Annotated in this window: 56 protein-coding genes, 1 tRNA gene and 1 riboswitch (1 of these 58 running past the window's edge); of the genes, 37 read left to right on the forward strand and 20 right to left on the reverse strand. The window is 65.5% G+C overall.

The genetic code is table 11. From position 1 onward, the window contains the following. Together MK313_RS18180 and MK313_RS18185 are read right to left on the reverse strand one after the other, a co-directional pair. Window positions 1-290: P-loop NTPase (locus MK313_RS18180; protein ID WP_322098625.1), on the reverse strand; the 290-nt coding region annotated here is incomplete at its 3' end. After that, window positions 235-543 carry an iron-sulfur cluster assembly protein gene (locus MK313_RS18185; RefSeq protein WP_322098626.1) on the reverse strand — a complete coding sequence of 103 codons (309 nt, stop codon included), beginning with the start codon at window positions 541-543 and terminating at the stop codon, window positions 235-237. The genes MK313_RS18185 and MK313_RS18180, both read right to left, overlap by 56 nt. Window positions 544-707: 164 nt before the next feature. On the opposite strand from MK313_RS18185, the gene MK313_RS04020 reads away from it, so the two are divergent. The 14 genes from MK313_RS04020 to MK313_RS04085 all read left to right on the forward strand — a co-directional run bounded on the left by MK313_RS04020 (window position 708) and on the right by MK313_RS04085 (window position 14,383). Beyond that, window positions 708-1,268, forward strand: a complete 561-nt coding sequence (locus MK313_RS04020) for a queuosine precursor transporter (protein WP_192813237.1) — start codon at window positions 708-710, stop codon at window positions 1,266-1,268. Then, window positions 1,265-2,293, forward strand: coding sequence for a tRNA preQ1(34) S-adenosylmethionine ribosyltransferase-isomerase QueA (gene queA / locus MK313_RS04025; protein ID WP_287780203.1), 1,029 nt, complete (start codon window positions 1,265-1,267; stop codon window positions 2,291-2,293). The genes MK313_RS04020 and queA overlap by 4 nt, the downstream gene beginning before the upstream one ends. Then, window positions 2,269-3,414: a tRNA guanosine(34) transglycosylase Tgt gene (gene tgt / locus MK313_RS04030; RefSeq protein WP_287780204.1), complete on the forward strand. Its 1,146-nt coding sequence runs from the start codon at window positions 2,269-2,271 to the stop codon at window positions 3,412-3,414. Before queA ends, tgt begins: the two co-directional genes overlap by 25 nt. Window positions 3,415-3,427: 13 nt before the next feature. Continuing rightward, on the forward strand, window positions 3,428-3,892 hold the full coding sequence (gene queF, locus MK313_RS04035; RefSeq protein WP_287780205.1) for a preQ(1) synthase: 465 nt from the start codon (window positions 3,428-3,430) through the stop codon (window positions 3,890-3,892). Further along, complete coding sequence (gene queG, locus MK313_RS04040; RefSeq protein WP_287780206.1) at window positions 3,889-5,004, forward strand: tRNA epoxyqueuosine(34) reductase QueG; 1,116 nt, start codon at window positions 3,889-3,891, stop codon at window positions 5,002-5,004. Before queF ends, queG begins: the two co-directional genes overlap by 4 nt. Before the next feature lie 294 nt (window positions 5,005-5,298). Continuing rightward, window positions 5,299-5,826: an OsmC family protein gene (locus tag MK313_RS04045; protein ID WP_287780207.1), complete on the forward strand. Its 528-nt coding sequence runs from the start codon at window positions 5,299-5,301 to the stop codon at window positions 5,824-5,826. A gap of 58 nt (window positions 5,827-5,884) precedes the next feature. Continuing rightward, window positions 5,885-5,963, forward strand: a riboswitch (SAM riboswitch). Between the two features lie 109 nt (window positions 5,964-6,072). After that, the gene (locus MK313_RS04050) at window positions 6,073-7,080 is read left to right on the forward strand and encodes an aliphatic sulfonate ABC transporter substrate-binding protein (protein WP_287780208.1); all 1,008 of its coding nucleotides are present in this window, start codon (window positions 6,073-6,075) and stop codon (window positions 7,078-7,080) included. After that, window positions 7,077-7,952, forward strand: a complete 876-nt coding sequence (locus MK313_RS04055) for an ABC transporter permease (RefSeq protein ID WP_287780209.1) — start codon at window positions 7,077-7,079, stop codon at window positions 7,950-7,952. Before MK313_RS04050 ends, MK313_RS04055 begins: the two co-directional genes overlap by 4 nt. Beyond that, window positions 7,936-8,661, forward strand: coding sequence for an ABC transporter ATP-binding protein (locus MK313_RS04060; protein WP_287780210.1), 726 nt, complete (start codon window positions 7,936-7,938; stop codon window positions 8,659-8,661). The genes MK313_RS04055 and MK313_RS04060 overlap by 17 nt, the downstream gene beginning before the upstream one ends. A 169-nt stretch (window positions 8,662-8,830) precedes the next feature. Then, complete coding sequence (locus MK313_RS04065) at window positions 8,831-10,201, forward strand: cystathionine beta-synthase (RefSeq protein ID WP_287780211.1); 1,371 nt, start codon at window positions 8,831-8,833, stop codon at window positions 10,199-10,201. Window positions 10,202-10,204: 3 nt separating this feature from the next. Further along, window positions 10,205-11,374: a trans-sulfuration enzyme family protein gene (locus MK313_RS04070; RefSeq protein WP_287780212.1), complete on the forward strand. Its 1,170-nt coding sequence runs from the start codon at window positions 10,205-10,207 to the stop codon at window positions 11,372-11,374. A gap of 438 nt (window positions 11,375-11,812) precedes the next feature. Then, window positions 11,813-12,724 (forward strand): DMT family transporter, encoded by a 912-nt coding sequence (locus tag MK313_RS04075; protein ID WP_287780213.1) that lies wholly within the window; start codon window positions 11,813-11,815, stop codon window positions 12,722-12,724. Next, window positions 12,721-14,007: an MFS transporter gene (locus MK313_RS04080; RefSeq protein ID WP_287780214.1), complete on the forward strand. Its 1,287-nt coding sequence runs from the start codon at window positions 12,721-12,723 to the stop codon at window positions 14,005-14,007. The genes MK313_RS04075 and MK313_RS04080 overlap by 4 nt, the downstream gene beginning before the upstream one ends. A 301-nt stretch (window positions 14,008-14,308) precedes the next feature. Next, a tRNA-Val gene (locus tag MK313_RS04085) sits at window positions 14,309-14,383 on the forward strand. A gap of 20 nt (window positions 14,384-14,403) precedes the next feature. Here the strand turns inward: MK313_RS04085 and MK313_RS04090 are convergent. Then, a complete protein-coding gene (locus MK313_RS04090) occupies window positions 14,404-15,474 on the reverse strand; it encodes a methyl-accepting chemotaxis protein (RefSeq protein WP_287780215.1) in 1,071 nt (356 codons plus the stop codon). A gap of 368 nt (window positions 15,475-15,842) precedes the next feature. Here MK313_RS04090 and MK313_RS04095 point away from each other — a divergent pair, with 368 nt between their 5' ends. The 4 genes from MK313_RS04095 (at window position 15,843) to MK313_RS04110 (ending at window position 18,953) form a co-directional block, all read left to right on the forward strand. Continuing rightward, a complete protein-coding gene (locus MK313_RS04095) occupies window positions 15,843-16,343 on the forward strand; it encodes a hypothetical protein (protein ID WP_040707083.1) in 501 nt (166 codons plus the stop codon). A gap of 123 nt (window positions 16,344-16,466) precedes the next feature. Next, window positions 16,467-17,210, forward strand: a complete 744-nt coding sequence (locus MK313_RS04100; protein ID WP_287780216.1) for an SDR family oxidoreductase — start codon at window positions 16,467-16,469, stop codon at window positions 17,208-17,210. Window positions 17,211-17,241: 31 nt separating this feature from the next. Next, window positions 17,242-18,090: a fumarylacetoacetate hydrolase family protein gene (locus tag MK313_RS04105; protein ID WP_287780217.1), complete on the forward strand. Its 849-nt coding sequence runs from the start codon at window positions 17,242-17,244 to the stop codon at window positions 18,088-18,090. A gap of 188 nt (window positions 18,091-18,278) precedes the next feature. Beyond that, the gene (locus tag MK313_RS04110) at window positions 18,279-18,953 is read left to right on the forward strand and encodes an alpha/beta hydrolase (RefSeq protein ID WP_287780258.1); all 675 of its coding nucleotides are present in this window, start codon (window positions 18,279-18,281) and stop codon (window positions 18,951-18,953) included. Here MK313_RS04110 and MK313_RS04115 read toward each other — a convergent pair. From MK313_RS04115 to MK313_RS04125, 3 genes are all read right to left on the reverse strand, one after another. Beyond that, the gene (locus tag MK313_RS04115) at window positions 18,950-19,477 is read right to left on the reverse strand and encodes a GNAT family N-acetyltransferase (protein ID WP_008944277.1); all 528 of its coding nucleotides are present in this window, start codon (window positions 19,475-19,477) and stop codon (window positions 18,950-18,952) included. The genes MK313_RS04110 and MK313_RS04115 overlap by 4 nt on opposite strands. A gap of 107 nt (window positions 19,478-19,584) precedes the next feature. Beyond that, on the reverse strand, window positions 19,585-20,043 hold the full coding sequence (locus MK313_RS04120) for a hypothetical protein (RefSeq protein ID WP_008944278.1): 459 nt from the start codon (window positions 20,041-20,043) through the stop codon (window positions 19,585-19,587). A 12-nt stretch (window positions 20,044-20,055) separates the two neighbouring features. Further along, complete coding sequence (locus MK313_RS04125) at window positions 20,056-20,370, reverse strand: DUF883 family protein (RefSeq protein ID WP_008944279.1); 315 nt, start codon at window positions 20,368-20,370, stop codon at window positions 20,056-20,058. A gap of 247 nt (window positions 20,371-20,617) precedes the next feature. Between MK313_RS04125 and MK313_RS04130 the strand changes: the two genes are divergently transcribed. Beyond that, the gene (locus MK313_RS04130) at window positions 20,618-21,760 is read left to right on the forward strand and encodes an AI-2E family transporter (RefSeq protein ID WP_287780218.1); all 1,143 of its coding nucleotides are present in this window, start codon (window positions 20,618-20,620) and stop codon (window positions 21,758-21,760) included. Between the two features lie 59 nt (window positions 21,761-21,819). Here MK313_RS04130 and MK313_RS04135 read toward each other — a convergent pair whose 3' ends face one another. Beyond that, entirely contained in the window at window positions 21,820-23,022 is a 1,203-nt protein-coding gene (locus MK313_RS04135; RefSeq protein WP_008944281.1) for a pyridoxal phosphate-dependent aminotransferase, read from the reverse strand. Between the two features lie 183 nt (window positions 23,023-23,205). On the opposite strand from MK313_RS04135, the gene MK313_RS04140 reads away from it, so the two are divergent. The 4 genes from MK313_RS04140 to MK313_RS04155 all read left to right on the forward strand — a co-directional run bounded on the left by MK313_RS04140 (window position 23,206) and on the right by MK313_RS04155 (window position 28,182). Continuing rightward, complete coding sequence (locus tag MK313_RS04140; protein ID WP_008944282.1) at window positions 23,206-24,441, forward strand: MFS transporter; 1,236 nt, start codon at window positions 23,206-23,208, stop codon at window positions 24,439-24,441. 25 nt (window positions 24,442-24,466) lie between these two features. Then, window positions 24,467-25,234, forward strand: coding sequence for a class II aldolase/adducin family protein (locus MK313_RS04145; protein ID WP_287780219.1), 768 nt, complete (start codon window positions 24,467-24,469; stop codon window positions 25,232-25,234). Window positions 25,235-25,349: 115 nt separating this feature from the next. Further along, window positions 25,350-27,503, forward strand: a complete 2,154-nt coding sequence (gene uvrB, locus MK313_RS04150; protein WP_287780259.1) for an excinuclease ABC subunit UvrB — start codon at window positions 25,350-25,352, stop codon at window positions 27,501-27,503. Between the two features lie 199 nt (window positions 27,504-27,702). Then, entirely contained in the window at window positions 27,703-28,182 is a 480-nt protein-coding gene (locus MK313_RS04155; RefSeq protein ID WP_287780220.1) for a CreA family protein, read from the forward strand. Between the two features lies 1 nt (window position 28,183). Here the strand turns inward: MK313_RS04155 and MK313_RS04160 are convergent, their stop codons facing one another. The 3 genes from MK313_RS04160 to MK313_RS04170 are packed head-to-tail and all read right to left on the reverse strand — an operon-like array spanning window position 28,184 to window position 29,987. Next, window positions 28,184-28,396, reverse strand: coding sequence for an alkylphosphonate utilization protein (locus MK313_RS04160; RefSeq protein ID WP_287780221.1), 213 nt, complete (start codon window positions 28,394-28,396; stop codon window positions 28,184-28,186). Window positions 28,397-28,417: 21 nt separating this feature from the next. Further along, window positions 28,418-29,416, reverse strand: coding sequence for an LLM class flavin-dependent oxidoreductase (locus MK313_RS04165; protein WP_287780260.1), 999 nt, complete (start codon window positions 29,414-29,416; stop codon window positions 28,418-28,420). A gap of 10 nt (window positions 29,417-29,426) precedes the next feature. Beyond that, complete coding sequence (locus MK313_RS04170) at window positions 29,427-29,987, reverse strand: molybdopterin-dependent oxidoreductase (RefSeq protein ID WP_287780222.1); 561 nt, start codon at window positions 29,985-29,987, stop codon at window positions 29,427-29,429. Window positions 29,988-30,157: 170 nt separating this feature from the next. Here MK313_RS04170 and MK313_RS04175 point away from each other — a divergent pair, with 170 nt between their 5' ends. Then, a complete protein-coding gene (locus MK313_RS04175; protein WP_287780223.1) occupies window positions 30,158-31,525 on the forward strand; it encodes a glutamine synthetase family protein in 1,368 nt (455 codons plus the stop codon). Between the two features lies 1 nt (window position 31,526). Next, complete coding sequence (locus MK313_RS04180; RefSeq protein WP_287780224.1) at window positions 31,527-32,699, forward strand: iron-containing alcohol dehydrogenase; 1,173 nt, start codon at window positions 31,527-31,529, stop codon at window positions 32,697-32,699. Window positions 32,700-33,033: 334 nt separating this feature from the next. On the opposite strand, the gene MK313_RS04185 is transcribed toward MK313_RS04180, so the two are convergent. The 4 genes from MK313_RS04185 to MK313_RS04200 form a co-directional block, all read right to left on the reverse strand. Next, on the reverse strand, window positions 33,034-33,636 hold the full coding sequence (locus MK313_RS04185; RefSeq protein ID WP_121218232.1) for a 2-hydroxychromene-2-carboxylate isomerase: 603 nt from the start codon (window positions 33,634-33,636) through the stop codon (window positions 33,034-33,036). After that, window positions 33,633-35,267 (reverse strand): acyl-CoA synthetase, encoded by a 1,635-nt coding sequence (locus MK313_RS04190; RefSeq protein ID WP_121218234.1) that lies wholly within the window; start codon window positions 35,265-35,267, stop codon window positions 33,633-33,635. Before MK313_RS04190 ends, MK313_RS04185 begins: the two co-directional genes overlap by 4 nt. Before the next feature lie 76 nt (window positions 35,268-35,343). Then, entirely contained in the window at window positions 35,344-35,988 is a 645-nt protein-coding gene (locus MK313_RS04195) for a peptidoglycan-binding domain-containing protein (RefSeq protein ID WP_287780225.1), read from the reverse strand. A gap of 12 nt (window positions 35,989-36,000) precedes the next feature. Further along, entirely contained in the window at window positions 36,001-36,474 is a 474-nt protein-coding gene (locus tag MK313_RS04200) for an RT0821/Lpp0805 family surface protein (RefSeq protein ID WP_287780226.1), read from the reverse strand. A 211-nt stretch (window positions 36,475-36,685) separates the two neighbouring features. Between MK313_RS04200 and MK313_RS04205 the strand changes: the two genes are divergently transcribed. Beyond that, entirely contained in the window at window positions 36,686-38,074 is a 1,389-nt protein-coding gene (locus MK313_RS04205; RefSeq protein ID WP_287780227.1) for an amidase, read from the forward strand. A gap of 47 nt (window positions 38,075-38,121) precedes the next feature. Here the strand turns inward: MK313_RS04205 and MK313_RS04210 are convergent, their stop codons facing one another. Continuing rightward, on the reverse strand, window positions 38,122-38,793 hold the full coding sequence (locus tag MK313_RS04210) for a DUF4286 family protein (protein ID WP_287780228.1): 672 nt from the start codon (window positions 38,791-38,793) through the stop codon (window positions 38,122-38,124). Window positions 38,794-38,909: 116 nt separating this feature from the next. Between MK313_RS04210 and MK313_RS04215 the strand changes: the two genes are divergently transcribed. Next, on the forward strand, window positions 38,910-41,018 hold the full coding sequence (locus MK313_RS04215) for a hydantoinase/oxoprolinase family protein (protein ID WP_287780229.1): 2,109 nt from the start codon (window positions 38,910-38,912) through the stop codon (window positions 41,016-41,018). A gap of 14 nt (window positions 41,019-41,032) precedes the next feature. Then, the gene (locus tag MK313_RS04220; protein WP_287780230.1) at window positions 41,033-42,766 is read left to right on the forward strand and encodes a hydantoinase B/oxoprolinase family protein; all 1,734 of its coding nucleotides are present in this window, start codon (window positions 41,033-41,035) and stop codon (window positions 42,764-42,766) included. Window positions 42,767-42,868: 102 nt separating this feature from the next. On the opposite strand, the gene MK313_RS04225 is transcribed toward MK313_RS04220, so the two are convergent. Continuing rightward, window positions 42,869-44,458, reverse strand: coding sequence for a peptide chain release factor 3 (locus tag MK313_RS04225; protein ID WP_287780231.1), 1,590 nt, complete (start codon window positions 44,456-44,458; stop codon window positions 42,869-42,871). Between the two features lie 148 nt (window positions 44,459-44,606). Between MK313_RS04225 and MK313_RS04230 the strand changes: the two genes are divergently transcribed. The 4 genes from MK313_RS04230 to MK313_RS04245 are packed head-to-tail and all read left to right on the forward strand — an operon-like array spanning window position 44,607 to window position 49,070. Continuing rightward, a complete protein-coding gene (locus tag MK313_RS04230; RefSeq protein ID WP_287780232.1) occupies window positions 44,607-46,055 on the forward strand; it encodes an amidohydrolase family protein in 1,449 nt (482 codons plus the stop codon). Window positions 46,056-46,099: 44 nt separating this feature from the next. Next, window positions 46,100-47,209 carry a serine hydrolase domain-containing protein gene (locus tag MK313_RS04235; RefSeq protein WP_287780233.1) on the forward strand — a complete coding sequence of 370 codons (1,110 nt, stop codon included), beginning with the start codon at window positions 46,100-46,102 and terminating at the stop codon, window positions 47,207-47,209. A gap of 9 nt (window positions 47,210-47,218) precedes the next feature. Continuing rightward, window positions 47,219-48,127, forward strand: coding sequence for a DMT family transporter (locus MK313_RS04240; protein ID WP_287780234.1), 909 nt, complete (start codon window positions 47,219-47,221; stop codon window positions 48,125-48,127). Next, entirely contained in the window at window positions 48,108-49,070 is a 963-nt protein-coding gene (locus MK313_RS04245) for a DMT family transporter (protein WP_287780235.1), read from the forward strand. Before MK313_RS04240 ends, MK313_RS04245 begins: the two co-directional genes overlap by 20 nt. On the opposite strand, the gene MK313_RS04250 is transcribed toward MK313_RS04245, so the two are convergent. The 4 genes from MK313_RS04250 to MK313_RS04265 all read right to left on the reverse strand — a co-directional run bounded on the left by MK313_RS04250 (window position 49,067) and on the right by MK313_RS04265 (window position 51,702). Next, entirely contained in the window at window positions 49,067-49,867 is an 801-nt protein-coding gene (locus MK313_RS04250; RefSeq protein ID WP_008944302.1) for a ZIP family metal transporter, read from the reverse strand. The genes MK313_RS04245 and MK313_RS04250 overlap by 4 nt on opposite strands. An 86-nt stretch (window positions 49,868-49,953) precedes the next feature. Beyond that, window positions 49,954-50,433 (reverse strand): Dps family protein, encoded by a 480-nt coding sequence (locus tag MK313_RS04255; RefSeq protein WP_008944303.1) that lies wholly within the window; start codon window positions 50,431-50,433, stop codon window positions 49,954-49,956. Window positions 50,434-50,493: 60 nt separating this feature from the next. Then, entirely contained in the window at window positions 50,494-51,051 is a 558-nt protein-coding gene (locus MK313_RS04260) for a carboxymuconolactone decarboxylase family protein (protein ID WP_121218255.1), read from the reverse strand. Window positions 51,052-51,162: 111 nt separating this feature from the next. Beyond that, complete coding sequence (locus MK313_RS04265) at window positions 51,163-51,702, reverse strand: peroxiredoxin (protein ID WP_008944305.1); 540 nt, start codon at window positions 51,700-51,702, stop codon at window positions 51,163-51,165. A gap of 109 nt (window positions 51,703-51,811) precedes the next feature. Between MK313_RS04265 and MK313_RS04270 the strand changes: the two genes are divergently transcribed. The 5 genes in view from MK313_RS04270 to MK313_RS04290 are tightly spaced (at most 29 nt apart) and all read left to right on the forward strand, a layout consistent with a single transcriptional unit that may run on beyond the window. Next, window positions 51,812-52,723 carry a hydrogen peroxide-inducible genes activator gene (locus MK313_RS04270; protein WP_121218257.1) on the forward strand — a complete coding sequence of 304 codons (912 nt, stop codon included), beginning with the start codon at window positions 51,812-51,814 and terminating at the stop codon, window positions 52,721-52,723. Between the two features lie 29 nt (window positions 52,724-52,752). After that, on the forward strand, window positions 52,753-53,724 hold the full coding sequence (locus MK313_RS04275; protein WP_220660218.1) for a zinc-dependent alcohol dehydrogenase: 972 nt from the start codon (window positions 52,753-52,755) through the stop codon (window positions 53,722-53,724). 10 nt (window positions 53,725-53,734) lie between these two features. After that, window positions 53,735-54,139 (forward strand): 6-pyruvoyl trahydropterin synthase family protein, encoded by a 405-nt coding sequence (locus MK313_RS04280; RefSeq protein WP_121218259.1) that lies wholly within the window; start codon window positions 53,735-53,737, stop codon window positions 54,137-54,139. Continuing rightward, window positions 54,136-55,176: a glycosyltransferase family 4 protein gene (locus tag MK313_RS04285; protein ID WP_287780236.1), complete on the forward strand. Its 1,041-nt coding sequence runs from the start codon at window positions 54,136-54,138 to the stop codon at window positions 55,174-55,176. The genes MK313_RS04280 and MK313_RS04285 overlap by 4 nt, the downstream gene beginning before the upstream one ends. Next, window positions 55,173-55,709, forward strand: the 5' portion of a protein-coding gene (locus tag MK313_RS04290) for a class I SAM-dependent methyltransferase (RefSeq protein WP_287780237.1). 318 nt of this gene lie beyond the right edge of the window; the window shows 537 of its 855 coding nt (coding positions 1-537); the start codon lies at window positions 55,173-55,175; its stop codon lies beyond the right edge, outside the window. Before MK313_RS04285 ends, MK313_RS04290 begins: the two co-directional genes overlap by 4 nt.

Consider the following 55,709-nt stretch of genomic DNA (forward strand, 5'->3'; position numbering starts at 1 on the left):
CGGCCGATGGCGGCCAGCGCCAGCGCCAGATTGACCGAGGTGGTGGACTTGCCGACACCGCCCTTGCCGGACGCCACGGCGATGATGGCGCGCACTCCCGGCACCAGCGGCTTCGCCTGGGCCGGCTGCTGCCCCGGCTGCTGCGGGGCGTGCGGATGCCCATGCGCGTGGCCATGGGCATGAGGAGCCGTACCGCCAACACGGCTGCCGACCGCCGGCTTGCCGCCCAGCGGCCTAGGGGGGGGCGACGGGCGCGGCAGCGGGAGCAGGTGCGGGCTGGGCGGGGCCACGGGCGCTGTGCGCGGTCAGCGCGGCGGTCACGCCGGCAACACCCGGCAGCGCCTCGACGGCCTTCTGGGCCTCCTGCCGCAGGCCTTCCAGCTTCGGGCCGCGCGCCGGATCGACCTCGATGGCGAAGCTGACGCGGCCGTCCTGCACGGACAGGCCGGTCACCATGCCGAGCGACACGATATCCTGCCCGCGATCCGGGTCGCGGACGGACTTCAGCGCCTGCAGGATCTGGTCTTCGGAAATCTGAACCATGATGTTCTTCTTTATGCGTTAGGTGGCGGTTTGGCCTACTGATATCACGGCTTGGGTGCGGTTGGACAAGCCCGCCGGTCATACCAATATGGTTTGGCCTTCAACAAGCGGTCGGATTGGCCTATAAGCCGGGTCCGAAAGTCCCGCAGGAAATGCTGATAGAGATGAACCCCGCCACCAATATCGACCGGAGCGTACTGCGCGGCATGCTGATCGCCGTCGCGGCGATGATCGTGCTGGTCAGCGCGTCGAACTATCTGGTGCAGTTTCCGCTCAGCGACTGGCTGACCTGGGGCGCGATCACCTATCCGGCGACCTTCCTGGTGACCGACCTCACCAACCGCGCCTATGGGCCAAGGCGGGCGCGCCAGGTGGTCTATATCGGCTTCGCGCTGGCGGTGATCTGCTCTCTGTGGCTGGCGACGCCGCGCATCGCGCTGGCCTCGGGCAGCGCCTTCCTGGTGGCGCAGCTGCTGGACGTCCATGTGTTCGACCGGCTGCGCGGCGGACGCTGGTGGCAGGCGCCGCTGGCCAGCTCCTCCATCGGCTCGGCAGTCGATACCGCTTTGTTCTTCACGCTGGCCTTCGCCGGCACCGCCGTTCCCTTCGTCACGCTGGCGCTGGGCGATTTCGCGGTGAAGCTGGCGCTGGCCCTGCTCTTCCTCTCCCCCTTCCGCCTGCTGATGGCGGTGGTGCGGCCGATGGGGACCGCGCGCCCCTCGTGAAGGTCGATCTCTTCGATTTCCACCTGCCGCCGGAGCGGATCGCCCAGATGCCGGCCGAACCGCGCGATTCGGCGCGGCTGCTGGATATTCGCCCGGACCGGCGCGGCGATTGCGGTGTGCTGGACCTGCCGTCCCTGCTGAATCCAGGCGACCTGCTGGTGTTCAACGATACCCGCGTGATCCCGGCGCGCCTCAACGGCCATCGCGGCGAGGTCGCGGTCGAGGTGCTGCTGCACAAGGCGGAAGCCGATGGCACCTGGCTGGCCTTCGCGCGGCCCGGCAAGCGGCTGAAACCCGGCCAGACCATCCGCTTCGCAGATGATTTTGCCGCCGACATCCTGGAAAAGCGCGAGGGCGGCGAGCTGCGGCTCAGCTTCACCGGCGCATCCGACCTGCTGGAGGCGCTGAAGCGCCATGGCTCCATGCCGCTGCCGCCCTATATCCGCGGCGGCAAGGCGGAAGCGGCGGATGCCGAACGCTACCAGACCATCTATGCCCGCGAGGAAGGTGCGGTTGCCGCGCCCACCGCCGGGCTGCACTTCACCGACCGGCTGATGGCGGCGCTGGCCGAACGCGGCATCGGCACCGCCTTCCTGACGCTGCATGTCGGCGCCGGCACCTTCCTGCCGGTGAAGGCCGACGATACGGAAGACCACCGGATGCATGCCGAATGGGGCAGCATCGACCCCGAGACCGCCGCGCGCATCACCGAGACGAAGCGCCAGGGCGGCCGCGTGGTCGCGGTCGGCACCACCTCGCTGCGCCTGCTGGAAAGCGCGGCACGGGAGGATGGCACCGTCCCGGCCTTTTCCGGCGACACCGATATCTTCATCACGCCCGGCTACCGCTTCAAGGCGGTCGATCTGCTGATGACCAATTTCCACCTGCCGCGCTCCACCCTGTTCATGCTGGTCTCGGCCTTTGCCGGGCTGGAGCGCATGCAATCGGCCTACAGCCATGCGATAGAGGCCGGCTATCGTTTCTATTCCTACGGTGACGCATGTCTGCTGCATCCCAGCCGGTAGAATTCGGCTTCCAGCTCCTCGGCACCGATGGCGCGGCCCGGCGCGGCCGGGTGACGACCGCGCACGGCACCATCGAGACGCCCGCCTTCATGCCGGTCGGCACCGCCGCGACGGTGAAGGCGATGCGCCCGGAATCGGTGGCCGAGACAGGCGCGGAAATCCTGCTGGGCAACACCTATCATCTGATGCTGCGGCCGGGCGCGGAACGCGTCGCGGCGCTGGGCGGTCTGCACAGATTCATGAACTGGCCGAAGCCGATCCTCACCGATTCCGGCGGCTTTCAGGTCATGTCGCTGGCGGGGCTGCGCAAGATCGAGGAGAAGGGCGTCACCTTCCGCTCCCACATCGACGGATCGGCGCATTTCCTGTCGCCGGAACGCTCGGTCGAGATCCAGCATCTGCTGGATTCAAACATCACCATGGTGCTGGACGAATGCACCCCGCACCCGGCGACGCATGAACAGGCGCTGTCCTCCATGGAGCTGTCGATGCGCTGGGCGCAGCGTTCCAGGGACGGCTTCAAGAAGCGCCCCGGCTATGGGCTGTTCGGCATCGTGCAGGGCAGCGTCTATCCCGATCTGCGGCAGCGTTCGGCGGAAGCGCTCGCATCCATCGGCTTCGATGGCTATGCGGTGGGCGGCCTCGCGGTCGGCGAGGGCCAGGAGATCATGTTCCGGGTGCTGGAGGAGACGGTGCCGCACCTGCCCGCCGACCGGCCGCATTACCTGATGGGCGTCGGCAAGCCGGCGGATATCGTCGGCGCGGTTCAGCGCGGCATCGACATGTTCGATTGCGTGCTGCCGACCCGCTCCGGCCGCACCGCGCAGGCCTTCACCGCGCGCGGCACGGTGAACCTGCGCAATGCCCGGCATCAGGACGATCCAAGGCCGCTGGAGGAAGGCTGCCCCTGCCCGGCCTGTACCTCCTACAGCCGCGCCTATCTGCATCATCTGGTCCGGTCGGAGGAAATTCTCGGGCTGATGCTGCTGACCTGGCACAATCTGGCCTATTATCAGCGGCTGATGGCGGGCCTGCGCGCCGCCATCGAGGCCGGGTCGCTGGATGATTTCGCAGAGGATTTCCACGAGAGGCAGGCCGGCGGGGATATCCCGGCGCTATAGGGAGACGAGGACCATGACCGACAGTATCTATAGCGGCCTGACGCAGCTGGGACAGGCGACCGGCCTGCCGGACAGCCCGGAGAAGGCCGTGCTGGAGACGGTGCCGAACCCGCAGGGGGAAGTGCGCTACATGGTGCGCTTCGTGGCGCCGGAATTCACCTCGCTCTGCCCGCTGACCGGCCAGCCGGACTTCGCCCATCTGGTCATCGACTATGTGCCGAAGGACCGGCTGGTGGAGAGCAAGTCGCTGAAACTGTTCCTCGGCTCCTTCCGCAATCACGGCGCGTTCCACGAGGATTGCACGGTCTCCATCGCGCGCCGGCTGGTTGACGTCATGCAGCCGGAATGGCTGCGCATCGGCGGCTACTGGTACCCGCGCGGCGGCATCCCGATCGACGTGTTCTACCAGACCGGCCCGGCGCCCGAGGGCGTGTGGATACCCGATCAGGGCGTGCCCCCCTATCGCGGCCGGGGATGACCGAAGACCTCAAATCCCGCATCCGGGAGCAGGCGCTGGCGCTGGGCTTCGACGCCGTCGGTTTCGCGCCGGCGCAGCTCAGCAATCAGGTGCGGCAATGGCTGGCCGATTTCCTGGCCGAGGGCCGGCATGGCGATATGGGCTGGATGGTCGAGAAGGCCGACCGGCGCGGCGACCCGCAGGTGCTGTGGCCAGAGGCGCGCAGCATCGTCGTGCTGGGCATGAATTACGGGCCGGGACGCGACCCGCTGGCGATCCTCGGCCACCCGACGCGCGCCGGTATCTCCGTCTATGCCCAGGGGCGCGACTACCACGATCATGTGAAGAACCGGCTGAAGGCGCTGGCGCGCTGGATGGCGGAGGAAATCGACAGCGGCGTGAAGGTGTTCGTCGATACCGCACCGGTCATGGAAAAGCCGCTGGGCCAGCAGGCAGGCCTCGGTTGGCAGGGCAAGCACACCAACCTTGTGTCGCGCGGTTTCGGCTCCTGGCTGTTCCTCGGCGAGGTCTATTCGACTCTGGACCTGGCCCCCGACACCTCCGAGATCGACCATTGCGGCAGTTGCACAAGCTGCCTTTCCGCCTGCCCGACCGATGCCTTTCCGGCGCCCTATCAGCTCGATGCGCGGCGCTGCATCTCCTACCTGACCATTGAGCATAAGGGCGTCATCGACCGGGAATTCCGCGCCCCCATGGGCAACCGCATCTATGGCTGCGACGATTGCCTCGCCGTCTGCCCCTGGAACAAATACGCAAGGCCGACCGGGCACGAGGCCTTCCTGCCGCGCGCCGAGCTGATGGCCCCGCGCCTGGCCGACCTCGCGCAGCTCGACGATGCCGGCTTCCGCCAGCTCTTCTCCGGCTCGCCGGTGAAGCGCATCGGCCGCGACCGGTTCGTGCGCAATGTGCTGATCGCGATTGGCAACAGCGGGTCTCAAGCACTTGTACCGATTACGGAAAGCCTGCTTTCAGACAGCTCCCCGCTGGTGCGCGGCATGGCGGTCTGGGCGCTGTCGCGGCTACTCGATGCCGACCGGTTTGCGGGTTTGCGTGACAGGCATCTGCCCGACGAAACGGATGAAGACGTCAGGGAGGAGTGGCTGGAGTGTTGACCTCCCCTTTTTGTCATTGCCGGGCTTGACCCGGCAATCCAGAGGCCACCTTCTGAGGCGTTTCAGGCAGAGCACCGCCCCTGGATGCCCGGATCAAGTCCGGGCATGACAGAAGAAGAACAGCGTGAAGGCCAATCCCGTTGACTCCTCATCCTCCCGCCCCTATCTTCCCGGTCAGCGCCGATTTGAGCATCAGCTTGCGGGCGCTTTACAAATGCAGCTAAAGCGTCGGCCCCGATCCGCCCAGCTTTGGCTGCGGCGGATTTTTTTTTGACGAGCATGCGGAGACGGATCATGGATGCGACCACCCTGAAGGCCCTGCAGGCGCCGCTGAAGGCGCAGTACAAGGACCAGCCGGATGCCGCGAAGATCACCCTGAAGGCCGACGGCAAGCTGGGCGAGGAAGCCATCACCTGCTCCGTCGATACCGGGCGCGCGCTGGTCGAGGCCGGGCTGCATCCCGCCACCGGCGGCGACGGCCTGTCCGCCTGCTCCGGCGACATGCTGCTGCAGGCGCTGGTGGCCTGCGCCGGCGTCACGCTGAAGGCGGTCGCTACAGCGCTCGGCATCGAGATCCGCGAAGGCACGGTGAAGGCCGAGGGCGACCTGGACTTCCGCGGCACGCTGGCGGTGGACCGCGAGGCGCCGGTCGGCTTCACCGATATCCGCCTCTCCTTCGATATCGACACCGACGCGAACGAGGAGCAGCTGGCCAGCCTGTTCAAGCTGACCGAGCGCTATTGCGTGGTGTTCCAGACCCTGAACAACAAGCCGGTGCTGGCGGTCAGCCACACGGTGAATGGCAAGGCCAAGGCCGCCTAACAACAAAATTCAACTGTGCAATTTTTCTGATTGACGGCACAGAAACTGTAGATTAAAAAGACGACATAGCGCCGATTTGAGGCTCAGCTTGCGGGGCGCTTTATAAATTCTGCTAAAGAGAGCGGGCAAATCCGCCCGGCTCTGGAGCCGAGGCGGATTTTTTTCGTCCCGGAGCTGGACCAGACGGACCCCACTCTTCCGAGCCTCCTTACCTGCGCCGCTGGCGCACACGCAAGGAGAGCAAGAATGACCATCAAGATCACCCGCCGCACCTTCAAGCTCGGCAGCATCGCCGCCGCTGCCCTCGCCCTGACCGTTGGAGCAGGCGCCGCCCAGGCCGCGCCGGAGCGCATCGGCCTCGACTACGCCTATTACAATCCGGTCAGCCTGCTGCTGAAGGACAAGGGCTGGGTCGAGGAGGAGTTCAAGAAGGACGGCATCGACGTCCGCTGGGTGCTGAGCCTGGGCTCCAACAAGGCGCTGGAATTCCTGAATGGCGGCTCCATCCAGTTCGGCTCCACCGCTGGCGGCGCAGCGCTGGTCGGCAAGGCCAACGGCAACCCGATCAAGGCGATCTACATCTATTCGCGTCCGGAATGGACCGCGCTGGTCACCGGCAAGGACAGCGGCATCAAGTCTGTCGCCGACCTGAAGGGCAAGCGCGTCGCCGTGACCCGCGGTACCGACCCGCATCTGTTCCTGCTGCAGGCGCTGAACCAGGCCGGCCTTACCGAGAAGGACATCAAGCCGGTGCTGCTGCAGCACCCCGATGGCGGGCGCGCGCTGGTCAGCGGCCAGGTCGATGCCTGGGCCGGCCTCGACCCGCACATGGCCAAGCATGAGCTGCAGGAAGGTGCCCGGCTGTTCCACCGCGACCCGGCGCTGAACACCTATGGCGTGCTGAATGTCCGCGAGGATTTCGCCACCGAGAATCCGGAAATCGTCGAGCGGCTGCTGGCCGTCTATGAGCGCGCCCGCAAATATTCGCTGGAGAACCCGGACGAGCTGCGCGGCTACCTCGTGAAGGCCGCCAAGGTCGAGGATGAGATCGCGAAGAAGCAACTGGGCGAGCGCACCGACCTCGCCAACCCGGTGATCGGCGAGGAGCACCGCAAGGCGCTGACTGCCGCCGGCACCGTGCTGCGCGAGATCGGCGTGCTGAAGGCTGATACCGACGTGCCGGCGCTGGTGGCCGACCTGATCGACGACCAGTACATCCAGCGCGTCAACCGGCAGCAGGCGGCGCAGCGATGACCGCCGAGGTCTATGACCGCGACACCGCGAAGGCGGCGGCTCCCTCGGGGGCCGCTGCTTCTCCGCGCAAGCGCAACCCGCTGGCGGCACTGGCCGGCACCAAGGGGCTGATCGTTCCCCTGTTGCTGCTAGCCGGCTGGGCGGCGCTGTCCTGGACCGACGTGTTCGCGCCCAATCTGGTGCCAAGCCCGGAAGCGGTGCTGGAAGAAATCTCCGCCCTGTGGGCCAGCGGCGAGCTGACCAGCCATATTGGCGTCACGCTGACCCGCGTGCTGTTCGGCTTCCTGGCCGGTACGGCGGCGGCGACGCTGCTGGGGGCCGTCACCGGCTATTCCCGCACCGCGCGGGAGCTGCTGGACCCCACCCTGCAGGCACTGAAGGCGGTGCCCTCGCTGGCGTGGGTGCCGCTGTTCATCTTGTGGTTCGGCATCTTCGAGGCCTCCAAGGTGACGCTGATCGCGGTTGGCGTGTTCTTCCCGATCTATCTGAACCTGGTCGAGGGCATTCAGGGCGTTGACCGCAAGCTGGTCGAGGTGGCGAAGCTGAACCGCTTCAGCCGGCTGGATCTGGTGCGCCGGGTACTGCTGCCGGCCACCCTGCCCTCCTATGTGGTCGGCCTGCGCGCCGGTCTGGCGCTGGGCTGGATGTTCGTCATCGCGGCCGAGCTGATGGGGGCGAGCGAAGGCCTCGGCTATCTGATGGTCGATGGGCAGATGACCGGCCGCCCGGCGGTAATCGTCGCCAGCCTCATCCTGTTCGCCATCGCCGGCAAGCTGACCGACGCCGTGCTGGCAGGGGCCACCCGCCCGTTCCTCGCCTGGCAGGACGGTTTCGGCGCCAAGAAGGGAGCGCACCATGCTCGCAATCGATAGTCTCGCCAAGCATTTCCCGAACGGTGTCATCGCGCTGAACGATGTCGATCTGGCCATCGACCAGTCGGAGATCGTCAGCCTGGTCGGCACCTCGGGCTGTGGCAAATCCACCCTGCTGCGCATCCTGTCCGGGCTGGAGAGCGCCAGCCATGGCCGCGTCGCCATCGATGGCGATCCGGTCAGCGGCCCGCACCCGGAAATCGGCATGGTGTTCCAGGAAGCCCGGCTGATGCCCTGGCTGACCGTGGCCGACAATGTGCGCTTCGCCTTGAACGGCGAGGACAAGGCGAGCCAGGACCGCAAGATATCCTCTGTGCTGGCGAAGGTCGGGCTGGCCGATTTCGCCGGGGCTTATCCGCGCCAGCTGTCCGGTGGTATGGCGCAGCGCGTGGCGATTGCCCGCGCGCTGGTGCGCCGGCCCTCCATCCTGCTGCTCGACGAGCCGTTCAGCGCGCTGGACAGCTTCACCCGGCTGCAACTGCAGGATCACCTGCTGGAGCTGTGGCGCGAGGAGCGCTTCACCATGGTGTTCGTCACCCATGATGTCGAGGAAGCCGTCGCGCTCAGCGACCGCATCGTGGTGATGCGCGGCAATCCCGGCCATATCCACGCTGAATTCGCGCTCGACCTGCCACGCCCGCGCAGGCGCACCGACAGCGATTTCCAGCACTGGAAGGAGAAGATCGTTCAGGCGCTGGATCTGTCGTAACCCCTTTCCATCCTCCCGGGTCCTTTCCTGCCCCGGTCCGATGCCCCCGGTTTTCATGAGGGGGTCCCGGACCGGGGCTTCTTTTTTCCTTGACCGGATAAGGCCAGATACAATTTACAGTCATGTGTGAGTGATTTTTATAATTCACAAATAAATACAGGATTATTATATGCCCGCCCCGCAATCGGTCCTTGCGCTGATCGGCAACACGCCGATGGTCGAAGTCACCCACTTGGATACCGGCCCCTGCCGGCTGTTCCTGAAGCTGGAGAGCCAGAATCCCGGCGGCTCCATCAAGGACCGCATCGGCCTCTCCATGATCGAGGCGGCGGAGCGGGAGGGAAAGATCGCACCCGGTAAGACCACGCTGATCGAGGCGACCGCCGGCAATACCGGCCTGGGTCTGGCGCTGGTGGCGGCGCAGAAGGGCTATCGGCTGCTGCTCATCATCCCGGACAAGATGAGCCAGGAGAAGATCAACCATCTGCGCGCGCTGGGGGCGGAGATCGTCATGACCCGCTCCGATGTCGGGCGCGGTCATCCGGCCTATTACCAGGACATGGCGGAGCGGTTGGAGAAGGAGATTCCCGGCGGCTTCTGGGTGAACCAGTTCGCCAACCCGGCCAACCCGCTGGCGCACGAGACCGGCACCGGTCCGGAAATCTGGGCGCAGATGGATGGCGACATGGATGCGATGGTCTGCGGCGTCGGCTCCGGCGGCACGCTGTCCGGGCTGGGACGCTACTTCAAGAAGACCGCGCCGAATGTCGAGATGGTGCTGGCCGACCCCAAGGGTTCGATCCTGGCCGAGGCCAGCCGGTCGGGCCATATCGGCGAGGCCGGCTCCTGGCTGGTCGAGGGCATCGGCGAGGATTTCATTCCGCCCAATTGCGACCTCGATCTGGTCGGCACGGCGATCACCGTCGATGACCGGGAGGCCTTCGCCACAGTGCGCGAGCTGCTGATGAAGGAAGGCATCCTGGCCGGCACCTCGTCGGGAACGCTGATCGCCGCCGCCCTGCGCTATTGCCGCGCCCAGACCAAGCCGAAGCGCGTCGTCACCTTCGTCTGCGACAGTGGCAACAAATATCTCTCCAAGGCCTATAATGATTTCTGGCTGCAGGATCAGGGGCTGACCGCGCGCGAGAAGACCGGCGATCTGCGCGACCTGATCGCCCGGCAGGCGGTGCGCGGCGAGGTCGTAAGCGTGGAGCCGGGCGACACGCTGCTGACCGCCTATGGCCGCATGCGGCTCTACGATATCTCGCAGCTGCCGGTGCTGGCCGATGGGCGCCTTGCCGGCATCCTCGACGAGAGCGACCTGCTGCTGGCGACGCACGACAACCCGGACGGCTTCCGGCGGCCGGTGTCGGAGGCCATGACCAGCCGCCTGGAAACCGTCGCGCCCACCGCCAAGATCGCCGACCTGATGCCGATCTTCCGCAAGGACCATGTCGCCATCGTGGTCGAAGGCGAGAAATTCCTCGGCCTCATCACCAAGGTCGATCTCATCAACCATCTCCGTCAATCGGTGGCCTGAACAATGACCCAGAACAAGACCAACCGCGCCGGCTTCGGCACGCGCGCCATCCATGCCGGCCAGGAGCCGGATCCGACGACCGGCGCCATCATGGTGCCGATCTACGCCACCTCGACCTATGTGCAGCAGAGCCCCGGCGTGCATAAGGGCTACGAATATTCGCGCAGCCAGAACCCGACCCGCATGGCGCTGGAAGCCTGCGTCGCCGATCTAGAAAATGGCGAGGCCGGCTTCGCCTTCGCCTCCGGCCTTGCCGCCATGGGCACGGTGCTGGAGCTGCTGGACAGCGGCAGCCATGTCATCGCCATGGACGATCTCTATGGCGGCTCCTACCGGCTGTTCGAGAATGTGCGCAAGCGCTCGGCCGGGCTGGAATTCTCCTTCGTCGATCTGTCCGACCCGGCGGCGCTGGAAGCCGCAATCCGTCCGAACACCAGGATGGTCTGGGTCGAAAGTCCGACCAACCCGATGCTGCGGCTGGTGGATTTCCAGGCGATAGCCGCCATCGCGAAGAAGCATGGCCTGATTGCGGTCGCCGACAACACCTTCGCCTCGCCCTATGTGCAGAAGCCGCTGGATCACGGTTTCGACATCGTCATCCATTCGATGACCAAGTATCTGAACGGCCATTCCGACATGGTGGGCGGCGTCGCCGTGGTGCGCGAGGGCAGCCCGCACCGCCAGCAGCTCGCCTATCTGCAGAACGCCATCGGCAGCGTCGCCGGCCCGTTCGACAGCTTCCTGGCGCTGCGCGGGCTGAAGACGCTGCACCTGCGCATGGAACGGCACTGCGCCAACGCGCTGGCCATCGCGCAATGGCTGGAGGCCCACCCGAAGATCGAGAAGGTGGTCTATCCCGGCCTTGCCAGCCATCCGCAGCACGAGCTGGCGAAGCGCCAGATGATCGGCGGCTTCGGTGGCATCGTCACTGCCGTCATCAAGGGCGGGCTGGACGAGAGCCGGCGCTTCCTGGAGCGCACCAAGCTTTTCGCGCTGGCCGAAAGCCTGGGCGGCGTGGAGAGCCTGATCGAACATCCGGCGATCATGACCCATGCCTCGATCCCGCCGGAGATCCGCGCTGAACTCGGCATCTCCGACGGGCTGGTGCGGCTCTCCGTCGGCGTCGAGGATCTGGCCGACCTGCTCGCCGATCTGGAAAACGCTCTGGCGTAGGAAGGACGTCTTTCTCCACCCGTCACCCCTGCACTCGTTGCGGGGGTCCAGGTTTTCGCTTGCTGGATCATCTGTCGAGCAGGCTGAACCCTGGATTCCCGGCACAAGGCCGGGAATGACAGCCAGTGCGTAGTGGCGACAGACTATGGTGGTCCTGCCCCCTCACCCGGCTCGCTGGCGCTCACCACCCTCTCCCGCAAGGGGGAGAGAGTTTTAATCGCGTTCTCATTTTCTCTTTCCCTCTCCCCCGGAGGGAGAGGGTTGCGCAGCCTTGTGAGCGAAGCGAACTAGGCGCAGCTGGGTGAGGGGGATTGGAGGGATACCTGTTCGCCCCCCTCTCCGCCCGGAACAGGGCAGGCGCGCGGAGATGATGGTTGCGCGCAAGGCAAAGCGGGTTCTTACTGAAAAAAACGCCCGCATTCTCAAGATTCAACGCCAATGCCGCCTTCCTCCGCCAGCCGCACGCAAGCCGTCTGGGTCGCCCTGTCGCCGCTGCTCTTCACCTTCCTGTGGAGCACCGGCTTCGTCGGCGCGAAATTCGGCCTGCCCTATGCCGAGCCACTGACCTACCTGCTGCTGCGCTTCCTGCTGGCGGCGGCGCTGCTGGTGCCGATTGCCCTGATGTTGAAGATCAGCTGGCCGAAACCGCATGAAATCAAGCATGTCGCATTGGTCGGGCTGCTGGTACAGGGCGTCTATCTGGGTGGCGTGTTCATCGCCATCCATCATGGCGTACAGGCCGGCGTCGCGGCGCTCATCGTCAGCGCGCAGCCGATTCTGACGGCCGCCCTGGCCGGCCCGATGCTGGGCGAGAAGGTTACCCGTCGGCAATGGCTGGGCCTGTTGTTCGGCCTGGCCGGTGTCGCCGCCGTGATCGTGGAGAAGATCGACACCGCCAGCGCCAGTGCCGCCTGGGCGACGCTCTATACGGTCGCCAGCCTGCTCGGCATCACGCTGGGCACGCTGTACCAGAAGAAATACTGCCACGGCGTCGATGTGGTCGGCGGCAATTGCGTGCAGTTCATCACCGTGATCTTCGCCTTCGGCCTCGGCGCGCTGCTGTTCGAGACGAATGTGGTGCACTGGACCGGCGAGTTCGTCTTTGCCCTGGTCTGGCAGTCGGTCATCCTGTCCATCGGCGCCACCACCCTGCTCTATGTGCTGATCAAGCGCGGCGCCGCCTCGCAGGTCGCCAGCCTGTTCTATCTGGTGCCGCCCTTCACCGCGATCCTGGCCTGGCTGATGTTCGGCGAGACCTTCGGCATCTCCGCCATCATCGGCATGGTGCTGGTTGCCGTCGGCATTATCCTGATCCGCACCAATGGCAGCGGCAGGAGGCGCCCGGCATGAGCGACATGCAGCCCGGCGACCAACCGAGACAGCCCTCCTCCCCGGAGACCCGCAAGCGCGCCTTCAAGCTGCTGTTCTTCAGCCTGACCTGCCTCGGCATGGGACAGTCGCTGATGTTCGCCAACCTGCCGCCGATTGCCCGCGAGCTGGGATTCTCCGAATTCCATGTCGGCGCGATCTTCATGGTTTCCGCGATCTTCTGGGTATTCTGCGCGCCGATGCTGGGCCGCCGCAGCGACATCTGGGGCCGCCGTCCGGTCATTCTGGTCGGGCTGATCGCCTACGCCACCTCCACCGCCGCCTTCGGCTTCATCATCCAGATGGCGCTGTGGGGCTGGCTGACCGTCATTCCCGCCGTCGTGCTGCTGGTGCTGGCGCGCATCCTCTATGGCGGGCTGGGGGCCGGCACCATCGCCGCCGGCCAGGCCTATGTCGCCGACCGTACCAGCCGGGCGGAGCGCGTGCGCGCCGTGGCCGGCATGAATGCCGGCTTCAGCCTCGGCGTGACCGTCGGCCCCGGCGTGGGGGCGGCGCTGGTGGTGTTCGGCCTGCTGATGCCGTTCTACGGCATCGCCCTGCTGGCGCTGGTCAGCGCCGTATCGCTCTATCTGATGCTGCCGGAGCAGACCCCGCCCAAGGGCCAGACGATGCGGCCACGGCTCAGCCCGTTCGACCGGCGTGTGTGGCCCTTCCTGCTGGCCAGCATCATGATCACCACGGTGCAGGCGCTGACGATCCAGACCGCCGCCTTCTATTTCATGGATGTGCTGGGGCTGGCCGCCGCCGAGACGGTGCAGTATGTCGGCGTCGGGCTGATGGCATCCGCCATGGCCGCCGTGCTGGCGCAGCTTGCCATCATCCCGCGCCTGAACCCCTCGGCGCAGTTCCTGATGCGCATCGGCTGCGTCATCGGCATTGCCGCCTACACCATCTTCCTGCTGGCCGACAGCTATGGCCCGCTGGTGTTCGCGCTGGTCGTCTCCGGCCTCGCCTTCGGCCTCGCCCGCCCCGGCATCGCCGCCGCCGCCTCGCTGTCGGTGCGGCAGGACGAGCAGGGATCGGTGGCCGGGCTGGTTGGCGCGACGGGGGCGGCCGGGCATGTGATCTCACCAATCTTCGCCATGCCGCTCTACAAGCTGGACCCCAGCCTGCCCTACCTCGCAGGCGTGATCCTGTTCGTGATGTTCGGCCTGATGGTCATGCTGAACGGTACCATCCGGCGCGCCGGCCGCAGCCTCGCCGAGGAGGGCCAGGGCGGCCCCGACAGCCCGACCAGCCTGTAGCAGGAAAGAAGTGCCCCGGCACTTAACGAGCGTATCTCAGTTTGAAATGCTGGCGTTCGGTTTTCCTGTTCCGTCATTCCCGCACTTGTTGCGGGAATCCAGGCCTCGGCCCGCTTCGGCCTCGCCTGAGCAGGCTGAAATCTGGCCCCCCGGTACAAGACCGGGGGTGACGGCCTGAGTGTAAGGCACCGAAAGCACGTCGCTGTTTAATACTGAGATAGTTTCGGCGAACGCCATCGCTTGACAGCCGGAAGCACGGGCCCTATACGAAGGCCCTCCGCCGCCAGACGGCGGGCCTAACGGGCGGTTAGCTCAGCGGGAGAGCACACGCTTCACACGCGTGGGGTCACTGGTTCAATCCCAGTACCGCCCACCATTCCCCCTCCGGAAATTCAATCAGGTACGCTGCACGATGCAGCCATACCACCCGAGGCCGGCATAGGTCTCATAGCCCGGCGTCAGCGCAAAGCCGACCCGGCCGCCGGCATCGTCCCGGTAATGGCCGCTGCGTGCCGATCCGGTGTTCAGCCGCAGCGTCTCGCTCAGGATGCCCTTGCCGTCCGAGGAGGCGATCACCCGGAAGCGGTTATCCAGCAGCAGGACGCGGGTATTCTCTGCCTCCTCCGGCGTCAGCCGCACGCCCTTCACGATGGCCTCGGCCTGCGGCCCCCAGTCGAAATGGATGCCCAGCACGCCCAGCACCTTGCCGCGCGCCTCCCCGCCCTCGCGGATCGCCGCCGAATAGGTCGCCACCGGCTTGTTGCCCAGCTGCGGCGATGATGCGATATCGGCAACCGCGTAATCGTCGCCCGTGGCGGTGTTCAGCGCGTCCCGGAACCAGGCCTCGCGCGACACGTCGGCGCCTTTCACATTGTAGGCATCGGGGCGGCCATTGGCGATCACCTTGCCGTTCATGTCGGCGATCCACAGGTCGAGATAGACCGTATAGGCCGACAGGATGACGCCCAGCCGCTTGGCGGCATAGGCGCAGGCCGTGGCTGACGGATCGGCAGCACAATCGACCACGGCGCTGTCGGTCGCCCACCAGCGCACATCGCAGGTGCGTTCGTAGAGATTACGGTCGATCAGCTCCACCGCGTTCAGCGACAGATCGACGAGCCGGTCGCCGCGCATATGATCGACCAGATTGCCGCCCAGCCGCTGCAGCCCCTCGACCCGCTGCGACAGCTCGCTTTCCAGCGTGTTTGAGATCAGCTCGATCTCGCCGGACACCGACTTCACTTCACCGGCCACCACCGCGAAGCCGCGCCCTGCCTCGCCGGCGCGGTTGGCCTCGATCAGCGCGTTGAGCGCCAGGATCTTGGTCCGGCTGGTGATCGCGCGGATTGCCGTGATCTTGTCGCGCGTCAGAGCCGCCAGGTCGGAGGTCAGCTCGATGATCCGTTCCGGCTTGTTATCGTCCCCCGCCGGCATACCATCCTTGGCGCCGATCTTATGATTCTGCATGGTATTCAAGAGAATTCTCCGGGCAAAAGCGCAAAATACGATCTATTGCGGCGCGCCTGGACAGGTTCACCGCAATGCCGGAAGCAGGATTCGTCCCTACAGCCCGCTTCGGGGCGGGCTTTTTCCAATGCATGTTGTCATTGGAATTATTAAACTTTCCTTACCGCGCTGGCTGAAACGAAAAAATTCCACACCCAGGCGGGAGAAAACGCAGGCAAGGCAAGCATTCAACGTATTTCTTTGTTTTTAATCAAGTCGCAAATGCTAGTTTAGGAAACATTTCATCAAGCATAGAGATATGATGTCGAATATGAGCCGATGGTGTGAAAAGCAGGTTTTTCTCTTGAAGCGCGACAAGGGCGCCGCTGATGTCGCGCAGCTATAGCAAGAAAGAAGCCCAGGAAATGCTGACCGCGCTGGAACGCCAGGCGCGGGAAATCGTCATTCTGGCGACCCAGACCGAGAAGAATGTTCATCAGCACAGCTTCCATTCCTACCGGCAGTTCCGCGACAAGATCTCGGAATTCGAGACCTTCGGCATCCTGATCGAGAACCGCCTGCGCAATCTGGAAACCGGACGCGACGAACGGCTGGACGAACAATTCGACGCGCTGAACATCCTGATTTCCAAGGCGGTGCTGCGCACCAGCACGAAATTCTTCCTGGCGCTGAGCAAGAGCCCGGCCCTGCCCATCGGCTCACGCGAGATATTCGTACAGGAATTGCGTAACCTGCATCTGGCGCGGGAAAAGTTGTCGCAGCCGCGCTATGCCCATCTGCTGGACGAGGATGCCGACCGCAACATGAAGGTTGCGGAGAACATCCTGAACGAGATCATCGAACGCGCCCCCAGCCTGCTGAACCTCTAGCCTTTCTCCCCTCCCCGCCGCATCCCGCATTCCTGCCGTGAACGCGTCGGGCTTGCCAGACAGCCCTTCAAGCCGCTACAGGAACCCTAATAAAGAAACGATGCGACCTGGGAGCATCACAGGATGGGAAACCGCCTCAGCGGAAAGAAAACCTTTGTCACCGCCGCCGGACAGGGCATCGGGCGGGCCTCCGCGCTTGCCTTCGCGCGCGAGGGCGCGACCGTCATTGCAACCGATATCAATGCCGCCGCCCTTGAGGCGCTGAAGGCGGAGGCGCCGGGGATCGAGACCCGCCTGCTGGACGTGACCGACAGCGCCGCGGTGCAGGAGGCTGCGAAAGCGGTAGGCGCGGTCGATGTGCTGTTCAGCTGCGCCGGCTTCGTCGCCAACGGCACCATCCTGGAGTGCGAGGAGAAGGATTACGACTTCTCCTTCGAGCTGAACACCAAGGCGATGTACCGCGTCACCCGCGCCTTCCTGCCGGCGATGATCGCCAAGGGTGGCGGCTCCATCATCCTGATGTCCTCGGTCGCCTCCTCGGCGGCGGGCGTGCCGAACCGCTTCGTCTATACCGCCAGCAAGGCCGCCGTCATCGGCATGACGAAATCGATCGCCATCGACTTCATCTCCAAGGGCATACGCTGTAACGCCATCTGCCCGGGCACGGTAGAGACACCCTCGCTGCACGAGCGCATCAACGCCTTCGACGATCCGGTCGCCGCGCGCCAGGCCTTCATCGCCCGCCAGCCGATGGGACGGCTCGGCACGGCGGAGGAGATCGCAGCGCTGGCGCTCTACCTCGCCTCCGACGAATCCGCCTATACGACGGGTGTGGCCCATCTGATCGATGGTGGCCTTACCCTCTGACCCAAATCACGACAGAACAGGGAGTATCATCATGCGTCTCTTGCGCTATGGAGAAGCCGGCAAGGAAAAGCCCGGCCTGCTGGATGCCAGCGGCACGCTGCGCGATCTGTCCGGCCATGTCACCGATATCGATGGCGGGACCATTTCGCCGGACGGGCTGAAGAAGCTGGCAGCCATCGATCCGGCCAGCCTGCCCGCCGTTTCCGGCACTCCCCGCCTCGGCTGCCCGGTCGGCAATATCGGCAAGATCATCTGCGTCGGGCTGAACTATTCCGATCATGCCGCCGAGACCGGCATGCAGGTGCCGGCGGAGCCGATCATCTTCATGAAGGCGACGACCGCCATCAACGGCCCGAACGACACCGTGGTGATCCCGCGCCATTCCAAGAAGACCGACTGGGAAGTCGAACTCGGCATCGTCATCGGCAAGAAGGCGCAATATGTCGAGGAGAAGGAGGCGCTGGACTATGTCGCCGGCTATGTGCTGGTGAACGACATCTCGGAGCGCGAATTCCAGATCGAGCGGCATGGCCAGTGGGTGAAGGGCAAGAGCGCCGACACCTTCGCGCCGATCGGCCCCTGGCTGGTGACCAGGGACGAGGTCGCCGACCCGCAGAACCTGAAGATGTGGCTGGACGTGAACGGCAAGCGCTGCCAGGACGGCTCCACCACCACCATGGTCTATGGGGTGAAGCATCTGGTCAGCTATATCAGCCAGTTCATGACGCTGATGCCCGGCGACGTCATCCCCACCGGCACGCCGCCAGGCGTGGGTGCGGGCATGAAGCCGCCGCTGGTCCTGACGCCCGGCGATGGGATGAAGCTGGGCAGCGAGGGGCGGGGCGAGCAGCACCAGGACGGCGTGGGGTACAAGGGCTGAGGTCTGCGGCTCCGAGCTATAAGGGCCTGTCCGGCGAGGCGCTGGAGCGGGAATATAACCCGCGCCTCGCCGCGCCGGACTTCCAGGCCTATCTCGACGCCCAGGCCAGCCGTGCCACCAGCACCCGTGATGCGCTGGCCGGCTCGCTGGATGTCAGCTATGGCGACGGGCCGCTGCAGACGCTGGACATCTTCCCGGCAAAGACACCGAACGCGCCGGTTCACGCCTTCATCCATGGCGGTTACTGGCGCGGGCTGGACAAGAGCTTCTACAGCTACATCGCAGAGCCGCTGGTCGCCGCCGGTGCCACGGTGGCGATGGTGAATTACGATCTCGCGCCGAAGCTGACCATCAGCGGCATCGTGGCGCAGATCGCGGAAGCGGTGCGCTGGCTGCACGCCAATGCGCGGCAGGTTGGCGGCAATCCGGACAGGCTGTACCTGTCCGGCCATTCCGCCGGCGCGCATCTGGCCGCCATGATGCTGGCGCGCGACTGGGCGGCGGAAGGCCGCCCGGCCGATATCGTGAAGGGGGTGGTCGCGGTTTCCGGCGTCTATGAGCTGGAACCGGTGACGATGCTGAAGGTGAATGCGGAAATCGGCCTGACCGCCGATGAGGCAGCACGCAACAGCCTGGCCGCGAACCCGCCTCGGCCAGTCTGCCCGATTCTGGTGGCTGTGGGCGGCGGCGAGACGCCGGACTGGATCCGGCAATCCGCCGATTTCGCGAAGCTGTGCCGGAAACGCGGGCTTGCGACCGACTATTGGGAAATCGGCCGCGAACATCATTTCTCGATCTGCGACCGCATGGGCGAAGCCAGACATCCGCTGGTCCGCGCCATGCTGGCCCAGATGGGACTTTAGGGCCGCCAGAGCGCCTCATTGCGCCACACCGGTGGCACGATGAGGCTCGCTCCCGGCGCGCTTTTATTGCCGGCGAGGCGAATGGACTGCCAGCCTGTCCGCCATTCTTCGGGTATTTCATAGGGTGGCAGAAGGTGAGTCTCGGGCTGGAAGCCAAAGCGCCCGTAATAACCAGGATCGCCAAGCACAAAAACCCATGAAAAGCCCTGGTCTTTCAATCGTTCCAGGCTGTCGCGGATAAGGGCGCCGCCGATGCCTCTGCCTTGCCATTCCGGTGTTACCGCGAGCGGGCCTAGAAGAGCGATCCTTTCCGTTACCCCCTCAATCCGGCAGCTTGTCAGGGCTATGTGCCCGACCAGCACCCCGTCGAGGGTCGCGACCAGAGAAATCACGTCCCTCCCCTGCCGCAAGAGTGCGCTGACCAGCGGCAGCAAATCCTCTTCGGGAAAGGCTTTCGGATAGAGGGCTTCTACAGCGGAAAAGTCCGCAGGTCGGATTTCGTGGATATCGGGGATTGCAGACATTCCAGCCCTATTCAAGGAGACGCAAAATCTCCGAAGAATCTAGACCAGCTATCGCCTGGATACACCTTCTGTTCCAGTCACTATTTCAAGGCATAACCCGGGAAACCCTAAAACCGCGCCAAATCGCGCAATGCACCGCGCAGGCCGGGGCTGGCGCCGAGCGCCAGGCCAGCCACCAGCATGCCCAGCGTGCCGGTCTTGGCATTGGCACGCAGCCCCTGCTCCAGCTCCGCCTGCAGCAACTGCAGCTCCGCCAGCGTGGCGGCCTGCGCCACCTCGCGGTGACGGGTGCGGCTGCGCACCTTCGTCGCCAGCCAGGCGGTCAGCGCCACCAGTCCAGCCACACCGAGGCAGAGCAGCCCGGTGAACAGCGCGGCGTCAGGCGCCGGCACATGGCGCAGCAGCCAGAGATGGAAGGACAGCGCCAGGAAACCGAGGCCAAGGGCGGCGACGAGGCCGGCGGCGGCGAACCCCGCCACCCGCCAGCACAGCCGCCCGGCACTGTCCTTCGCATTGCGGATTTCCGCCTGCGCGTAGGGCAGCGCTATGTCGAGGAGATACCGCACGATGCGCCCGCCTTAGCGGCGATCCAGCAGCTTGCCGATCAGCAGGCCGGCACCCAGCGCAATCAGCATGCTCTGCAGCGGCTTGTCCTCGATATGGCGCTCGACGCTGGCGACACCCTCGGCACCGCGCGCCCGGGCCGTCTTGGCCGCGCCTTCGAGTTCGCTGCGCAGCGCGGCAACCCGCTCCTTCAGCTGGGCCATCTTGTCGTCGGACGTCGTAGAGGCCTGCTCGCCCAGAGTCTTGGCCAGCGCGCCGACATCCTTGCGCAGCGCCGCGAGATCGTTCTTCAGGGCGGCAATATCGTCAGCCGGTTCACGAGTAGCCATGAAAGGCTCCTTTCGTTGCTTGTAAGTCAAGATTGCGTTCGGCGTGAACGCTTCTACAGGTAAAGAACGCAGGGAAAATCATATTGTTCCGGAAAATCAGAACACCGGCGGGCGTTGGGTGTATATTTTCTGAAAATACGCGCCGCCCGTTCAGGGAACTTTGCGTTGCAGGAAAAAGTTATTCATGGGCCATGTGGCATTTTAATGACCATATGGCGAAATTCATTATGAAGGCATATGAAGATCTATGAGCGATTCGCCGCCAGCCACCCGCCCTGCTCCCTCAGACACCTCTTCTGAAGCCACAGCCGATCAGGGTGTGGAAGGTGGTTCGGCACTCGCCTTCCTGCAGGCCAGCAGCGTCACCCGGATGGCCGCCATCGGGCTGCTCATTCTGGCGCTGATCTACACGGCCTATTTCGCGAAACCGATCCTGCTGCCGATCTTCCTGGCGCTGCTGCTCACCATCCTGCTGATGCCGGCGGTGCGTCTGCTGACCCGCCTGCGCCTGCCGCAGACGCTGAGCGCCTTCCTGATCGTTGCCATGCTGGGGACCGGTCTTGCCGCCGGCACGGTGCAGCTTGCCGGCCCGGCGGCGGAGCATCTCGATCTGGGGCCGAACGTGCTCTACAAGATCGAACGGAAGCTGGCCGAACTGAAACTGCCGCTGCGCAAGGCGCAGGAAACCACCGAAAAGATCGCCGAGATAGCCAAGCTGGAGAATAACGAGGGACAGCGGATCGTGGTGGTCGAGGGCAGCCTGACCGAAACCCTGGCCAGCCAGGCGCAATCGATCCTGACCACGCTGGCCATCACCACCGTGCTGCTGTTCTTCCTGCTGGCCGCTGGGCCTTCTACCGCAAACCGCATCGTCGAGGCCGTATCGCAGGCCGACCAGCGCCGGCGGCTAAAACGCATGCTGCTGGAGGGGCAGTGGAAGATATCGGTCTATCTGCGCACCTTCACCCTTATCAGCCTGGCGCTCGGCGTGGCGACGGCGGCGGCGATGTGGGCGCTCGATATGCCCAGCCCCTGGCTGTGGGGTGCCCTCGCCGCGGTGCTGAACTTCCTTCCCTATATCGGCCCGGCGATCACGGCGGTCATCATTGCCAGTGCCGCGCTGCTGAATTTCGATAGCTGGACTCAGATCCTGATGCCACCGTTGGCGGCCTATGCGCTGACCGTGCTGGAAGGGCAGTTCATCACCCCGCTGCTGCTGGGCCGGCAGCTGACCCTGAACCCGATCCTGGTGTTCCTGGCAGTGATCTTCTGGGGCTGGCTGTGGGGCCTGCCCGGCGCGCTGCTGGCCGTGCCGATCCTCACCATCGGCAAGATCGTGCTCAGCAATATGCCCGGCACGCCACCAGCCTTGCGCGCCGCCATGGAGTGAGCAGATACAAAAAACCCCGGCACAAGGCCGGGGTTTTCTTTTATTCGAGGTTGAAAACCTCAGCGCAGCGAATTGCAGAAGCGCTGGATCTTCGTGCAGGCATCCTCCAGCTGCTCGGTCGAGGTGGCGTAGGAGATGCGGAAGTGCGGGGACAGGCCGAACGCCTCGCCCTGCACAACGGCCACGCCCTCGGCCTCCAGCAGCGCCGTGGCGAAGTCTGTATCGCTGGCGATCACCTTGCCCTCCGGCGTCTTCTTGCCGATTAGCCCGGCGCAGGACGGATAGACGTAGAACGCCCCGTCCGGCTTCGGGCAATCGAGGCCGCTGGCCTGGTTCAGCATGGAGACGACCAGGTCGCGGCGCTCGCGGAAGGCGACGTTGCGCTCCTGGATATAGTCGGTCGAGCCGTTCAGCGCGGCCACCGCCGCCGCCTGACTGACCGAGGACGGGTTGGAGGTGGACTGCGACTGGATCACGCCCATCGCCTTGATCAGCGGCTCCGGCCCGGCGGCATAGCCGATGCGCCAGCCGGTCATGGCATAGGCCTTGGACACGCCGTTGCAGGTCAGCGTGCGGTCATACAGCTTCGGCTCCACCTGGGCCGGGGTGCAGAACTTGAAATCGTCATAGACGAGATGTTCGTACATGTCGTCGGTCATGATGTGGACCTGCGGATGGCGCAGCAGCACATCGGTGACCGCCTTCATGTCATCCCAGGTATAGCCCGCACCAGTCGGGTTGGACGGGCTGTTCAGGATGATCCATTTGGTCTTCGGCGTGATCGCCTTTTCCAGATCCTCCGGACGCAGCTTGAAGTCGTTTTCCTGCGGGCACTGCACGATGACCGGCGTGCCTTCGGCCAGCAGCACCATGTCCGGATAGCTGACCCAGTAGGGAGCGGGAATGATGACCTCGTCGCCCGGATCAAGCGTCGCCATCAGCGCGTTGTAGAGTATCTGCTTGCCGCCGGTGCCGACGGTCACCTGCGAAATCTTGTAGTCCAGCCCGTTCTCGCGCTTGAACTTGTCGACGATCGCCTGCTTCAGCTCGTTGGTGCCATCGACATTGGTGTATTTCGTCTGGCCCTTGCGGATCGCCTCGATGGCGGCCTCCTTGACGAAATCGATAGTGTCGAAGTCCGGTTCGCCGGCCGACAGCGCGATGACCTTACGGCCCTGCGCCTGCAGCTCGCGCGCCTTCATGGAGACGGCGATGGTCGGGGACGGCTTGATCCGGTTCAGGCGCTGGGCGATCAGAGCCATTTCTGTTCCTCGCAAGAGACTGGTTGACAGGCTGGAATGCCGGCAGGGCCGACAGCCGCGAACCCTACGCCCGGTATGCCATGCGTTCAACGGTATTTCGCCCCGCGGCGGCAGGATTCTTGCGCGTGCCGGCCTTCCCCGAACGGCATAACAGCCGTCCGCAAAACCGGCTATGATCCTCCGATGCCCCTGTCCGCCCGCCTTGGCCCCGTCGGCCGCGCCCTCTCCCACCCGAATTACCGGCTCTATGTCACCGGTAACATGGCCTCCCTCATCGGCACCTGGATGCAGCGCATCGGCATTGGCTGGGTCGCGTGGGAGCTGACCGGCTCCGCCGCCTGGCTCGGCATCGTCGCCTTCGCCGATCTGTTCCCCACCGTGGTGGTCACCGCTTTCGCCGGAGTCGCGGTGGACCGCATCGGCCCGATGAAGGTGGCACGCGTGGCGCAATATCTGGCAGTCGCGCAGGCAACGACGCTGGCCCTGCTGACCTTCACCGGCCTGATCGATATCTGGATGCTGATCGCGCTGACCGCCTTTCTGGGCTCGGTCACCGCCTTCTACCAGCCCGCCCGGCTGGCGATGATCCCGATGCTGGTGCCGCGCGAGGATCTGGGTGCGGCCATCGCCATCAACTCGATCAATTTCAACCTGGCGCGCTTCATCGGCCCGGCGATTGCCGGGGGCATCATCGCCGCTGGCGGGGCGGGCTGGACCTTCGCCATCAATGCGATGACCTATTGCTGGTTCCTCGCCGCCCTGCTGATGCTGAAGCTCCCGGCGCACACGCCGCGCGAAAACGGCAACCGGCCGCTCTTCACCGAGATGGGCGAAGGCTATCTCTACGCCGCGCGCCATGCCGGCATCGGCCCGCTGCTGGTGCTGGTCATCGTCACCTCGACCAGCCTGCGCGCCGTGCTGGAGCTGATGCCGGCCTATGCCGATGGCGTGTTCCAGGCCGGCGCCGAGGGGTTGGGCATGCTGGTCGCCGCCGCCGGCGCCGGCTCCATCCTGTCCGGTATCTGGCTCGGTCTGCGCGGCAGCCTGCGCGGCCTGACGCGCATCTCGCTGTGGGCGGTGTTTGCGTCCTGCCTGATGTTGCTGGGCTTTGCCGCGACCGAGGATTTGACCATCGGCATGATTACCATGTGCTTCGCCGGGGCGGCGCTGGTCGCCAACGGCGTTGGCATGCAGACGCTGATGCAGAATGCAGTATCGAGCGAGATGCGCGGCCGCGTCATGGGCATCTACTGGATGATTTTCCGCGGCGGCCCGGCGCTGGGCGCGCTGGCCATGGGTGCCGCGTCGGAACTGTTCGGCCTGCACTGGCCGCTGGCCGCCGCCTGCATCCTGTCGCTGGTCGCCTGGGCCTGGTCGATGAAACGCTTGCCCCGCATGGGCCAGGCATTGGAAGCTTGAAGAAATATACCGAGGAGGAACCGATATGAATGCCGTGACAGCTCTAGACCGGCCCGTCCGCGACCTGGTCAGCCCCGAGGAATGGGAGACCCGTGTCAATCTCGCCGCCTGCTACCGGCTGACCGCGCTGTACGGCATGACCGACCTGACGGCCACCCACATCTCCGCCCGCGTGCCGGGTGTCGAGGGTCAGTTTCTTATCAATCCGCACGGCATGTTCTTCGACGAGATCACCGCCTCCAGCCTGGTGAAGGTCGATCATGACGGCAATATCCTGCTGCCCTCGCCCTATCCAGTGAACAAGGCGGGCTACGTCATCCATTCCGCGATCCATGCCGCACGCCCGGATGTGGACTGCGTGCTGCACACCCATACCCGCGCCGGCATGGCGGTCTCCGCGATGGAATGCGGCCTGCTGCCGATCAGCCAGCATTCCATGCGCTTCTACAACCGGCTCGGCTATCACGATTACGAGGGGCTGGCGCAGGACGAGGACGAGAAGAAGCGGCTGGTGCGCGACCTGGGCGAGCATCGCGCGATGATTCTGCGCAATCACGGGCTGCTGTCCGCCGGCCGCACCGTGGCCGAGGCGTTCAGCCTGATCCATTATCTGGAGAAATGCTGCCAGTCGCAGATCGACGCGCTGTCTGGCGGCCAGAAGCTGACCATCCCGCCGGGGCAGGTCTGCGAGCATACCGCGCAACAGTATGAGGCGTTCGGCATCCTCGGCACCCGCGACTGGCCGGGCCATCTGCGCCGGCTCGACAAGCTGGACCCCAGCTACAAGGAGTAGGCCTCACCTCTGCGCTGGAAACCGTCTGCGCGCGGTCCTATGTTAGAGCGCCATGTCCAGCACAGCCCCCTTCCATATGCACCCGCTCGGCGGCGCGCGCGACAAGCGCCCGCCGATGCTGGCCGGCGAGGCCGCCCCGCAGGATCGCGGCCAGCCGCTCGAAATCGTCTCCGACTACAAGCCGGCAGGCGACCAGCCGGAGGCGATCCGCCAGCTCATCGCCGGGCTGACCGAGGGCGAGCGCGACCAGGTGCTGCTGGGCGTCACCGGCTCGGGCAAGACCTTCACCGTGGCGCATGTCATCCAGCAGGTGCAGCGCCCGACCATCATCCTGGCGCCAAACAAGACGCTGGCCGCCCAGCTCTATGGCGAGATGAAGAGCTTCTTCCCGAACAACGCGGTGGAGTACTTCGTCTCCTATTACGACTATTACCAGCCGGAAGCCTACGTTCCGCGCACCGACACCTATATCGAGAAGGAAAGCTCGATCAACGAGCAGATCGACCGGATGCGCCACGCCGCGACGCGCGCGCTGCTGGAGCGCGAGGACGTCATCATCGTCGCCTCGGTCTCCTGCATCTACGGTATCGGCTCGCCGGAAGATTACAGCCGGATGATCGTGAAGATCGAGCAGGGCCAGAGCATCGACCGCACCACCCTGCTGCGCAACCTGGTCGAGATCCAGTACAAGCGCAACGACGCCGCCTTCGCACGCGGCACCTTCCGGGTGCGCGGCGACACGGTGGAAATCTTCCCCGCCCACTATGAGGACCGGGCCTGGCGCGTCAGCCTGTTCGGCGACGAGGTCGAGGAGATCGTCGAGTTCGACCCGCTGACCGGCGAGAAGAGCGCGAAGCTGGAGGCCGTGCGCATCTTCGCCAACAGCCACTATGTGACGCCGCGCCCGACGCTGCAGCAGGCCATCGAGAAGATGAAGGTGGACCTGAAGGCCCGGCTGGAGGAGTTCAACAGCCAGGGCAAGCTGCTGGAGGCACAGCGGCTGGAACAGCGCACCACCTTCGACATGGAGATGATCGCCGCCACCGGATCGTGCGCCGGCATCGAGAATTATTCCCGCTACCTGACCGGCCGCAATCCGGGCGAGCCACCGCCCACCCTGTTCGAGTACATCCCGGAAAACGCGCTGCTGATCGTGGACGAGAGCCACGTCACCGTGCCGCAGATCGGCGGCATGTTCAAAGGCGACTATGCGCGCAAATCCACCCTGTCGGAGTTCGGCTTCCGGCTGCCGGTCTGCATCGACAACAGGCCGCTGAAGTTCGAGGAGTGGGAGCAGATGCGCCCGCAGACCATCTTCGTCTCGGCCACGCCCGGCCCGTGGGAGATGGAGCGCACCGGCGGCGTGTTCGTCGAGCAGGTGGTGCGCCCGACCGGTCTGACCGACCCGGTCTGCATCGTGCGCCCGACCGGCAACCAGGTCGATGACGTGATCGCCGAATGCAAGGACGCGGCGGCGAAGGGCCAGCGCGTGCTGATCACCGTGCTGACCAAGAAGATGGCCGAAGACCTCACCGAATATATGCATGAGGCCGGCATCAAGGTGCGCTACATCCATTCCGACGTGGAGACGCTGGAGCGTATCGAGATCATCCGCGACCTGCGGCTCGGCACCTTCGACGTGCTGATCGGCATCAATTTGCTGCGCGAGGGGCTGGACATCCCGGAATGCGCGCTGGTCGCCATCCTGGATGCCGACAAGGAAGGCTATCTGCGCTCCAAGACCTCGCTGGTGCAGACCATCGGCCGCGCGGCGCGCAATGTCGAGGGCCGCGCCCTGCTCTATGCCGACCGCATGACGGAAAGCCTGGAATACGCGATCAACGAAACCAACCGCCGCCGCGAGAAGCAGCAGGCCTACAATGCCGCCAACGGCATCACGCCGGAAAGCATCAAGTCGAAGATCAACGACATCATGCAGAGCGTGTATGAGCGCGGCGACCATCTGACGGTGGAGACCGGTGCCGAGGAAGGCGCGCTGGTCGGCAAGAACATCCGCGAAGTCATCGGCGATCTGGAAAAGCGCATGCGCACCGCCGCCGCCGACCTGGAATTCGAGGAAGCCGCCCGCCTGCGCGACGAGATCAAGCGGCTGGAAGCCGCCGAGTTGGGCTTCACCACCGACGGCAAGCCTTTGCGCGGCGGACCGGTCACCCGCGTTCAGGTGCCCAATGGGTCAACCGCGCGCGTGAAGGGCGATATCCAGCCGCCGCGCGGCAGGGCGAAAGGCAACAAGCGCCGGGGGGCGTGATAAGCTATCCCTCTCCCCTACCGTCTCCGCCCGTCACCCCCGCATTTATTGCGGGGGTCCAGGCTTCAACCCGCTGGATCGTCGGTCGAGTAAGCTGAACCCTGGATTCCCGCAACAAGTGCGGGAATGACGGCAGGAGAAACCGCCCGCTATGGTCAGCTAACGTCGGCACGAGGAACGACTGAAGGAACCTTCCACAATGCATCGCCTCTTCCTGTTTGCTGCCCTGCTGATTGGACTCGGCGTCGTAGCCGCACCGGCCAGGGCTGACGAGATCGGCTGTGTGGACAGTGCCTTCCAGTGGATCGGCCCGAACCACAAGATCTGCATCGAAGCCTTCGACGACCCGGAGGTACCAGGCGTATCCTGCCATATCAGCCGCGCCAAGACCGGCGGTATCAAGGGCTGGGTCGGGCTGGCGGAAGACACTTCGGACGCCTCCATCGCCTGCCGGCAGACCGGGCCGATCAGCCTGCCGAAAACCATCGCCGATTCCGATCCCGGCGAAGGCAAGACGGTATTCCGCGAAAGCCGCTCGATCATCTTCAAGAAGCTGCAGGTCGTGCGCTTCTACGACAAGAAGCGCAATACGCTGGTCTATCTGACCTATTCCGACCGGCTGATCGAGGGTAGCCCGCAGAATGCGGTGACCAGCGTGCCGATCATGCCCTGGCGCTGACTCAGGCCTTCTTCAGGAAGCAGGTCTTCAGCACCAGCCCCTTCACCTTGTCGGCATTGCACTCGATCTCCGCCTCGTCGTTGGTCAGGCGGATATTCTTGATCAGCGTGCCCCGCTTCAGCGTCACCGAGGTGCCCTTCACCTTCAGATCCTTGATGACCTGAACCGAATCGCCATCGGCCAGCGCCGTGCCGTTGCTGTCTTTCACTGTCACAATCGTACTTCCAAAAGGGGGTTACGCCGCCGCGCGCAGGTCGCTGACGATGCCGGAGAGGATTTCGTAGGAGCGCAGGCGCTTCCCGTGGTCATGGATCGCCGAGGCGACGATCAGCTCGTCGGCGCCGGTATCCGCGATGAAGCGTTCCAGACCGGCCCGCACCGTTTCCGCCGAGCCGACGAAGGAACAGGCCAGCATGCGCGCGACATGCGCCTTCTCGTCCGGCGACCACAGGCTTTCGATATCCTCGACCGGCGGCGGCAGCTGACCGCGCCGTCCGCGGATCATGCCGATCACCCGCTGCTGGGCGGAGGTGAAGAGATAGCGCGCCTCCGCATCCGTTTCGGCGGCGAACACATTCACCCCGACCATCGCATGCGGCCGGTCGAGCTGCTCGGACGGCTTGAAGCCCTCACGATAGACGGCAAGCGCCTGCATCAGTGCGCCCGGCGCGAAATGCGAGGCAAAGGCATAGGGCAGGCCCAGCACCGCCGCCAGCTGCGCGCCGAACAGGCTGGATCCCAGAATCCACAGCGGCACGTTGGTATCCGTCCCCGGCACAGCCTGGATGCGCTGGTCTGGCTGCAGCGGCCCGAGCAGCGCCTGCAGCTCCAGCACATCCTGCGGGAACTGGTCGGACGCCATGGGATCGCGGCGCAGCGCCCGCCAGGTCATCTGGTCGGTGCCCGGCGCACGGCCGAGGCCAAGATCGATGCGGCCCGGAAACAGCGATTCCAGCGTGCCGAACTGCTCCGCAATCACCAGCGGCGAATGGTTCGGCAGCATGATGCCACCCGCCCCCACCCGCATGGTCTTGGTGGCGGCGGCCACCTGGCCGATCACCACGGAGGTCGCCGCACTGGCGATGCCGGTCATATTGTGATGCTCGGCCAGCCAGTAGCGGTTATAGCCCCAGCGCTCCGCATGACGGGCAAGGTCGATCGTGTTGCGCAGCGCATCGCCGGGCGTGGAGCCCTGCGGCACCGGCGCCAGATCGAGAACCGAAAAGGGAATCATCGCCATCCCCCTATTCCACTGTCATGTAGAAGCCGGCCCAGAGCCATTTGGAATCGTCCATGCCCTTCAGCTTCGGGTCGGTATCGCGCGGATAGACCAGCCAGACCGGGCCACGGTCGCCGATGCCGAGATAGCGGCCATCGGCCTTCACCGCCAGCATGGCATCGTGATTATAGGCGTCGGTCACCGGGATTTCCGGCTCATAGCCATCCAGCCCCAGGAAACGGATGGTGCTGCCCCTGGCACCGGCGGCCTTCAGCACATCGCGCAGCAGCGGCCCCTCGAACGTGTAGCCCTTCGGCCATTCCGGGTAGCGCACGGTCAGGCTCTTCATGCCCAGCGCCTCCAGCATCGGGAGGTCGAAAGCCACCGCCTTCTCGAAGCCGGTGACGCCGTGGCTCTTCAGCAGCCCGTCCATGAACGGATCGAACGGTCCGCGATTGGACTTGTCCACCGTGCCGGTGATGGTGAGGACGACCGGCCCGGACGGTTCCGGCAATTGCTGCGCCGAGACGGCGCCGGAAACGAGCAGGCCGAGGGCGACGAACGCGCCGAACAGACGAGACTTCATGATGGCTCCGATCCCGAGTGTCGAATGGTTAAGGGGACTATAGCGCCGCTTGCCGGCCGGGTCATCCGCACCGCTCGACAGCAGCGTGGTTTTCCGGTCTGATCCAGGATCATAGGTACGTATATAAATAATCGGGTGCCATACCGACCGGACAGGAGGCGGGACGAAACATGCAGGCCAGAGAGGTAAAGACAGCCGAGGAGGCAAGGCGGATCGTCGAGGCGCGCGGCCTCAGCCATGTGAAGGTCGGGGTCAGCGATATCGATGGCGTGCTGCGCGGCAAGTACATGGCGCGCGACAAGTTCTTCTCCGCGCTGGAGGGCGGTTTCGGCTTTTGCGACGTGGTGCTGGGCTGGGATTCGCAGGACGAGCTGTACGACAACACACGCTTCACCGGCTGGCACACCGCCTATCCCGACGCGCCGGTGCGCATCCTGCCGGAAAGCTGCCGCGAGCTGCCCTTCGAGGACAATATGCTGTTCTTCCTGGGCGAGTTCGCCGACAAGGCGGAGACGGTCTGCCCGCGCGGCACGCTGCGCCGGGTGCTGGACAAGGCGGAGTCCATGGGCTTCAAGGCCAGGGCCGCCTTCGAGTATGAATTCTTCCTGTTCGACGAGACGCCCGACAGCATCCGCGAGAAGGGCTATTACGGGCTGAAGCCGATCACGCCCGGCATGTTCGGCTATTCCGTGCTGCGCTCCACCGTGCATGCCGATTTCTATCACGCCCTGCTGGAACTGTCGGAGCGCATGGACTTCCCCATCGAGGGGCTGCACACCGAGACCGGCCCCGGCGTGCTGGAAGCCGCAATTTCCGTCGATGACGCGCTGGCCGCCGCCGACAAGGCCGCCCTGTTCAAGAGCTTCACCAAGGTGCTGGCGCAGCGCAACGGCATGATGGCGACCTTCATGGCGAAATGGTCGCCCGACTATCCGGGGCAGAGCGGCCACCTGCACCTGTCGCTGACCGACAGGGACGGCAAGCCGGTGTTCCATGACCCGGCGGCGGAGCACGGCATGAGCCCCACCATGCGGCATTTCCTGGGCGGGCAGCAGAGGCTGATGCCGGAGATGCTGGCGCTGATCGCACCCACGGTGAACAGCTTTTCCCGCCTGATTCCCGGCTACTGGGCGCCCATCGCGTCACTGTGGGGCGTGGAGAACCGCACCTGCGCGCTACGCCTCATCGGCGATTCGCCGAAATCCAAGCGCATCGAATACCGGGTCGCGGCGGCGGACGGGAATCCCTATCTGGTGCAGGCGGCAGCACTCGCCTCGGGCCTGTGGGGCATCGAGAACGAGATCGAGCCGGAAGCCCCCGTCAAGGGCAATGCCTATGAGGTGAAGCCGCCTTCCCGCCTCGCCTTCCCCGCCACGCTGTGGGAGGCGGCGCAGAAGCTGCGCCGCTCAAAAGCCGCGCGGCAGATGCTGGGCGAGGATTTCGTCGAGCATTTCGCCGCCACCCGCGAGTGGGAGGAACGGCAATACCGCAAGCACATCTCCGACTGGGAACTGCACCGCTATTTCGAGATCATCTGACATGAACCACGACTTCGCCACCCTGCGCGCGACCTTCACCTTCCCGACGACGATCCGCTTCGGCGCCGGCTCCATCTCGCTGCTGCCCCGGACCTGCGCCGAACTTGGCATGCAGCGCCCGCTGCTGGTCACCGACCCCGGCCTCGCCGGCCTGCCGATGCTCGCTGCCATGCTGGAGGATTGCCGCAAGGCCGGCCTCGGCGCTGAACTCTTCTCCGACGTGAAGCCGAACCCGACCGGCGGCAATGTCGAGGCCGGGCTGAAGGCGTTCCGCGCCGGCCAGCATGACGGCGTGGTGGTTGTCGGCGGCGGCAGCGCCATGGATGCCGGCAAGGTCATTGCGTTTATGGCCGGGCAGAGCCTGCCGGTCTGGCATTTCGACGATGCCGGGCCGGGCTGGAAGGATGCCAGCCTGCAGGGCATCGCCCCCATCGTCGCCGTGCCGACCACGGCGGGCACCGGCTCGGAGGTCGGGCGCGCCGGCGTGATCGTGAATGAGGAGACGCACCGCAAGATCATCATCTTCCACCCGAAGATGCTGCCCGCCGTGGTGATCGAGGACCCCGCCCTGACCGTCGGCCTGCCGCCGCATCTGACGGCGGCAACCGGCGTCGATGCCTTCACCCATTGCCTGGAGGCCTATTGCGCGCCCTCCTTCCACCCGCTGGCCGAGGGCGTGGCGGTGGAGGGCATGCGGCTGGTAAAGGAATATCTGCCGCGCGCCTGCAAGGACGGCACGGATATCGAGGCGCGCGGCCAGATGCTGGTCGCCGCCAGCATGGGCGCCACAGCATTCCAGAAAGGGCTGGGCGGCATCCACGCGATCAGCCACCCGGTCGGCGCGCTGTACGACACCCATCACGGGCTGACCAACGCCGTGGTCATGCCCTATGTGCTGGCGTTCAACCGCCCGGCGGTGGAGGCGAAGATCGGCCGGCTGGCGGCCTTCCTCGATATCGCGGGCGGGTTCGACGGATTCATGGACTGGATCCTGGCCTTCCGCCGCGACCTCGGCATTCCCCATACGCTGGCGGAAATCGGCGTCGATGCCGCCCGCTCCGGAGAGATCGGCCAGTATGCCGCCGACGATCCCAGCGCCGGTGGCAACCCGATCCCGCTGACGCCTGCCATCCTGCAGAAACTGTTCGAGGATGCGGTGGCGGGGCGGTTGTAGGGGTTAGCGTTCGTTCCCTTTGCCTTGCCCCTACTCTCTGCCCGTCATCCCCATTCTCTAAATGTCACCCCCGCATTTATTGCGGGGGTCCAGGCTTCCACTAGCTGGATGCCGGCCTGAGCAGGCTGAACCCTGGATTCCCGGCACAAGGCCGGGAATGACGGCTTTAAGAGAGTTGCCCCCTCACCCGGTTCGCTTACGCTCACCACCCTCTCCCGCCAGGGGAGAGGGTTATTGTCTGCGCGCTCTGTTCTTTCCCTCTCCCCTTGCGGGAGAGGGTTGTGGAGCCTTATGAGCGAAGCGAATTAGGCGACGCTGGGTGAGGGGTAAACACTCACCGTCCGGCCAGCTTGTCCTCGACGAACTCCAGCCGGTCCTGGCCCCAGAACAGCTCGCCATCGATGATGTAGCTGGGCGCGCCGAATACGTCGCGGGCCATGGCTTCCTCGGTCGCGGTCTGGAAATCCTGCTCGACCTCGGAATTGGTTTCGGCGGCGAGCCGCAGCCCCTTGCCGTCCATGCCCAGCTTGTTGGCGACATCGACCAGCACGTCCCAGTCGGCGACGTTGCGGTCCTCCGCCCACAGCGCGGCACCACAGGCATTGGCCAGCGCCAGCGCATCGTCGCCATTCATGCGCGCGGCGATGATCATCAGGCTGGCGGGCTTGCCATCGCCGGGAAAATGCGTCGGATGGGTGACCAGCGGCACGCCCAGCTTCTTCTTCCAGCGCGCCAGCTCCAGCAGCCGGTACGCCTGGCGCTGCGGCGGGCGCTTGGCCAGCGGCAGGCCACCGGAGACGGAGAAGGCCTTGCCAAGGTCAATCGGCTTCACCGCCACCGTGGCGCCGTGCTTCTTCGCGATCTCCGCGAAGCGCTTGCCGCCCAGATAGGCCCAAGGGCTCTGCGGCGTGAAATAGTAGTCGACAATCTTGCTCATCGGTTCTCTTGCCTTTCGGTTTCCAGCGCACGCAATTCGCGGCGCATGATCTTGCCGGTCGCGGTCATCGGCAGGCTGTCCACGAAGGCGACATGGCGGGGATATTCGTGCGCCGCCAGCCGTGTCTTCACGAAGTCCTGAATGTCGCTGACCAGTTGCGCGTCGGGCAGGATGCCCGGTTTCGGCACAAGGAAAGCCTTTACCGCCTCCGTGCGCAAGGGGTCGGGCACGCCGATCACGGCTGCCATCGCCACAGCGGGATGCTTCAGCAGGCAATCCTCGATCTCCGCGGGGCCGATCCGGTAACCCGCCGAGGTGATGACATCGTCATCGCGGCCAACGAACCAGAAATACCCCTCCTCGTCCTGCCGTGCCTGATCGCCGGTCAGCAGGAAGTCGCCGGCGAACTTCGCCGCCGTAGCCTCAGGGTTCTTCCAGTATTCCAGGAACATCACCGGGTCGCCCTTGCGGATGCCGACTGTACCGACGCTTCCCACGGGCAGGATATTCCCGTCCGCATCGACGATTTGCACATCATGGCCCGGAATGGCGCGCCCCATCGCCCCCGGCCGGACCGGCAGGATGGAGGCGCAATTGCCCACCACCAGATTGCATTCGGTCTGGCCATAGAATTCGTTGACGGTCAGGCCGAAAACCTCGCGGCCCCAGTCCAGCAGCTCCGCCCCCAGCGTCTCACCGCCGGAACCGATGGAGCGCATGGCATAGTCCCAGCGGCTTTTCGGCTTCTCGACCTGGCGCATCATCTTCAGCGCGGTCGGCGGCAGAAAGGCATTGCGCACGCCATGCTTGGCCATCAGGTGGAAGGCGTGCTCCGGGTCGAACTTGCGCATACGGTGGGACAGCACCGGCACGCCGTGATGCCAGCTGGGCAGCAGCACATCGATCAGCCCGCCGATCCAGGCCCAGTCGGCCGGTGTCCAGAACAGGTCACCCGGCTGCGGAAAGAATTCCTGCGGAAACTCGACGCCCGGCAGATGGCCCAGCAGCGTGCGATGCGCATGCAGCGCGCCCTTGGGCTGGCCGGTGGTACCGGAGGTATAGATGATGAGGGCGGGGTCGTCGGCGGCGCTGTCGATGGGGATTAAACTGTCGCTGGCCTTCGTAAGCGCGGTCTCCAGCGACAGGAAGAAATCGCTGTCCCGTGCCGCATCCGCCGCCAGCACGACGGAAAGGTCCGGCAGGGCCGGGCGGATTTCTTCAATCACCGGCAGCCGTTCGGCATCGGTGACCAGCGCGCGGCAGCCGGCATTGCCGAGGCGGTATTCCAGAGCCTCCGGCCCGAACAGGGTGAACAAGGGCACGGCGATCAGCCCGGCCTTGTAGCAGGCGACATGGGCAATCGCCGCCTCCGGCCGCTGCGGCAACAGGATGCCGACCCGGTCACCCGGCGTCAGCCCCTGCGCCAGCAGCACATTGGCGAGCCGGTTCGACAGGCGCGATATCTCGCCGAAGCTATAGCGGCGGATCGAGCCATCCTCATTTTCGTGGATCAGCGCCAGTGCTGACGGGTCGTGCCGGTCGCACACATCGACGCCGATATTGTAGCGCTGCGGCACCCGCCAGCGGAATCCGGCGACGGCCTCCTCATAGCGTGCCGCTCTGGCCAGCATGGCGTCTCATCCTCCCACTTTTCTTGTTGGGAGGATGATAACGGCGGAGCGGAAGCTTTTACTAGGTGCGAAGGCCCTAAGTGCGAAGGCCGGTCGTGCCGACCTGCCCCGGTTTCATGCCGCGCAGCTCCTCCAGCAGGTCCTGGCCGACATTGCCGGTGACGCTCTTGCCGTGGTCGTACTGGTAGCGCTCGATGGCCTGCCGGGTCGCCGGGCCATACAGCCCGTCAATGGCACCGCCATAATAGCCCAGCCGCAGCAGCTCGCGCTGCACGTCGCGGGTCAGCGGATCGCCCGCCACCTGCTTCGGGGCTGCGCTGCCCGTGCCCGCCGACACTTCCGGCCGCGCGAACTTCATATGGTCCAGCACATCCTTGCTGGCGACGCCATCGACCGGCAGGCCGGCCTTGCGCTGATAGTCGCGGAGGGCGCTGCGCGTGCGCGGCCCCATTGCGCCATCGACCGGGCCGGCCTTGAAGCCCTTCTCGTTCAGCGTCTCCTGGATCGCGCGGATCGTGGCGGTGCGCATCTGCTCCGGCATGCTCTCCACCGCCTGTGCCATGACCAGCGGCGTCGGCACCGGCGCGTGGTCGGGCACCGGCGGCAGGGTCATGCCGGCCGCCGGCTTGGCCAGCGCCCAGAAGGCGATGGCGGCCAGTGCCAGCAACGCGACCCGGCCTGGTTCGGTTTTCGCAGCCGTCACAAGAGATTTGGCGCGCATCGGACCGGCTCCCTAATTCACCATCTTCCAGCTGCCATCGGCCTGTCGGCAGGCCACGCCATGGGCGTTCTGCGACTTGCCGTCGACATAGACCGTTGTCTGATACTCGCGGCAATATTCGCCGCTGGAGGCGGTGCCGTCGCGCACCGGCGTTACCGTGCCGGAATTGCCGCTGTTCGGATTGTTCCAGGTGATGGTCTGGCCGACCGGTGCCGTATTGGCGCGGTTGAAGGCGTTCTGTGCACGCTGGCGATCCACATCATCCAGCCCGCGGCCAACCTCGGAACCCAGATAGGCGCCCAGCAGCGCGCCCGCCGCCGTGGCTGCCAGCTGGCCGGTGCCACTGCCGAACTGCGCGCCCGCAACGGCGCCGCCGACACCGCCGAGAACGCCGCCGATGCCCTGCTTGGTGCCGACACCGCTATTCTCGCAGGCGGCAAGCGCCAGCGGAGCGGCAAGTGCGATGGCGATGATCCTGGTACGCATCTTTATTCTCCCTTGTGGGATGCAATCCTGTACACCGGTGTAACGGGTCCAGCGCTACCCGGTTCCTCACCTTTCAACGCCATTGCGGCGAAATTCCGTCGCGGCTTTGTAAAGATCGCACTTGGCCCATGCGGTGAAAGCGCGGCAGGATGGCGCCACCGATTCCCTGCCTGCCCCACATTCGCCCCTTACCAATTTCGAGAGACATTCCATGACCGCCCTTCCGCCCGATCCCCTCGCCCACGGTATCGCTGCCTATGGCCGCGACCTGCGCGCCGGCAAGACCACCGCCGAAGCCGCGACCCGCGCCTATCTCGACCGCATCAAGGCACTGGACCCGAAGCTGGGCGCCTTCCAGCTGGTCATGGGCAAGCAGGCAATAACCGCCGCGAAGGCCATCGACAGGCTGCTGGCCGCCGGCACCGATCTCGGCCCGCTGATGGGCGTGCCGGTGGCGGTGAAGGACCTGTTCGCCATCGAGGGCACCAAGGCCTTCGCCGGCACGAAGCTGGACGTCGCCGACCTGATCGGCGGGGAAGGCAGCTTCGTGAGGATGCTGCGGCGCGCCGGCTGCATCATCCTGGGCAAGACCAAGACCGTCGAGTTCGCGCTGGGCGCCACCGGTATCAGCAAGCCGCGCGGCACGCCGTGGAACCCATGGGACGCCAAGGTGGCGCGCCTGCCCGGCGGCTCCTCCAGCGGCTCCGCCGTGGCGACGGCTGCCGGCCTGTGCGGGTTCGCCATCGGCTCCGACACTGGCGGCTCGGTGCGTATCCCGGCGGCGCTGTGCGGGCTGTTCGGGCTGAAGACCACGGTCGGGCTATGGGCAACGGACGGCGTGTTCCCGCTGTCGCCGACCTTCGACACCATCGGCCCGCTGACCAAATCGGCAGCGGATGCAGCGCAGGTCTTCGCCGGCCTGACCGGCCGCCCGGTGGTGCAGGCCGCACCGCTGGACGGGCTACGGCTTGGCCGGCCGGTGGGCTATTTCTTCGATAATCTGGAAAAGCCGGTAGCGCAGGCGACCAAGAAGGCGCTGGAGAAGCTGGCCAAGGCCGGGGCTTCCATCGTCGATATCGAGGTGCCGGAAGCCGCCGAACGCGCGAAGATCTTCCCGGTCGTGCTTCCGGTCGAGCTGGTGGCGGCGCTGGGGCGCAAGCGCTTCAAGGCCGGCCGCCGTAAGATGGACCCGGTCGTCGGCTCCCGCGCCGAATCCGGCCTCACGGTTGGCGCGCCGGAATATCTGCACGCGATCTGGCGCACCCGCGACCTGGAGAAGATCGCCGAACAGCGCATGGCGGGGCTGGATGGCTGGATCACGCCGACCTCGCCGATCCTGCCGGCACCGGTGGCTGATCTCGAAGACCCGGAAGTCGGCGGCAAATATGCGCGGCTGGTGACGCAGAACACCCAGCCCGGCAACCTTTTCCGCCAGTCCGGCACCTCGACGCCAATCCAGCATCTCGGCGATGGCGACCTGCCGATCGGCCTGCAGCTGCTCTGCCCCGGCTTCGCAGAGGAACGCGCGCTTTCGATCGCTCTGGCGATGGAGGAGCTGTTCGGCACGCCGCCTGCCCCGAACCTGAAGGGGTTTGTGTAAGGGGTAGCTGAGAACCCCCTCGCCCCTGCCGGGGCGAGGGAAAGCCGCTAAAGCTCCGGCTTGCCGAGTATCCACATCAGCGCGTAGGTGCCGCTGTCGATGGCTTTCAGCCCCGGCAGGCTGGCCGATGAAACCGCCTTGGCGGCGGCAGCGGCGACCTCCGCCGAGGTGGTATCGACCAGCACGATCCAGTCCTTCGCTTCCGGCGCGTCTTTCGGCGCGTCCTTGTGCTCGGCCAGCGGCTTGGACAGTTCCGGGTCGCTTTCCATGATATGGGCGGCCAGCGTGCCATCCTTCGTCACAAGGTCCGCCAGAACCACCTTCAGCGCCTCGCGCGCCGTGGCGGAATCATTGTCCGCCGGGCGCAGCCGGATCACCGCCGCGGCGCCGCCAAGGCCGGCGCCAAGACCGGCGGTCGTGCGGGCGACCTGGCGCTTCACATTCTGGAAATTCGCCATCACCTTCTTCGACCAGTCGGTCTGGTTCGCCAGCATCTGCTTGTAGGCCGGACTGGAGAGGACGGCGAAATCCTCCGTCTCGTAGAAGGAGATATATTTCGGGCTGGCCGAGACGGCGATATAGCGCCGCGCCGACAGGAAGCCCGGAATTCCTACCCGCTCCGCAATATGCTCGCGGTCGTACCAGCGATTGAACTCCTCCTCCAATGCTATGGGAATGTCGGTTCCCACGATCAGCATGCCGGTGCCCTGCAGCGCCATCTCGTCTCCTTTTCGCGTGGCGTATGACCAAAGTTGTCATCAATGTTGCACAACTCCGGGGGCGATTGTAGCGTGCCGTTCCTTCCCTTTCCGGCCCGCCCGAATGGAGTGCCTTCATGACTGCTTCCTCTCCCGCTGGCTCATCCGCTGGTGCGCGTCTCGCCGTCGATATCGGCGGCACCTTCACCGATGTGGCTCTGGAGGTTGGCGGCCGGCTGGTAACGACCAAGGTGCTGACCACGCCGGCAGCCCCGGAGGAAGGCGTGCTGACCGGCATCGCCAAGGTGATCGAGCAGGCCGGCATCGCGCCGTCCGACGTGTCGATCATCATCCATGGCACCACGCTGGCGACTAATGCGCTGATCGAGCGCAAGGGGGCGAAGACCGCGCTGCTGACCACCGAGGGCTTCCGCGATTCCGTGGAGATGGCCTACGAGAACCGGTTCGAGCAGTACGACATCAATATCGACCGGCCGAAGCCGCTGGTGCCGCGCCATCTGCGCCTGCCGGTGCGCGAACGGCTGAATGTGAAGGGCGAGGCGCTGATCCCGCTGGACGAGCAGTCGGTACGGGACCTGATCCCGGTGCTGAAGCGCGAGGACGTGGAGAGCATCGCCATCGGCTTCATCCATGCCTACGCCAACCCGGCGCATGAGCAGCGCACGGCGGATATCCTGCGCGAGGCCCTGCCCGACCTGTCCTATACGCTGTCCTCCGAGGTCTGCCCGGAAGTGCGCGAGTATGAGCGGCAATCGACCACCTGCGCCAACGCCTATGTGCAGCCGCTGATGGCCAGCTACCTCGCCCGGCTGAAGGCGCAGCTGCACGATCTGGGCTATGGCTGCCCGTTCTTCATGATCACCTCCGGCGGCGGTCTGACGGCGCTGGAAACGGCGATGAAATTCCCGATCCGGCTGGTCGAATCCGGCCCGGCCGGCGGCGCCATCCTGGCCAGCCGCATCGCCGCCGAATGCGGGCTCGACGAAGTGGTGTCCTACGATATGGGCGGCACCACGGCGAAGCTGTGCCTGATCGACAAAGCGCAGCCGCTGGCCTCCCGCACCTTCGAGGTGGACCGCGTCTATCGCTTCATGAAGGGCAGCGGCCTGCCCATCCGCATCCCCGTCATCGAGATGGTGGAGATCGGGGCGGGCGGCGGCTCCATCGCCCATGTCGACACCATGAAGCGCATCACCGTCGGCCCGGAATCCGCCGGCTCCGTCCCCGGCCCGGCCTGCTATGGACGGGGCGGCACGCAGCCCACCGTGACCGACGCCGATGTGGTGATGGGCCGCATCGACCCTGACGTCTTCGCCGGCGGCTCGGTCAGCCTGTCGCCGGAAAAGTCGAAGGCGGCGATGGCGACGGAGATCGGCGCGAAGCTGAACCTCTCCGACGCACTGGCTGCCTTCGGCATCGCCGAGGTGGTGGACGAGAACATGGCGAATGCGGCGCGCGTGCACGCCATCGAATGGGGCAAGGACATCGCCAAGCGCGCGATGATCGCCTTCGGCGGTGCCGCGCCGCTGCATGCGGCACGGCTCGCCGAGAAACTGGAGATCGACCGCGTCATCATCCCGACCGGGGCCGGTGTCGGCTCGGCGCTGGGTTTCCTGAAGGCCCCCGTCGCCTATGAGGTGGTGCGCAGCCGGCACATGAAGCTTTCCCAGTTCGACGCCTCCGTCGCCAACGCGACGCTGAAGGAGATGCAGGAGGAGGCGCTGGCCATCGTGCGCGAGGGCGCGCCGAAGGCGGAACTGGTGGAAATCCGGCAGGCCTATATGCGCTATGTCGGCCAGGGCCACGAGATCGCCGTCGATGTGCCGGTGCGCGACCTGACGCAGGCCGACGCGCAGCATATGGCCGATGTGTTCGCCAAAGCCTATGCGGCGCTGTATGGCCGGACCATCCCCAATCTCGATATCGAGATCCTGAGCTGGACGCTGACCGTCAGCACGAAGGTGGAGAAGCCCGCGACCGTGCCGATGCCGGTGGAGAGCCTGCCGGCTCCGAAACCGAAATCGCGCAAGCCGATCTTCGATCCGGTGAAGACCGACCATGTCGAGGCCGGCATCTACTGGCGGCCCGACCTGAAGCCCGGCATGCGCGTGCCCGGCCCGGCGCTGATCGCCGAGGAACAGACCACCACCGTCGTCTCCTCCAGCTTCGATGCGCTGATCAACGAGCTGGAGTATATTGTTCTCGTCCGCAAGACGGCCGCCTGAGGAAGGACATCGCGATGACCCGGAATTCCGCCCTCGACCAGATCCATCTGCAGATCATGTGGAACCGCCTGCTCTCGGTTGTCGAGGAACAGGCGCAGGCACTGATCCGCACCGCCTTCTCCACCTCCGTGCGCGAGGCTGGCGATCTGTCCGCCGGCGTGTTCGACACGCGCGGCCGCATGCTGGCGCAGGCCGTCACCGGCACGCCCGGCCATGTGAACGCGATGGCCGCCTCGGTCGGCTTCTTCCTGGAACGGTTCCCGGCGGAAACGATGAAGGAAGGCGACGTCTTCGTCACCAACGACCCCTGGCTCGGCACCGGCCATCTGCACGATTTCACCGTCGTTACGCCCACCTTCAAGGACGGCAAGATGGTCGCGCTGTTCGCCTCGACCAGCCATGTCGTCGATGTCGGCGGGCGCGGCTTCGGCGCCGATGGGCGGCAGGTCTATGAGGAAGGCATCAACATCCCGATCATGCATCTGGCCCATGCCGGCACGATGAACGAATCGCTGCTGCAGATCGTTCGCGCCAATGTGCGCGAGCCGGTGCAGGTGGAAGGCGACCTCTATTCGCTGGCGGCCTGCAACGAGACCGGCAGCCGCCGGCTGGTGGACATGATGCGGGAATTCAGCCTGGACAGCATCGACCCGCTGGGCGAGCACATCATCGAGCACAGCCGGGCGGCGATGCTGGAGGAAATCCGCGCGCTGAAGGCCGGTACCTACAAGAATTCGATGCGCATCGACGGCTATGACAAGCCGATCGACATCGTCGCCACCATGAAGGTCGGCGAGAACGGCATCGATGTGGATTTCGATGGTACCTCGCCGGTCTCCACCTACGGCATCAACGTGCCGCTGACCTATACCCAGGCCTATGCCAGCTTCGGCGTGCGCTGCATGATCGGCGGCAAGGTGCCGAACAATGCCGGCTCGCTGGAGCCTGTCCGCATCACCGCGACGGAAGGCTCCATCCTGAACGCGCCACATCCCTGCGCCGTCGCCGCGCGCCACGCCATCGGCCAGATGCTGCCGGATGTGGTGCTGGGCTGCCTGGAGCAGGTGATCGGCGATGTGCCGGCGGAAGGTACCTCCTGCCTGTGGAACCCGATGCTGCTGGGTGGCCATGGGCTGGTCGGCGATGCCGATTACGGTAAGGCCACGCCGTTCGCGGTGAACCTGTTCCATACCGGCGGCACCGGCGCGCGGCCCGGCAAGGATGGGCTGTCGGCCACCGCCTTCCCGTCCGGCGTGCGCAACACCCCGGTGGAGATCAACGAGACGGTCGCCCCGCTGATCGTCTGGAAGAAGGAATACCGCACCGATTCCGGCGGGGCCGGGCGCTATCGCGGCGGCACCGGGCAGGTCATGGTGATTTCCCATGCCGAGGGCGCGCCCTTTGCGATTTCCTCCATGTTCGACCGCATGATCCACCCGCCGCGCGGCCGCAAGGGCGGTGCCGAGGGCCAGGTCGGCAAGATGTACCAGCGCGGCACAGGCACCGGCATGAAGCCGAAAGGCCGTCAGCCAATCCCCGCCGGCGAGACGCTGGTGCTGGAAATGCCCGGCGGCGGCGGCTTCGGCCGCCCCTATGAGCGGCCGGCAGCGGAGGTTGCGGCCGACGTGCTGGCCGGCTTCGTCTCCCGCGAGGCGGCGGAGCGCGACTATGGCGTGGTGCTGAATGACAATTACGGTGTGGACGAGGCCGCCACGCAGCAGCGCCGGTCACAGGCAGCGGCGGAGTAATTCATTATCGTCACCCTCGGGCTTGACCCGAGGGTCCAGAGAAACGGAGCCGTTCGCTGGATGGTCGGATCAAGTCCGACCATGACGAAATTATAGGAACCCCTAAGCCAGCTTCTCTTTCGTCTTCAGGAAGCGCAGCTTGGGGTTCTGCTCGATGGCGGTGTCGAGGTGCCAGTTGTTGCGCGCGAGGAAGACGGGGTCGCCGTCATGATCCTCCGCCAGGGTCGAGCCGTTGGCGTCGCGGAACTTCTTCAGCAGCAGCGGATCGTCCGATTCGATCCAGCGCGCGGTAATGTACTGGGTCTGCTCGAACTTCACCGGGATGCCGTATTCGGTGCGGATACGGTCGGCCAGCACGTCGAACTGCAGCACGCCGACCACACCGACGATCCAGCCGGAATCGAGGTTCGGCTTGAACACGCGGGCCGCCCCCTCCTCCGCCAGCTGGATCAGCGCCGCCCCCAGATGCTTCGCCTTCATCGGGTCTTCGGGTCGCACCCGCTGCAGCATTTCCGGCGCGAAGCTGGGAATGCCGGTGAACTGGATCGGCTCGCCCTCGGTCAGCGCGTCGCCGATGCGCAGATTGCCATGGTTCGGGATGCCGATGATATCGCCCGCCACCGCCTCCTCCGCGATCTCGCGGTCCTGCGCCAGGAACAGCAGCGGATTGTGCAGGTTCACCTGCTTGTCGGTGCGCACATGCTTCAGCTTCATGCCGCGCTTGAAATGGCCCGAGGCCAGCCGGAAGAAGGCGATGCGGTCGCGGTGCTTCGGGTCCATGTTCGCCTGGATCTTGAACACGAAGCCGCTGACCTTGTCCTCCAGCGGGTCGATGTTCCGGCCGACCGCCGGCTGCGGGCGCGGCGGCGGCACCAGCTCGGCCAGCCCGTCCAGCAGCTCGCGCACGCCGAAGCTGTTCACCGCACTGCCGAAATAGACCGGCGTCAGATGCCCCTCGCGGTACATCTCCATGTCGAATTCCGGCATCAGGCCGCGCGCCATCTCCACCTGTTCGCGCAGCTCCACCGCCGCATGGGACGGCAGCAGCTGGTCGATCTTCGGATCGTCCAGCCCGGTGCAGGTCACGGTCTCGCCGGAGAGCGCGCTGCGGCTCTTCGGCATCAATACCAGCTGGTCCTTCATCAGGTCGTAGCAGCCAAGGAAGCCCGGCCCCATGCCGATCGGCCAGGAGGCCGGTGTGACATGCAGCTGCAGTTCGTCCTCAATCTGCGACAGCAGCTCGAACGGGTCGCGCGCCTCGCGGTCCATCTTGTTGATGAAGGTGATGATCGGCACGTTGCGCAGGCGGCAGACCTCGAACAGCTTGCGGGTCTGCTCCTCGATGCCCTTGGCGGCGTCGATCACCATGACAGCCGAATCCACCGCCGTCAGCGTGCGGTAGGTGTCCTCGCTGAAATCCTCATGGCCCGGCGTGTCGAGCAGGTTGAAGGTGCGGTTCTCATAGTCGAAGGTCATCACCGAGACGGTGACCGAGATGCCCCGCTCCTTCTCCACCTTCATCCAGTCGGAGCGTGCACGCCGCGCGTCACCGCGCGCCTTCACGGCACCCGCAAGCTGGATGGCGCCGCCGAACAGCAGCAGCTTTTCGGTCAGCGTGGTCTTGCCGGCGTCCGGATGCGCGATGATCGCGAAGGTCCGGCGCCGCGACACGGTGTCGGCGAACTCGGTCATGGAACTCATAAGGGCGTTTCGAAACGTGGGCGTTAGGTGCCCCGTCGCGCCCGCGAAGTCAATGGCCGCTGGGAAATTCCCCCTTGCCTGCTGGCCCGTTCTGCGGCCAACTTGATAGCAAGAGTTACATTTCAGGGATGCCATCGCGATGACCGAAACCACCGTAATCCGCAATGCCGACTGGGTCGTGGCCCTCGACAAGGTTAAGGGCGAGCATGTCTATCTGCGCGATGCCGACGTCGCCTTCGAGGACAACCGCATCACCCATGTCGGCAAGGGCTACGAGGGCAAGGCGGACCGCGAGATCGACGGCCGCAACCGCGTCGTCATGCCGGGCATGGTCAATGTCCATTCCCACCCGACCAGCGAACCGCTGCGCAAGGGCATCACCGACGAGACCCGCAGCCCCGGCTTCTGGCATTCATCGCTGTACGAATATCTGACCGTCTTCGAGAACGATCCCGATGGCTATCAGGCCTGCATGCAGGTGGCGATGGCGGAGCTGCTGATGAGCGGCTGCACCACCGTGGCCGATCTGTCGATTGCCTTCGAGGGCTGGCTTGATACGCTGGCCGACAGCGGCATCCGCGCCGTGGTCGCGCCGATGTACCGCGACGCGCGCTGGTACACGACCGACGGGCACGAGCTGAAATATGACTGGAACCCGGAGAATGGCCGCAAGGGCTTCGAGAAGGCACGGCGGATCATCGACCTTGCCAACCAGCACCCGTCCGGCCGGCTGTCCGGCATGGTCTGCCCGGCGCAGATCGACACCTGCACGCCGGAGCTGATCCGCGACAGCTTCGACTATGCGGTGGAGAAGAACCTGCCGTTCCAGATCCACGCCGCGCAGGCGGTGACCGAATTCCTGGAGATGCAGCGCCGCCACGGGCTGACGCCGATCCAGTGGATGGAGTCCATCGGCGCGCTGGGCGAGCATTCGATCATCGGCCACGGCATCTTCCTCGACCATCACCCCTGGCTGCACTGGACGACGCGCAAGGATCTGGGCCTGCTGGCCGACAGCGGCTCGACCGTGGCGCACTGCCCGACCGTGTTCGCCCGGCGCGGCATCACGCTGCGCACCTTCGGCGGCTATATCCGGGCCGGCGTGAATATGGGCATCGGCACCGACACCTATCCGCACAATTTCCTGGAGGAGATGCGCTGCGTCGCCATGTATGCCCGCGTCATCGGCGAGAGCGTGGACGACCTGAACACCTCCGACGTGTTCAACGCCGCCACGCTGGGCGGGGCACGGGCCCTGCGCCAGCCGGACATCGGCGGCATCGCGCCCGGCTTCAAGGCCGATATCGTGCTGCTGGACGCCAAGCACCCGGCGATGATGCCGCTGCGTGAGCCGGTGCGCAGCCTGGTCTATGTCGCCGGCGACCGCGCGGTGAACGATGTGTTCGTCGATGGACGACAGGTGGTGCAGGACGGCAAGTGCCTGACCATCGATCTGCAGGCTGCCTCCGAAGCGCTGGAGGAGGCGCAGAAGCGCTCCCTGAAGAAGGTCTCCAAGCTGGACTGGAACAATCGCAGCGCCGACGAGCTGGCCCCTATGGCCTATCGTACCGTTGACCGGCTAAACTGACTTCGAATCGTCACTCAACTCTCAAAAAAAGAAACGCCCAAACCATGACCAAGACCTATTTTCCGGCTGCCGGTTCCGACTGGGAACGGCAGGAGCCGGCGGCTGCCGGTTTCGATGCCACGGCCCTTCAGGCCGCCGTCGATCACGCCATCTCGCATGAGACCGGCTGGGACCGCGACATCATGAAGGTGCTGACCGAGGGCCATTTCGAGCCGCCGCCCTATAACGAGATCCTGGGGCCGGTGCGCGAGCGCACGGGGCCGAACGGCCTTATCCTGAAGGGCGGGCGCATCGTCGCCGAATGGGGCGATACCAGCCGCGCCGACATGACCTTCTCGGTCTCCAAGAGCTACCTGTCGATCTGCGCCGGCCTGGCGGTGAAGAAGGGGCTGATCAAGGACATCCACGCCCCGATCCGCGAGCTGGTGAAGGATGGCGGCTTCGAGTCGGAGCAGAACCGCGACATCACCTGGCATCATCTGCTGCAGCAGACCAGCGAATGGGAAGGCACGCTGTGGGACAAGCCGGACCTGCTGGACCGCCACCGCGACCTGACCAGCGAGGGGGCCAATTCCAAGAAGGGCACCCACCGCGACCTGCAGAAGCCGGGCAGCTTCTGGGAATATAACGACATCCGCGTGAACCGGCTGTCGCTGGCCCTGCTGCGCGTGCTGGGCGAAGGCCTGCCTGCCGTGCTGAAGCGCGAGGTGATGGACCCGATCGGCGCCTCGCAGGACTGGGAATGGCATGGCTATCGCAATTCCTATGTCGAGATCGGCGGCCGCCAAGTCCAGTCCGTCTCCGGCGGCGGCCACTGGGGCGGCGGCATGATGATCGGCTCGCGCGACCATGCCCGCGTTGGCTTGCTGATGGCCAACAAGGGCACGTGGAACGGTACGGAAATCCTGCCGGAGAGCTGGATTGACGCCTCGCTGCAGCCCTGCGACCTGCAGCCGATCTATGGCTATATGTGGTGGCTGAATACCGACCGGAAGCAGTATCCCAGCGCGCCGGAGACCAGCTTCTTCGCGGTCGGCGCCGGCAATTCGATCATCTGGATGGACCCGGCGCACGACCTCGTCGCCGTGGTGCGCTGGATCGCCAAGCCGGGCTTCGACGGTTTCTGCCGACGCGTGATGGAGGCGATGCGCTAAGGGGGTGCCATGTCCTCCCCCGCCCCCTCCCCGGATTCGGGCGCCCTTCCCAACGCGGTGAAGGGCATCCTGTGCATGATCACCGGATCGGCGATCATCACGCTGAACGACACCGCGATGAAATGGCTGACGACCGACGGCGTGCCGGTCGGCCAGGTCATGTTCATCCGCGGCTGCGTTGCCATCGTGCTGGTCTATTTGACCATGCGCCGGCTGTTCGGCCGCGAGTCGCTGCGGGTGAACAGCTGGAAGGCGCAGCTTGCCCGCGGCTTCCTGTTCTGGCTGGCGGCCTTCATCTATAACCACGCGCTGCACCATCTGCCGCTGGCGACCGCCATTAGCCTGTCCTTCGTCGCCCCGCTGTTCGTCACCGCGCTGGCGGTGCCGCTGCTGGGCGAGCGGGTCGGCTGGCGGCGCTGGACGGCCGTGCTGGTGGGCTTTGCCGGCATGCTGATCATGATGCGGCCAGGCGGCGATATCGTGCTGATCTTCGCCACCCTGCCGATCATCGCCGCCTTCGTCGGCGCGGTGCGCGACATCCTGACCCGCAAGATGAGCGCGACCGAGAGTTCCGCCTCGATCCTGATGGTCACCACGGTCATGGTCACGCTGACCAGCGTGCCGACTGCCTTCGCCGGTGACTGGATCATGCCCGAGCCCGCGCATCTGGCGATCATGGTGGCGGCTGCCTGCTGCATGGTGCTGGCGCATTATCTGGTGATCGAGAGCCTGCGCCTGGCCGAGGCCGGCCTCGTGGTGCCGTTCAAATACACCCAGCTGATCTGGGGTGCTGTCATTGGCTTTGCGATCTGGGGCTATGTGCCGGATATCTGGCAATGGATCGGTGCCGCCGTGGTGATCGGCAGCGGGCTGTTCATCTTCCGCCGGGAGATCACCCTTGCCCGACAGAGACGATAGGCCCTCGGCCATTCCGCTGCCCAGCTCGCCGCCTGCGCAGTCGGCGCCGCCGGTACGGCGTGTCTCGGTCTCGACAGCACCGGGCAAGGGCATCGGACTGACCGTCGGCGGCACGGCGATCATCACCTTCAACGATGCCATCATGAAATGGCTGTCGGCCTTCCTGCCGGTCGGCGAGGCGCTGTTCGTGCGCGGCGGCTTCGCCATTCCCTTCATCTGCCTGCTGGCCTGCCTGACCGGTGGCTGGCGCACGCTGCGCGTGGGCCGCTGGAAGGCGCAGCTGCTGCGCGGCTCGCTTGTGGTCGCCGGCTCCTATTTTTTCTTCTATTCGGTGAAGTACCTGCCGCTGGCCGACGTGGTTGCCATCGGCTTCGCCGGGCCGCTCTTCACCACCGCGCTGGCCCCCTTCTTCCTGGGCGAGCGGGTCGGCTGGCGGCGCTGGAGTGCGGTGCTGATCGGCTTCGGCGGCGTGCTGCTGATGGTCCGCCCACAGGCCGCCTTCACCGGGGAGCTTGGCTGGATCGTGCTGCTGCCGCTGTGCGGTGCCTGCACGGGCGCCGTGCGCGACATCGTCACCCGCAAGCTGATGGCGACCGAGACCACCTCCGGTACGCTGCTGGTGACGACCTTCTGCGTCACCCTGTCCGGCCTCGCCACCTGGCCGCTGGGCTGGGTGCCGCTGGACAGCCAGCTGACACTGCTGCTGGCCGCCACCAGCATCCTGCTGGCCTCGGCGCATTTCCTGCTGATCACCGCCTATCGCTTCGCCGAGGCGGCGCTGATCGCGCCCTTCCGCTTCATCAACCTGTTGTGGGCGGCGATCTTCGGCTATCTGTTCTGGGGCGATGTCCCGAACGCGACCATGCTGGCCGGGGCCGCCGTGGTCATCGGCTCCAACCTGTTCATCTGGCACCGCGAGACGCGGCTGGCGAAGCGTCGCTAGATGACAACGTCCAGCAGCATCATGGTCACGAACCCGGCCATCAGGGCGAAGGTCGCCGGCGTCTCATAGCCATTGCGGTGGGTCTCGGGGATGACCTCATGGCTGATGACGAAGATCATCGCCCCTGCCGCCGCCGCCAGCGCCCAGGGCAGCGCCGGCTCCACGACGCTGACGAGGCCGGCGCCAATGAAGCCGCCGAACACCTCCACCACGCCAGTCAGCAGCGCGATGCCGATGGCCACTGCGCGGCTGTAGCCGAGGCCCAGCATGACCAGTGCCACGATGAAGCCCTCCGGCAAATTCTGGATGAAGATGCCGCTGGTCAGCGACAGCCCGTTGGAAATATCGCCGCCGCCGAATCCGACGCCGACCGCCAGCCCTTCCGGGAAATTATGGAAAGTGATGGCCAGCACGAACAGCCAGACCCGGCGGATTTCGACGGCATCGACATTTTCCGGCCCCTTGATCATGTGCTCATGCGGCAGGAACCGGTGCACGACATAGAGGCCGTAAGCGCCGATCATCATGCCCAGCGTGACCACAACGACGCCGGCCAGCGCGCTGCCATACTGCTCCGCACCGATATCCACGCCCTGCAGGATCAGCGAGAAGCAGGCCGCCGCCAGCATGATACCCGCCGCATAGCCCAGCAGCATGTCCTGGGTGCGCTGCGAGATGGTGGTAACGGCGAAGACCGGCAAGGCGCCGACACCGGTCGCCGCGCCCGCCGCAAGGCTGGCGATGACGCCGATCCAGATCATCGGCAGGCCGGCAAAGAACAGTTCGACACTCGCCATTGGGATTCTTTCCTTGAGCGGACGCAAAAAGGGCGCCGGACTATTTAAGACGGTCCGGCGCCCTGTGCGAGACTATTCGCGGAGGATTACTGCAACAGGCTGCGCAGCATCCAGGCGGTCTTCTCATGCGTCTGCATGCGCTGGGTCAGCAGATCGACCGTCGGTTCGTCGCCGGCCTTGTCGGCCAGCGGAAGCAACTCGCGCGCCGTGCGCACCACCGCCTCCTGGTCCTTCACCAGCTGGGCGATCATCTCCTCGGCGGAGGGAACGCCGGTCTCTTCCTTCACGCTGGACAGCTTCGCATACTGCGAATAGCTGCCCGGCGCCGGGAAACCGAGGGCACGGATACGCTCGGCAATCTCGTCCACCGCCAGCGCCAGGGCGTTGTACTGCTCCTCGAACATGAGGTGCAGCGTGTTGAACATGCGCCCGGTCACGTTCCAGTGGAAATTATGCGTCTTCAGATACAGCGTGTAGGTATCCGCGAGCAGCCGGGACAGCCCGTCCGCAATCGCCTTGCGGTCCTTCTTGCTGATGCCGATGTCGATTTCCGTACTCGTGCCCATCCGAACTCTCCTTCCGGTTGGCGAGGATGCCCCTGGGGGGATGGCCGATGATGACCTGGATCAGGCGGCCTCCTGCGCCTTGTTTACTTGCGCGCTGACAGCCTCCGCTTCAAGGGTGACTGCAACCGCATGAACCACGGCGGCGATGCGGATCGACGCCTGGATGGCCTCGCTCTTCAGGCCGTGCTTCAGCAGTTCGCGCTCGTGCGAATCGATGCACATGCCGCAGCCATTGATGGCGGACACGGCGAGGCTCCACAGCTCGAAATCCGCCTTGTCCACGCCCGGCTTGCCGATCACGTTCATGCGCAGCCGCGCCGGCATGGTGTGATACTCCTCGTTCGAGGAGAGGTGCACGAAGCGATAGTAGATGTTGTTCATACCCATGATCGCGGCAGCAGCCCGCGCGGCAGTCAGCGCCTCCGGCGACAGCTTCGAGGCGGCCTGCGCCTCGATGGCGGCGATCACCTCGGCATTGCGCGAGGCAATCGCGGATGCGAGGAAGGTGCCCCACAGCTGCTGCTGGGTCAGGGTCTCCTCATCGGCGAGGCTGGACAGGTTCAGCTTCAGGTCGCGCGCATAGTCGGGCAGCGCGCTCTTCAGGGTGTCGATGCTCATGGCAGGCTCCTTATTGGAAATCCGGTGAAGGCAGAGAGCGGCGGACGGTTCACCCGCGGGGGATGAGAGGGTGGGATGACGGGTGGCCATCCGCCGCCCCTCAGGCGCTGTTTAGGCGGCCTTGAGGGTCTCTTCGCCCTTCTGCCAGTTGCACGGGCACAGTTCGTCGGTCTGCAGCGCGTCCAGCACGCGGATGACTTCCTTCGGGTTACGGCCGACCGACAGGTCGTTCACCGACACGAAGCGGATGATGCCGTCCGGATCGACGATGAAGGTGGCGCGGTTGGCGACGCCCTCTTCCTTGTCGAGAATGCCGAGGGCAGCGCTCAGCTCCTTCTTGATGTCGGCCAGCCATGGATAGGTGACAGCCTTCAGGTCATCGCGGCTCTGGCGCCAGGCGACATGCACGAACTCGGAGTCGGTGGAGCCGCCGATAAGAACCGCGTCGCGATCCGCGAAATCCTCGTTCAGCTCGCCGAACGCCACGATCTCGGTCGGGCACACGAAGGTGAAGTCCTTCGGCCAGAACATGTAGACCTTCCACTTGCCCTCGAAGCTGTCCTGGTTCAGAACCGGGAAGTCCTTCGGCAGCTCGGCCGACTCAACGGCCTTCAGGGAATAAGCGGGGAACTTGTCGCCAATGGTAAGCATGTTGATGTCTCTCCATGAATTGGGTTCGGGTAAGCCGACAAACGGAATATGCTGCAGCGCACGCATTCTTTCCAATGAGTTAATCCGATAGTTACAATCGATAAAATCAATGACCCCACTCCCCACCCTGAAGCAGCTCCGCTATCTCGTGGCATTGGCCGAACATCATCATTTCGGTAAGGCCGCCGAGGCCTGCTTCGTCACCCAATCCACCCTAAGCGCCGGCATCCAAGAGCTGGAAACCCTGCTGGGCACGGTGCTGGTGGATCGCGGCAACCGCAGTGTGATCTTCACCCCTGTGGGTGAGGCCGTGCTGCAGCGCGCAAGAAAGCTGCTGAGTGATGCGGAGGAACTGGTGGAGGAGGCCGCCGCCGGCCGGCAGCCGCTGTCCGGCCGCCTGCGCATGGGCGTCATCCCGACGGTGGGCCCGTTCCTGCTGCCCCGCATCCTGCCCGCCCTGCGGGAGGCCTATCCGGCGCTGAAGCTGTATCTGACCGAGGACCGCACCGAACGGCTGGTCGAGCAGCTGAAGGAGGGTGCGCTGGATATCCTGCTGCTGGCCCTGCCTTACGATATCGGCGATGTCGAGACCATTACCCTTGCGGGAGACAGCTTCTATTTCTGCTGCCTGCCGGAGCATCCGCTGGCACAGCGCAACCTCGTCCCGGTGGAAGCGCTGAAGGGCGAGAATTTGCTGCTGCTGGAAGACGGGCATTGTCTGCGTGACCATGCGCTGTCCGCCTGCCGGCTGGAAGGTGCGCGGAACAGCCAGGGCTTCCGCGCCACCAGCCTGCATACGCTGGTACAGATGGTCGATAACGGGCTGGGTGTCACGCTGCTGCCAAAGCTGGCGCTGGATGGCAAGCTTCTGGACGGCACCCGTCTGGTCGCGCGGCCCATGGACGACCCGGAGGCCACGCGCGAGATCGGGCTGGTCTGGCGGCGCGGCACCGCCCGGCGCGAGGAATTCCAGCTTCTCGCCGATTTCTTGAAAGCGCAGATGGCGGCGCTATCTACCTGACCTTAAAGCTTTTCCGGCAGGACCATAGAATGATAACCAACACAGCCCGCGCCTTCTGGATTGACCGGCCCGGCAAGGGCGTGATCCGCGAGGAGAGTCTGCCGGAACCGGCCGGGGGCGAAGTGCGCGTGCGCACGCTCTACAGCGCCGTCAGCCGGGGCACGGAGAGCCTGGTGTTTCAGGGCAAGGTGCCGCAGAGCCAGTGGCAGGCGATGCGCGCCCCCTTCCAGGGCGGCTTCTTCCCCGCCCCGCTGAAATACGGCTACATCAATATCGGTGTGGTCGAGGATGGCGCCCTGCCCGCCGGCACGCCGGTCTTCTGCCTGTACCCGCATCAGGACCGCTATGTCGTGCCGGCCAATGCCGTCACCTCCCTGCCCGACAGCCTGCCGCCGGAACGTGCCGTGCTGGCCGCCAACATGGAAACCGCGATCAACGGCCTGTGGGATGCCGCCCCGCTGGTCGGCGACCGCATCGCGGTGATCGGCGCCGGCGTGGTCGGCTGTCTGGTCGCCTTCCTGGCCAGCCGCCTGCCGGGCGCACAGGTCGAGCTGATCGACATCGACCCCGCCAAGGCCGCCATTGCCGAGGCGCTGGGCATCCCCTTCGCGCTGACCCGAGACGCCAGCCGCGAGGCGGATATCGTCATCCATGCCAGCGGCAACCCGATGGGGCTGCAAAGCGCCCTCACCCTCGCCGCCTATGAGGCCACGATCCTGGAAATGAGCTGGTACGGCAGCACGCTGGTTCCTCTGCCACTGGGTGAGGAATTTCACTCCAAGAGACTGATATTAAAGTCATCACAGGTTGGCGGCGTCTCCCCGGCCCGGCGTGCGCGGCGAGGTTTTGCCGACCGCATGGCGCTGGCCCTGTCGCTGCTGGCCAATGACCGGCTGGACGCGCTGATCACCGGCGAAAGCCCGTTCGAGGAACTGCCGGACCTGATGCCCACACTCGCGTCTAACTCTGCCGGCACGCTCTGCCACCGTATCCGTTACTGAGGAACCCACCATGTTCAGCGTTACCGTCCGCGACCATTTCATGATCGCCCACAGCTTCGTGGGTGAGGTGTTCGGCCCCGCCCAGGCGCTGCATGGCGCCACCTATGTGGTGGATGTCGAGTTCCGCCGCCCGAAGCTGGACAGCGACGGCATCGTCGTCGATATCGGCCGTGCGACGGACACGCTTAAGGCCGTGCTGGCCGAGTTCAATTTCAAGAATCTGGACGAGGAAGCGCAGTTCCGTGGCCAGAACACCACCACCGAATTCATGGCGAAGGTGGTGTTCGACCGCATGGCGGAACGCATCGCGGCGGGCGATCTGGGCGCGCAGGCCGGCGGCTTGAGCGGCATGAAGGTCGCCCTGCACGAATCCCACGCCGCCTGGGCCGCCTATGAGGGCAGTCTCCCGGCGTGAGCAGCCTGCATTTCCTGCTGCCGGGCAACCCGGACACCCGCACCGGCGGCTATCTCTATGATGCCCGCATCAGCGCCGGGCTGGAGACGCTCGGCTGGGCTGTCCTTCGCCACCGGCTGGCCGACAGCTTCCCCTTCCCCGGCGCCGACGATCTGGGCCAGGCAGCCGATATCCTCGCCAGCCTGCCGGACGATGCGCTGGTGCTCATCGACGGGCTGGCGCTGGGCGTGCTGCCCGCCGTGATTGCGCCGCATACCGCGCGGCTGCGCCTCGCCGCACTGGTGCACCATCCGCTCGCCGAGGAAACCGGACTGGACGAAGCGGCCCGGCACTGGCTGTTCGAAAGCGAGAAGGCAGCGCTGGCGATGGTCCGCCATACCATCGTCACCAGCCCCTTCACCGCCACGGCGCTGGCCCCCTATGGCGTGCCGCAGGACCGCGTCACGGTGATCCTGCCCGGCACCGACCCCGCCCCGGTGGCGCAGGGCTCCGGCAACCCCGGTCTGCACATCCTGACCGTCGGTACGCTGACGCCACGCAAGGGGCATGATGTGCTGCTGACCGCGCTGGGCACACTGCTGCACCATGACTGGACGCTGAAGCTGGCCGGCGGCGCACGCGACGAGGCAACAGCAGCGCTGGTCAAAAAACTGATTCAGGACAAGGGCTTGTCGGATCGAGTCACCATGGTTGGTGAAGTCGATGGCGCGGCGCTGGCGGCCCTGTACGACCGCGCTGACCTGTTCGCGCTGGCCTCGCATTACGAGGGCTATGGCATGGTCTTCGCCGAGGCGCTGGCGCGCGGCCTGCCGGTCCTCGGCACCACCGGCGGCGCGATCCCGACCACCGTTCCGCCCGAGGCCGGGCTGCTGGTCCCGCCTGGCGATACAGATGCCTTCGCGCAAGCGCTGGGGAGGCTGATGACCGATCAAGCCCTGCGTCAGACTCTCCGCGATGGCGCGCTGACGGCACGCGATACCCTGCCGCGCTGGCCGGATCAGGCCCGCGCCCTCGCAAAGCTGCTGGAGACGCTATGAGCGGCTTCTCATCCGACTGGCTCGCCCTGCGCGCACCCTATGACGATGCGGCACGCGACAAGGCGCTGCTCGACCTTTTGCGCGACTGGCGCGTGCGGCATGGCGGGATCGGCATTCTCGATCTCGGTTGCGGCACCGGCGCCTCCCTGCGCGCGCTGGCGCCGCTGCTGCGCGGCACGCAGCGCTGGGTGATGGCGGATCATGACCCTGCCCTGCTGAAGGCGATCCCGGACCACACCGCCCGCTGGGCGTCGGCGGCTGGCCATGAGATGACGGGAGACGCTGTCACCGGCACGGGTTTCACCGCCAGTCTGGTCCCGCACCGGGCCGATCTGGCCGCCGGACTGGATGATCTGCCGCTGGACGGCGTGCGCCTGGTCACCGCCTCGGCACTGCTCGACCTGGTTTCGGCGGACTGGCTGGCAAGCCTTGTCGATCTCTGCCGGCGCCATGGCCTCGCCTGTTATGCCGCGCTGACCTATGACGGGCGGCTCGACTGGACGCCGGTGGACCGGCTGGATGCGGAGATGCAC

The sequence above is a fragment of the Oceanibaculum sp. genome, assembly GCF_022449305.1.
Classification (GTDB): domain Bacteria; phylum Pseudomonadota; class Alphaproteobacteria; order Oceanibaculales; family Oceanibaculaceae; genus Oceanibaculum; species Oceanibaculum indicum.

Excerpts from the sequence above, each read along its gene's own strand:
- MK313_RS18185 (WP_322098626.1), bottom strand. The coding sequence starts at position 543 with ATGGTTCAGATTTCCGAAGACCAGATCCTGCAGGCGCTGAAGTCCGTC.
- MK313_RS04020 (WP_192813237.1), top strand. The coding sequence starts at position 708 with ATGAACCCCGCCACCAATATCGACCGGAGCGTACTGCGCGGCATGCTG.
- tgt (WP_287780204.1), top strand. The coding sequence starts at position 2,269 with ATGTCTGCTGCATCCCAGCCGGTAGAATTCGGCTTCCAGCTCCTCGGC.
- queF (WP_287780205.1), top strand. The coding sequence starts at position 3,428 with ATGACCGACAGTATCTATAGCGGCCTGACGCAGCTGGGACAGGCGACC.
- queG (WP_287780206.1), top strand. The coding sequence starts at position 3,889 with ATGACCGAAGACCTCAAATCCCGCATCCGGGAGCAGGCGCTGGCGCTG.
- MK313_RS04045 (WP_287780207.1), top strand. The coding sequence starts at position 5,299 with ATGGATGCGACCACCCTGAAGGCCCTGCAGGCGCCGCTGAAGGCGCAG.
- MK313_RS04050 (WP_287780208.1), top strand. The coding sequence starts at position 6,073 with ATGACCATCAAGATCACCCGCCGCACCTTCAAGCTCGGCAGCATCGCC.
- MK313_RS04055 (WP_287780209.1), top strand. The coding sequence starts at position 7,077 with ATGACCGCCGAGGTCTATGACCGCGACACCGCGAAGGCGGCGGCTCCC.
- MK313_RS04060 (WP_287780210.1), top strand. The coding sequence starts at position 7,936 with ATGCTCGCAATCGATAGTCTCGCCAAGCATTTCCCGAACGGTGTCATC.
- MK313_RS04065 (WP_287780211.1), top strand. The coding sequence starts at position 8,831 with ATGCCCGCCCCGCAATCGGTCCTTGCGCTGATCGGCAACACGCCGATG.
- MK313_RS04070 (WP_287780212.1), top strand. The coding sequence starts at position 10,205 with ATGACCCAGAACAAGACCAACCGCGCCGGCTTCGGCACGCGCGCCATC.
- MK313_RS04075 (WP_287780213.1), top strand. The coding sequence starts at position 11,813 with ATGCCGCCTTCCTCCGCCAGCCGCACGCAAGCCGTCTGGGTCGCCCTG.
- MK313_RS04080 (WP_287780214.1), top strand. The coding sequence starts at position 12,721 with ATGAGCGACATGCAGCCCGGCGACCAACCGAGACAGCCCTCCTCCCCG.
- MK313_RS04090 (WP_287780215.1), bottom strand. The coding sequence starts at position 15,474 with ATGCAGAATCATAAGATCGGCGCCAAGGATGGTATGCCGGCGGGGGAC.
- MK313_RS04095 (WP_040707083.1), top strand. The coding sequence starts at position 15,843 with ATGTCGCGCAGCTATAGCAAGAAAGAAGCCCAGGAAATGCTGACCGCG.
- MK313_RS04100 (WP_287780216.1), top strand. The coding sequence starts at position 16,467 with ATGGGAAACCGCCTCAGCGGAAAGAAAACCTTTGTCACCGCCGCCGGA.
- MK313_RS04105 (WP_287780217.1), top strand. The coding sequence starts at position 17,242 with ATGCGTCTCTTGCGCTATGGAGAAGCCGGCAAGGAAAAGCCCGGCCTG.
- MK313_RS04115 (WP_008944277.1), bottom strand. The coding sequence starts at position 19,477 with ATGTCTGCAATCCCCGATATCCACGAAATCCGACCTGCGGACTTTTCC.
- MK313_RS04125 (WP_008944279.1), bottom strand. The coding sequence starts at position 20,370 with ATGGCTACTCGTGAACCGGCTGACGATATTGCCGCCCTGAAGAACGAT.
- MK313_RS04130 (WP_287780218.1), top strand. The coding sequence starts at position 20,618 with ATGAGCGATTCGCCGCCAGCCACCCGCCCTGCTCCCTCAGACACCTCT.
- MK313_RS04135 (WP_008944281.1), bottom strand. The coding sequence starts at position 23,022 with ATGGCTCTGATCGCCCAGCGCCTGAACCGGATCAAGCCGTCCCCGACC.
- MK313_RS04140 (WP_008944282.1), top strand. The coding sequence starts at position 23,206 with ATGCCCCTGTCCGCCCGCCTTGGCCCCGTCGGCCGCGCCCTCTCCCAC.
- MK313_RS04145 (WP_287780219.1), top strand. The coding sequence starts at position 24,467 with ATGAATGCCGTGACAGCTCTAGACCGGCCCGTCCGCGACCTGGTCAGC.
- uvrB (WP_287780259.1), top strand. The coding sequence starts at position 25,350 with ATGCTGGCCGGCGAGGCCGCCCCGCAGGATCGCGGCCAGCCGCTCGAA.
- MK313_RS04155 (WP_287780220.1), top strand. The coding sequence starts at position 27,703 with ATGCATCGCCTCTTCCTGTTTGCTGCCCTGCTGATTGGACTCGGCGTC.
- MK313_RS04165 (WP_287780260.1), bottom strand. The coding sequence starts at position 29,416 with ATGATTCCCTTTTCGGTTCTCGATCTGGCGCCGGTGCCGCAGGGCTCC.
- MK313_RS04170 (WP_287780222.1), bottom strand. The coding sequence starts at position 29,987 with ATGAAGTCTCGTCTGTTCGGCGCGTTCGTCGCCCTCGGCCTGCTCGTT.
- MK313_RS04175 (WP_287780223.1), top strand. The coding sequence starts at position 30,158 with ATGCAGGCCAGAGAGGTAAAGACAGCCGAGGAGGCAAGGCGGATCGTC.
- MK313_RS04180 (WP_287780224.1), top strand. The coding sequence starts at position 31,527 with ATGAACCACGACTTCGCCACCCTGCGCGCGACCTTCACCTTCCCGACG.
- MK313_RS04185 (WP_121218232.1), bottom strand. The coding sequence starts at position 33,636 with ATGAGCAAGATTGTCGACTACTATTTCACGCCGCAGAGCCCTTGGGCC.
- MK313_RS04190 (WP_121218234.1), bottom strand. The coding sequence starts at position 35,267 with ATGCTGGCCAGAGCGGCACGCTATGAGGAGGCCGTCGCCGGATTCCGC.
- MK313_RS04195 (WP_287780225.1), bottom strand. The coding sequence starts at position 35,988 with ATGCGCGCCAAATCTCTTGTGACGGCTGCGAAAACCGAACCAGGCCGG.
- MK313_RS04200 (WP_287780226.1), bottom strand. The coding sequence starts at position 36,474 with ATGCGTACCAGGATCATCGCCATCGCACTTGCCGCTCCGCTGGCGCTT.
- MK313_RS04205 (WP_287780227.1), top strand. The coding sequence starts at position 36,686 with ATGACCGCCCTTCCGCCCGATCCCCTCGCCCACGGTATCGCTGCCTAT.
- MK313_RS04210 (WP_287780228.1), bottom strand. The coding sequence starts at position 38,793 with ATGGCGCTGCAGGGCACCGGCATGCTGATCGTGGGAACCGACATTCCC.
- MK313_RS04215 (WP_287780229.1), top strand. The coding sequence starts at position 38,910 with ATGACTGCTTCCTCTCCCGCTGGCTCATCCGCTGGTGCGCGTCTCGCC.
- MK313_RS04220 (WP_287780230.1), top strand. The coding sequence starts at position 41,033 with ATGACCCGGAATTCCGCCCTCGACCAGATCCATCTGCAGATCATGTGG.
- MK313_RS04225 (WP_287780231.1), bottom strand. The coding sequence starts at position 44,458 with ATGACCGAGTTCGCCGACACCGTGTCGCGGCGCCGGACCTTCGCGATC.
- MK313_RS04230 (WP_287780232.1), top strand. The coding sequence starts at position 44,607 with ATGACCGAAACCACCGTAATCCGCAATGCCGACTGGGTCGTGGCCCTC.
- MK313_RS04235 (WP_287780233.1), top strand. The coding sequence starts at position 46,100 with ATGACCAAGACCTATTTTCCGGCTGCCGGTTCCGACTGGGAACGGCAG.
- MK313_RS04240 (WP_287780234.1), top strand. The coding sequence starts at position 47,219 with ATGTCCTCCCCCGCCCCCTCCCCGGATTCGGGCGCCCTTCCCAACGCG.
- MK313_RS04250 (WP_008944302.1), bottom strand. The coding sequence starts at position 49,867 with ATGGCGAGTGTCGAACTGTTCTTTGCCGGCCTGCCGATGATCTGGATC.
- MK313_RS04255 (WP_008944303.1), bottom strand. The coding sequence starts at position 50,433 with ATGGGCACGAGTACGGAAATCGACATCGGCATCAGCAAGAAGGACCGC.
- MK313_RS04260 (WP_121218255.1), bottom strand. The coding sequence starts at position 51,051 with ATGAGCATCGACACCCTGAAGAGCGCGCTGCCCGACTATGCGCGCGAC.
- MK313_RS04265 (WP_008944305.1), bottom strand. The coding sequence starts at position 51,702 with ATGCTTACCATTGGCGACAAGTTCCCCGCTTATTCCCTGAAGGCCGTT.
- MK313_RS04270 (WP_121218257.1), top strand. The coding sequence starts at position 51,812 with ATGACCCCACTCCCCACCCTGAAGCAGCTCCGCTATCTCGTGGCATTG.
- MK313_RS04275 (WP_220660218.1), top strand. The coding sequence starts at position 52,753 with ATGATAACCAACACAGCCCGCGCCTTCTGGATTGACCGGCCCGGCAAG.
- MK313_RS04280 (WP_121218259.1), top strand. The coding sequence starts at position 53,735 with ATGTTCAGCGTTACCGTCCGCGACCATTTCATGATCGCCCACAGCTTC.